Annotated in this window: 60 protein-coding genes, 1 tRNA gene, 8 pseudogenes and 1 riboswitch; of the genes and pseudogenes, 48 read left to right on the top strand and 21 right to left on the bottom strand. The window is 66.1% G+C overall.

Annotated elements, in window-relative coordinates; all coding sequences use genetic code 11:
- The 13 genes and pseudogenes from GNX96_RS39770 to GNX96_RS39715 form a co-directional block, all read left to right on the top strand.
- On the top strand, positions 1–2,067 hold a 2,067-nt coding region (locus GNX96_RS39770), incomplete at its 5' end, for a deaminase domain-containing protein (RefSeq protein ID WP_279582720.1).
- A complete protein-coding gene (locus GNX96_RS39765; protein ID WP_163572821.1) occupies positions 2,067–2,522 on the top strand; it encodes an SMI1/KNR4 family protein in 456 nt (151 codons plus the stop codon). The genes GNX96_RS39770 and GNX96_RS39765, both read left to right, overlap by 1 nt.
- A gap of 232 nt (positions 2,523–2,754) precedes the next feature.
- A pseudogene (locus GNX96_RS66080) lies at positions 2,755–3,063 on the top strand (polymorphic toxin-type HINT domain-containing protein); the annotation flags it as partial.
- Between the two features lie 9 nt (positions 3,064–3,072).
- A complete protein-coding gene (locus GNX96_RS58820; protein WP_279582719.1) occupies positions 3,073–3,399 on the top strand; it encodes a hypothetical protein in 327 nt (108 codons plus the stop codon).
- Between the two features lie 71 nt (positions 3,400–3,470).
- Positions 3,471–3,707 (top strand): hypothetical protein, encoded by a 237-nt coding sequence (locus GNX96_RS39755; RefSeq protein ID WP_163572820.1) that lies wholly within the window; start codon positions 3,471–3,473, stop codon positions 3,705–3,707.
- A 710-nt stretch (positions 3,708–4,417) separates the two neighbouring features.
- Entirely contained in the window at positions 4,418–4,771 is a 354-nt protein-coding gene (locus tag GNX96_RS66075) for a polymorphic toxin-type HINT domain-containing protein (protein ID WP_163572826.1), read from the top strand.
- Positions 4,772–5,480: 709 nt separating this feature from the next.
- The gene (locus GNX96_RS39745; RefSeq protein ID WP_163572819.1) at positions 5,481–5,651 is read left to right on the top strand and encodes a hypothetical protein; all 171 of its coding nucleotides are present in this window, start codon (positions 5,481–5,483) and stop codon (positions 5,649–5,651) included.
- 207 nt (positions 5,652–5,858) lie between these two features.
- A complete protein-coding gene (locus GNX96_RS39740) occupies positions 5,859–6,137 on the top strand; it encodes an RHS repeat domain-containing protein (protein ID WP_163572818.1) in 279 nt (92 codons plus the stop codon).
- 176 nt (positions 6,138–6,313) lie between these two features.
- Positions 6,314–6,712 (top strand): hypothetical protein, encoded by a 399-nt coding sequence (locus GNX96_RS39735; RefSeq protein ID WP_279582717.1) that lies wholly within the window; start codon positions 6,314–6,316, stop codon positions 6,710–6,712.
- Positions 6,713–7,053: 341 nt separating this feature from the next.
- Complete coding sequence (locus GNX96_RS39730) at positions 7,054–7,983, top strand: alpha/beta fold hydrolase (protein ID WP_279582716.1); 930 nt, start codon at positions 7,054–7,056, stop codon at positions 7,981–7,983.
- A 368-nt stretch (positions 7,984–8,351) separates the two neighbouring features.
- Positions 8,352–9,407 carry a polymorphic toxin-type HINT domain-containing protein gene (locus tag GNX96_RS58815; protein ID WP_313885907.1) on the top strand — a complete coding sequence of 352 codons (1,056 nt, stop codon included), beginning with the start codon at positions 8,352–8,354 and terminating at the stop codon, positions 9,405–9,407.
- A gap of 264 nt (positions 9,408–9,671) precedes the next feature.
- Entirely contained in the window at positions 9,672–10,463 is a 792-nt protein-coding gene (locus GNX96_RS39720) for a polymorphic toxin-type HINT domain-containing protein (protein ID WP_163572816.1), read from the top strand.
- A gap of 890 nt (positions 10,464–11,353) precedes the next feature.
- On the top strand, positions 11,354–11,680 hold the full coding sequence (locus GNX96_RS39715) for a hypothetical protein (protein ID WP_163572815.1): 327 nt from the start codon (positions 11,354–11,356) through the stop codon (positions 11,678–11,680).
- Here the strand turns inward: GNX96_RS39715 and GNX96_RS39710 are convergent.
- Both GNX96_RS39710 and GNX96_RS66070 read right to left on the bottom strand, forming a co-directional pair.
- Complete coding sequence (locus tag GNX96_RS39710) at positions 11,661–12,458, bottom strand: M4 family metallopeptidase (RefSeq protein WP_279582715.1); 798 nt, start codon at positions 12,456–12,458, stop codon at positions 11,661–11,663. The genes GNX96_RS39715 and GNX96_RS39710 overlap by 20 nt on opposite strands.
- Positions 12,397–12,600, bottom strand: a pseudogene (locus tag GNX96_RS66070) (hypothetical protein); the annotation flags it as partial. The gene GNX96_RS39710 and the pseudogene GNX96_RS66070, both read right to left, overlap by 62 nt.
- On the opposite strand from GNX96_RS66070, the gene GNX96_RS66065 reads away from it, so the two are divergent.
- The 3 genes from GNX96_RS66065 to GNX96_RS39700 all read left to right on the top strand — a co-directional run bounded on the left by GNX96_RS66065 (position 12,544) and on the right by GNX96_RS39700 (position 14,426).
- Positions 12,544–12,666 (top strand): hypothetical protein, encoded by a 123-nt coding sequence (locus tag GNX96_RS66065; protein WP_390624264.1) that lies wholly within the window; start codon positions 12,544–12,546, stop codon positions 12,664–12,666. The pseudogene GNX96_RS66070 and the gene GNX96_RS66065 sit on opposite strands and share 57 nt — an antisense overlap.
- Before the next feature lie 243 nt (positions 12,667–12,909).
- Entirely contained in the window at positions 12,910–13,635 is a 726-nt protein-coding gene (gene recO, locus GNX96_RS39705) for a DNA repair protein RecO (protein ID WP_163572814.1), read from the top strand.
- Entirely contained in the window at positions 13,587–14,426 is an 840-nt protein-coding gene (locus tag GNX96_RS39700; RefSeq protein ID WP_163572813.1) for an isoprenyl transferase, read from the top strand. Before recO ends, GNX96_RS39700 begins: the two co-directional genes overlap by 49 nt.
- Before the next feature lie 64 nt (positions 14,427–14,490).
- Here the strand turns inward: GNX96_RS39700 and GNX96_RS39695 are convergent, their stop codons facing one another.
- Together GNX96_RS39695 and GNX96_RS39690 are read right to left on the bottom strand one after the other, a co-directional pair.
- The gene (locus GNX96_RS39695; RefSeq protein WP_279582714.1) at positions 14,491–15,360 is read right to left on the bottom strand and encodes a trypsin-like serine peptidase; all 870 of its coding nucleotides are present in this window, start codon (positions 15,358–15,360) and stop codon (positions 14,491–14,493) included.
- Positions 15,361–15,617: 257 nt separating this feature from the next.
- Complete coding sequence (locus tag GNX96_RS39690) at positions 15,618–16,964, bottom strand: hypothetical protein (RefSeq protein WP_163572812.1); 1,347 nt, start codon at positions 16,962–16,964, stop codon at positions 15,618–15,620.
- Between the two features lie 134 nt (positions 16,965–17,098).
- Between GNX96_RS39690 and GNX96_RS39685 the strand changes: the two genes are divergently transcribed.
- A complete protein-coding gene (locus tag GNX96_RS39685; protein ID WP_163572811.1) occupies positions 17,099–17,440 on the top strand; it encodes a hypothetical protein in 342 nt (113 codons plus the stop codon).
- On the opposite strand, the gene GNX96_RS66060 is transcribed toward GNX96_RS39685, so the two are convergent.
- From GNX96_RS66060 to GNX96_RS39670, 3 genes are all read right to left on the bottom strand, one after another.
- Positions 17,429–17,953, bottom strand: coding sequence for an energy-coupling factor transporter transmembrane component T (locus GNX96_RS66060; protein WP_390624263.1), 525 nt, complete (start codon positions 17,951–17,953; stop codon positions 17,429–17,431). The genes GNX96_RS39685 and GNX96_RS66060 overlap by 12 nt on opposite strands.
- Positions 17,954–18,172: 219 nt before the next feature.
- The gene (locus tag GNX96_RS39675; RefSeq protein ID WP_279582712.1) at positions 18,173–19,588 is read right to left on the bottom strand and encodes an ABC transporter ATP-binding protein; all 1,416 of its coding nucleotides are present in this window, start codon (positions 19,586–19,588) and stop codon (positions 18,173–18,175) included.
- Complete coding sequence (locus GNX96_RS39670) at positions 19,589–20,188, bottom strand: ECF transporter S component (RefSeq protein ID WP_163572810.1); 600 nt, start codon at positions 20,186–20,188, stop codon at positions 19,589–19,591.
- 86 nt (positions 20,189–20,274) lie between these two features.
- A riboswitch (TPP riboswitch) is annotated at positions 20,275–20,379 on the bottom strand.
- Between the two features lie 182 nt (positions 20,380–20,561).
- On the opposite strand from GNX96_RS39670, the pseudogene GNX96_RS39665 reads away from it, so the two are divergent.
- The 3 genes and pseudogenes from GNX96_RS39665 to GNX96_RS58800 all read left to right on the top strand — a co-directional run bounded on the left by GNX96_RS39665 (position 20,562) and on the right by GNX96_RS58800 (position 22,228).
- Positions 20,562–21,508: pseudogene (locus GNX96_RS39665) on the top strand (permease).
- Positions 21,505–21,801, top strand: a pseudogene (locus GNX96_RS66055) (DUF1980 domain-containing protein); the annotation flags it as partial. The pseudogenes GNX96_RS39665 and GNX96_RS66055, both read left to right, overlap by 4 nt.
- A 40-nt stretch (positions 21,802–21,841) precedes the next feature.
- Positions 21,842–22,228 (top strand): TIGR03943 family putative permease subunit, encoded by a 387-nt coding sequence (locus tag GNX96_RS58800; protein WP_279582711.1) that lies wholly within the window; start codon positions 21,842–21,844, stop codon positions 22,226–22,228.
- A 4-nt stretch (positions 22,229–22,232) separates the two neighbouring features.
- On the opposite strand, the gene GNX96_RS39655 is transcribed toward GNX96_RS58800, so the two are convergent.
- Both GNX96_RS39655 and GNX96_RS39650 read right to left on the bottom strand, forming a co-directional pair.
- Positions 22,233–22,649 (bottom strand): Fur family transcriptional regulator, encoded by a 417-nt coding sequence (locus GNX96_RS39655; RefSeq protein WP_163572809.1) that lies wholly within the window; start codon positions 22,647–22,649, stop codon positions 22,233–22,235.
- A complete protein-coding gene (locus GNX96_RS39650; RefSeq protein WP_163572808.1) occupies positions 22,649–22,984 on the bottom strand; it encodes an ArsR/SmtB family transcription factor in 336 nt (111 codons plus the stop codon). The genes GNX96_RS39655 and GNX96_RS39650 overlap by 1 nt, the downstream gene beginning before the upstream one ends.
- A gap of 576 nt (positions 22,985–23,560) precedes the next feature.
- Here GNX96_RS39650 and GNX96_RS39645 point away from each other — a divergent pair.
- Genes GNX96_RS39645 through GNX96_RS39630 form a run of 4 tightly spaced genes read left to right on the top strand, consistent with a single transcriptional unit; the run spans position 23,561 to position 26,916 of the window.
- On the top strand, positions 23,561–24,496 hold the full coding sequence (locus GNX96_RS39645) for a metal ABC transporter substrate-binding protein (RefSeq protein ID WP_163572807.1): 936 nt from the start codon (positions 23,561–23,563) through the stop codon (positions 24,494–24,496).
- Positions 24,483–25,247 (top strand): metal ABC transporter ATP-binding protein, encoded by a 765-nt coding sequence (locus tag GNX96_RS39640; protein ID WP_163572806.1) that lies wholly within the window; start codon positions 24,483–24,485, stop codon positions 25,245–25,247. The genes GNX96_RS39645 and GNX96_RS39640 overlap by 14 nt, the downstream gene beginning before the upstream one ends.
- Positions 25,244–26,098, top strand: a complete 855-nt coding sequence (locus tag GNX96_RS39635; protein WP_279582710.1) for a metal ABC transporter permease — start codon at positions 25,244–25,246, stop codon at positions 26,096–26,098. The genes GNX96_RS39640 and GNX96_RS39635 overlap by 4 nt, the downstream gene beginning before the upstream one ends.
- The gene (locus GNX96_RS39630; protein ID WP_163572805.1) at positions 26,095–26,916 is read left to right on the top strand and encodes a metal ABC transporter permease; all 822 of its coding nucleotides are present in this window, start codon (positions 26,095–26,097) and stop codon (positions 26,914–26,916) included. The genes GNX96_RS39635 and GNX96_RS39630 overlap by 4 nt, the downstream gene beginning before the upstream one ends.
- A 215-nt stretch (positions 26,917–27,131) precedes the next feature.
- On the opposite strand, the gene GNX96_RS58795 is transcribed toward GNX96_RS39630, so the two are convergent.
- The 6 genes from GNX96_RS58795 to GNX96_RS39605 form a co-directional block, all read right to left on the bottom strand.
- Positions 27,132–27,299, bottom strand: coding sequence for an orotidine 5'-phosphate decarboxylase / HUMPS family protein (locus tag GNX96_RS58795; RefSeq protein WP_390624265.1), 168 nt, complete (start codon positions 27,297–27,299; stop codon positions 27,132–27,134).
- Positions 27,299–27,805: an orotidine-5'-phosphate decarboxylase gene (pyrF, locus tag GNX96_RS39625; RefSeq protein ID WP_279582708.1), complete on the bottom strand. Its 507-nt coding sequence runs from the start codon at positions 27,803–27,805 to the stop codon at positions 27,299–27,301. Before pyrF ends, GNX96_RS58795 begins: the two co-directional genes overlap by 1 nt.
- 89 nt (positions 27,806–27,894) lie before the next feature.
- On the bottom strand, positions 27,895–28,269 hold the full coding sequence (locus GNX96_RS39620; protein WP_163572804.1) for a hypothetical protein: 375 nt from the start codon (positions 28,267–28,269) through the stop codon (positions 27,895–27,897).
- A gap of 48 nt (positions 28,270–28,317) precedes the next feature.
- A complete protein-coding gene (locus GNX96_RS58790) occupies positions 28,318–28,683 on the bottom strand; it encodes a YibE/F family protein (RefSeq protein ID WP_279582707.1) in 366 nt (121 codons plus the stop codon).
- Positions 28,677–29,480, bottom strand: a complete 804-nt coding sequence (locus GNX96_RS39610; RefSeq protein WP_279582706.1) for a YibE/F family protein — start codon at positions 29,478–29,480, stop codon at positions 28,677–28,679. The genes GNX96_RS58790 and GNX96_RS39610 overlap by 7 nt, the downstream gene beginning before the upstream one ends.
- 70 nt (positions 29,481–29,550) lie before the next feature.
- Positions 29,551–29,808, bottom strand: a complete 258-nt coding sequence (locus GNX96_RS39605; protein WP_163572803.1) for a DUF6703 family protein — start codon at positions 29,806–29,808, stop codon at positions 29,551–29,553.
- Between the two features lie 83 nt (positions 29,809–29,891).
- Here GNX96_RS39605 and GNX96_RS39600 point away from each other — a divergent pair, with 83 nt between their 5' ends.
- The 3 genes from GNX96_RS39600 (at position 29,892) to GNX96_RS39595 (ending at position 31,801) form a co-directional block, all read left to right on the top strand.
- Positions 29,892–30,095: an antibiotic biosynthesis monooxygenase gene (locus GNX96_RS39600; RefSeq protein ID WP_279582705.1), complete on the top strand. Its 204-nt coding sequence runs from the start codon at positions 29,892–29,894 to the stop codon at positions 30,093–30,095.
- A complete protein-coding gene (locus GNX96_RS58785; RefSeq protein ID WP_279582704.1) occupies positions 30,092–30,283 on the top strand; it encodes a hypothetical protein in 192 nt (63 codons plus the stop codon). Before GNX96_RS39600 ends, GNX96_RS58785 begins: the two co-directional genes overlap by 4 nt.
- A 138-nt stretch (positions 30,284–30,421) precedes the next feature.
- Positions 30,422–31,801, top strand: coding sequence for a glycine--tRNA ligase (locus GNX96_RS39595; protein WP_163572802.1), 1,380 nt, complete (start codon positions 30,422–30,424; stop codon positions 31,799–31,801).
- A 60-nt stretch (positions 31,802–31,861) separates the two neighbouring features.
- Here GNX96_RS39595 and GNX96_RS39590 read toward each other — a convergent pair whose 3' ends face one another.
- Together GNX96_RS39590 and GNX96_RS39585 are read right to left on the bottom strand one after the other, a co-directional pair.
- Positions 31,862–32,299, bottom strand: a complete 438-nt coding sequence (locus GNX96_RS39590) for an FAD-dependent oxidoreductase (protein WP_279582703.1) — start codon at positions 32,297–32,299, stop codon at positions 31,862–31,864.
- Entirely contained in the window at positions 32,293–33,018 is a 726-nt protein-coding gene (locus GNX96_RS39585; RefSeq protein ID WP_163572801.1) for an FAD-dependent oxidoreductase, read from the bottom strand. Before GNX96_RS39585 ends, GNX96_RS39590 begins: the two co-directional genes overlap by 7 nt.
- A 144-nt stretch (positions 33,019–33,162) precedes the next feature.
- Between GNX96_RS39585 and GNX96_RS58780 the strand changes: the two genes are divergently transcribed.
- The 7 genes and pseudogenes from GNX96_RS58780 (at position 33,163) to GNX96_RS39560 (ending at position 37,475) form a co-directional block, all read left to right on the top strand.
- Positions 33,163–33,333 carry a hypothetical protein gene (locus GNX96_RS58780; RefSeq protein ID WP_279582702.1) on the top strand — a complete coding sequence of 57 codons (171 nt, stop codon included), beginning with the start codon at positions 33,163–33,165 and terminating at the stop codon, positions 33,331–33,333.
- A gap of 95 nt (positions 33,334–33,428) precedes the next feature.
- A complete protein-coding gene (locus GNX96_RS58775; RefSeq protein ID WP_279582701.1) occupies positions 33,429–33,830 on the top strand; it encodes a hypothetical protein in 402 nt (133 codons plus the stop codon).
- A gap of 106 nt (positions 33,831–33,936) precedes the next feature.
- Entirely contained in the window at positions 33,937–34,890 is a 954-nt protein-coding gene (locus GNX96_RS39575) for an ABC transporter ATP-binding protein (protein WP_163572800.1), read from the top strand.
- Positions 34,887–35,618 carry an ABC transporter permease gene (locus GNX96_RS39570; protein ID WP_163572799.1) on the top strand — a complete coding sequence of 244 codons (732 nt, stop codon included), beginning with the start codon at positions 34,887–34,889 and terminating at the stop codon, positions 35,616–35,618. The genes GNX96_RS39575 and GNX96_RS39570 overlap by 4 nt, the downstream gene beginning before the upstream one ends.
- On the top strand, positions 35,615–35,884 hold the full coding sequence (locus GNX96_RS58770) for a hypothetical protein (protein WP_279582700.1): 270 nt from the start codon (positions 35,615–35,617) through the stop codon (positions 35,882–35,884). Before GNX96_RS39570 ends, GNX96_RS58770 begins: the two co-directional genes overlap by 4 nt.
- Positions 35,824–36,474 (top strand): annotated as a pseudogene (locus tag GNX96_RS61785) (sensor histidine kinase); the annotation flags it as partial. The gene GNX96_RS58770 and the pseudogene GNX96_RS61785, both read left to right, overlap by 61 nt.
- 370 nt (positions 36,475–36,844) lie before the next feature.
- Positions 36,845–37,475, top strand: a pseudogene (locus tag GNX96_RS39560) (response regulator).
- 24 nt (positions 37,476–37,499) lie between these two features.
- On the opposite strand, the gene GNX96_RS58760 reads toward GNX96_RS39560, so the two are convergent.
- On the bottom strand, positions 37,500–37,781 hold the full coding sequence (locus GNX96_RS58760) for a hypothetical protein (RefSeq protein ID WP_279582699.1): 282 nt from the start codon (positions 37,779–37,781) through the stop codon (positions 37,500–37,502).
- Here GNX96_RS58760 and GNX96_RS39555 point away from each other — a divergent pair.
- The 6 genes and pseudogenes from GNX96_RS39555 (at position 37,781) to GNX96_RS39530 (ending at position 46,040) form a co-directional block, all read left to right on the top strand.
- Positions 37,781–38,356 (top strand): fumarylacetoacetate hydrolase family protein, encoded by a 576-nt coding sequence (locus tag GNX96_RS39555; RefSeq protein WP_279582698.1) that lies wholly within the window; start codon positions 37,781–37,783, stop codon positions 38,354–38,356. The genes GNX96_RS58760 and GNX96_RS39555 overlap by 1 nt on opposite strands.
- Before the next feature lie 134 nt (positions 38,357–38,490).
- Positions 38,491–40,008: a DUF5722 domain-containing protein gene (locus tag GNX96_RS39550; RefSeq protein WP_279582697.1), complete on the top strand. Its 1,518-nt coding sequence runs from the start codon at positions 38,491–38,493 to the stop codon at positions 40,006–40,008.
- An 86-nt stretch (positions 40,009–40,094) separates the two neighbouring features.
- A pseudogene (dusB, locus tag GNX96_RS39545) lies at positions 40,095–41,237 on the top strand (tRNA dihydrouridine synthase DusB).
- A 2-nt stretch (positions 41,238–41,239) separates the two neighbouring features.
- The gene (locus GNX96_RS39540; RefSeq protein ID WP_163572798.1) at positions 41,240–41,938 is read left to right on the top strand and encodes a class I SAM-dependent methyltransferase; all 699 of its coding nucleotides are present in this window, start codon (positions 41,240–41,242) and stop codon (positions 41,936–41,938) included.
- 185 nt (positions 41,939–42,123) lie between these two features.
- A complete protein-coding gene (gene ppdK / locus GNX96_RS39535) occupies positions 42,124–44,802 on the top strand; it encodes a pyruvate, phosphate dikinase (RefSeq protein ID WP_163572797.1) in 2,679 nt (892 codons plus the stop codon).
- Positions 44,803–44,825: 23 nt separating this feature from the next.
- Positions 44,826–46,040 carry a deoxyguanosinetriphosphate triphosphohydrolase gene (locus GNX96_RS39530; RefSeq protein ID WP_163572796.1) on the top strand — a complete coding sequence of 405 codons (1,215 nt, stop codon included), beginning with the start codon at positions 44,826–44,828 and terminating at the stop codon, positions 46,038–46,040.
- Between the two features lie 90 nt (positions 46,041–46,130).
- On the opposite strand, the gene GNX96_RS39525 is transcribed toward GNX96_RS39530, so the two are convergent.
- Entirely contained in the window at positions 46,131–47,315 is a 1,185-nt protein-coding gene (locus GNX96_RS39525; RefSeq protein WP_279582696.1) for an MFS transporter, read from the bottom strand.
- 91 nt (positions 47,316–47,406) lie between these two features.
- Between GNX96_RS39525 and GNX96_RS39520 the strand changes: the two genes are divergently transcribed.
- Genes GNX96_RS39520 through GNX96_RS39510 form a run of 3 tightly spaced genes read left to right on the top strand, consistent with a single transcriptional unit; the run spans position 47,407 to position 50,314 of the window.
- Positions 47,407–47,880, top strand: coding sequence for a MarR family winged helix-turn-helix transcriptional regulator (locus GNX96_RS39520; RefSeq protein ID WP_163572794.1), 474 nt, complete (start codon positions 47,407–47,409; stop codon positions 47,878–47,880).
- A gap of 10 nt (positions 47,881–47,890) precedes the next feature.
- Entirely contained in the window at positions 47,891–49,783 is a 1,893-nt protein-coding gene (dnaG, locus tag GNX96_RS39515; protein ID WP_163572793.1) for a DNA primase, read from the top strand.
- A 6-nt stretch (positions 49,784–49,789) separates the two neighbouring features.
- On the top strand, positions 49,790–50,314 hold the full coding sequence (locus GNX96_RS39510) for a hypothetical protein (protein WP_163572792.1): 525 nt from the start codon (positions 49,790–49,792) through the stop codon (positions 50,312–50,314).
- 3 nt (positions 50,315–50,317) lie between these two features.
- Here the strand turns inward: GNX96_RS39510 and GNX96_RS39505 are convergent, their stop codons facing one another.
- A complete protein-coding gene (locus GNX96_RS39505) occupies positions 50,318–50,611 on the bottom strand; it encodes a hypothetical protein (RefSeq protein WP_163572791.1) in 294 nt (97 codons plus the stop codon).
- A 126-nt stretch (positions 50,612–50,737) separates the two neighbouring features.
- Between GNX96_RS39505 and GNX96_RS39500 the strand changes: the two genes are divergently transcribed.
- The 3 genes and pseudogenes from GNX96_RS39500 (at position 50,738) to GNX96_RS39490 (ending at position 52,244) form a co-directional block, all read left to right on the top strand.
- A tRNA-Asn gene (locus GNX96_RS39500) sits at positions 50,738–50,810 on the top strand.
- A 239-nt stretch (positions 50,811–51,049) separates the two neighbouring features.
- Positions 51,050–51,781: pseudogene (locus tag GNX96_RS39495) on the top strand (phosphotransferase); the annotation flags it as partial.
- 64 nt (positions 51,782–51,845) lie between these two features.
- Positions 51,846–52,244 carry a GNAT family N-acetyltransferase gene (locus tag GNX96_RS39490; protein ID WP_279582694.1) on the top strand — a complete coding sequence of 133 codons (399 nt, stop codon included), beginning with the start codon at positions 51,846–51,848 and terminating at the stop codon, positions 52,242–52,244.
- 155 nt (positions 52,245–52,399) lie between these two features.
- Here GNX96_RS39490 and GNX96_RS39485 read toward each other — a convergent pair whose 3' ends face one another.
- Positions 52,400–52,723, bottom strand: a complete 324-nt coding sequence (locus tag GNX96_RS39485; protein ID WP_163572790.1) for a hypothetical protein — start codon at positions 52,721–52,723, stop codon at positions 52,400–52,402.
- A gap of 29 nt (positions 52,724–52,752) precedes the next feature.
- Here GNX96_RS39485 and GNX96_RS39480 point away from each other — a divergent pair, with 29 nt between their 5' ends.
- Positions 52,753–53,199 carry a PfkB family carbohydrate kinase gene (locus tag GNX96_RS39480; protein WP_163572789.1) on the top strand — a complete coding sequence of 149 codons (447 nt, stop codon included), beginning with the start codon at positions 52,753–52,755 and terminating at the stop codon, positions 53,197–53,199.
- 152 nt (positions 53,200–53,351) lie between these two features.
- The gene (locus GNX96_RS39475) at positions 53,352–54,245 is read left to right on the top strand and encodes a zinc-dependent alcohol dehydrogenase family protein (protein ID WP_313885906.1); all 894 of its coding nucleotides are present in this window, start codon (positions 53,352–53,354) and stop codon (positions 54,243–54,245) included.
- Positions 54,246–54,312 lie beyond the last annotated feature (67 nt).

Here is a 54,312-nt window from a genome sequence, read left to right as displayed (position 1 = left end):
GACGATGTTGTTGGTGTGAGTTCTCCGAGGGTGTTTCGGTCGCTGTCGGGTTCGTCGGTCTACGACCCGATGGGAAATGTGACCGCGACCGCGGGCATGGTCGGTGGCCTCGGCTATCAGTCGGGGTGGACGGATTCGTTCACTGGCAAGGTGAACATGGCGACCCGCTGGTACAACCCAGCGAATGGCCAATTCCAGAACAAGGACTCAGTGTCGTTGGACCCGGCACCGCAGTCGGTGTCGGCGAACCCGTTCGCCTATGTCGATGACAATCCGTTGGGAGGAACCGATCCGTCCGGACAGTGTTCCTCCTTCTGGGACTTCGGGTGCCACCTGGCGGTTGCCGCGGCTGCAGTTAGTCATGCGTACCAGAAGTACGTCGCGCCGGTCATCAGTCATATTTACAACACATACATCGCGCCCACCGTGAATTACGTTTACAACCACTACATTGTTCCTGTGCGGGTGGGGATCCAGACCGCTGTTCAGCATGTGAACGATGCGTGGAATCAGGCGAAGGCCTACGCGGCCCGTGTCAAACAACTGGCGTTAGAAGCCGCTGCCCGGGTCAAACGTTTGGCTGCTGAGGCATATCACCGTTCCGTAGTTTTGTTGCAGCATGCGGCGACGGTGGCGGCCAAGACAGCGGCGACAGTTGGCACCTTCATCAAGGCCCATGCGGCCACGATCGCGTCGATCGCCGTATCGACCGTCGTCTTCGCCGGATGTGAAGCCGCTCTCGGAGCATTCACTGCGGGTGTGGGCGCGGTAGTCGGCGCGGTCGGCTGCGGCGCGCTGGCGGGCGCGGTCGGTGGTTTGGTCGAGCAAGGGGTGAACTGCGCCCAGGGCCAGAAGGGCGGGTGTTCGGCATCCGCCTTCGGCAAGGCGGCGCTGCTCGGCGGCGTCGGCGGCGCGGTCGGTGGTATTGCCGGGGGCCTGGGTGGCCGTCTGGTCACGGCGGCCCTGGGCAAGGCCCTTCCGGAACTGGTCACCAGCGTCCTAGCCGGAGCTGCGGGCGGTGCCGCCGGTGGTGGTGCGACTGCGGCCGCTTCGTACGGGCTGACGTGCTCTGATTCTTCTGCTGGCTGTTCGTGGTCTGGTCTTGGCCAGGCGACCGCCACTGGCGCCGCGACTGGTGCGCTGTTTGGCGCTGGTGGTGCGGCTCTGGCTGGAGTCGGCAAGGCGTTCATGTCCCGCGGTGGCCGCAGCGGTTCCGCCGAGGCGGCACCCCCTTGCCACAGTTTCGTCGGCACGACCCTCGTACTGATGGCCGACGGCTCCCATAAGCCGATCAGCAAGGTGGCAGTCGGCGACAAGGTCGCGGACGCCGTGCCTGGCGGCGATGGGAAGACACAGGCGCACGCGGTCGGGACGGTCATCGTCACCAAAACCGACTACGACTTCGTCAACCTCACCATTGGCTCCCTCGACCGCTCGGGCCACCCGGCATCTGTCGGCACCGTCACCACGACGACCCGTCATCCGTTCTACGACATCACCCAGGCCGCCTTCGTCGAAGCCGGCGCCCTCCACGCGGGTGATCGCCTCCAGCAGCCCGACGGTCGCACGGCGGTCGTGCTAGCGGTACGCCCGTACCGCGACACGCACACCACGACGTACGACCTGACCATCCCCGACCTCCACACGTACTATGTACTCGCCGGGGCTACGCCGGTCCTGGTACATAACTGCAGTCTTGCTGACGCTGCTGCCGATCATAGGGAAAACGCAAATGGTGGTCTTGGAGTTAAAGCAGATAAGAACATCGCAGTAGCTCGAGTGCAGGTTGACGGATCGGATCAGATTATGATTGCTTCGAGCGGAAAGCATGTTAATCCGGGTGAAGTTGGCATGCCAGCGACGAGGCGATTCAATCCCGGCTCACGGCCGTTCGATTCAGAGACTCATATATTTGAAACTTTGGCCTCAAATCTAAAACCTGGCGCGAAGGGGACTGTGGATCTGTACTCTGAACGCCCTGTCTGCCCCGATTGTTCCAACCTTATTGAGCAGTTCCAATCCGCGTTCCCAGATATTAGAGTTAACATCGCTACAGGGATGGGCTGATGCTCTCAATTGCTGAAATCGCCGCAGAGGTAAGAGCGGTGGATGTTGATCTCGTCGTCGGGTTAGATGTTCGTGAAGTGGACCAGCTCGCAAGTTCGTGGCAGATTGGGGGGTTACCTAAGGCGTACGTCGAATTTCTTAGGCTGATGGGTAGCGGCGCCGGACGTATCCTTCTCGGCACAGATGCTTTCTATCCGGCGATCCTTGACCTGCCGCGTGCTACCCATGATTTCTTCGCCGACAACGTCGGAGGGGTGAAGTTACCGGAAGGTGCTCTGGTATTTGCTATGCACCAAGGTTACCAGGTCTATTGGATGGATTCCTTGAATGTTGCGGACCCCTCCGTCACGCTATACATGGAGGAAGAAGAGGCGCCCATGGCTCGATGGAAATCGTTTACCGAATTTGTTAATGCGGAATATTTGTCCGCATATTCGCCGGATAGAAAAAGGTGACTGCTTGCAGGTGAAGTTGGTGGTCTGTCGCTGATTTGATCTGGTGGAGTGTGTCCCGCCGCCGCGTCGGGCCTTGGCGATGATGTCTTCCGCGGTGGCTTTCCAGATGAATGGTTTTGGGCTGATGCTCCAGTGCTCGAGAAGAAGGATCCTCGCCGATCGATGATCATGTCAGACACAATGGACTGACGAGGCAAGGGTTGAGACCCAGTCCCACGCGGTCGGGACTGTCATCGTCACCAAGACCGGCTACGACTTCGTCAGTCTCACGATCGGGTCGCTCCACCACAACGGGCCACCCGGAGTCGTCGGGACGGTCACCGCGACGACCCATCATCCGTTTTACGACATCACTCAGGCCGCCTTCGTCGAAGCCGGCGTGCTACGTGCAGGTGACCGTCTGCAGCAGCCCGACGGCCGCGCGGCGGTCGCGCTAGCAGTACGGCCGTACCGGGACACTCATACCATCACGTACAACCTCACCATCCCCGACCTCCACACGTACTATGTACTCGCTGGGATCGCGGCCGTCTTGGTTCACAACTGCGGCGTGGAGGTCGCAAAGAGCGAAAGCAGCATCTCGATCTCACATGCGGATTCAGGAAGTGGCGTCATTGCTGACCTCGACGAGAGCGGTAGTCTTACACTGATGATGGAAAACCATCCCGAATCTGGATCCCCCCTTCGTGGTAAGCAGATGTTCGCTGATGTGATGGACCACTTTGGCGATCGGGTGAAGTCGATAGCGGGCTATTGGCGCTATGGCGACGACCTGGGAGCATTCAATGATGCTGTCGCTAATGGTAAAGCCTGGGATCTGCCGCTCGTGGTACTTGGACTGGCCAAAGGGCAGCCGAGTACGGGTTCAATCGTGTGATGATACTGCAGGCCGACGAAGGGATCGACGGCTTCAACGTTGTGTCGGTGCTCTTTAGATAGGGATTGGGTATGGATGATCGCTTGGCCTTCCTGCGAGAGGCTAAAGAGCAAGGCGTTGCACCACTTACCGCAGTCCGGAAAATTAAGCATGACGGACTTTTTGAGATGGGGAAGGAGTTCAGCGTGGCAGTGGACTTAAAGTCCACGTTCGGATTGGCGACGCATCAACTCCATGATGTTGTCGGCTGGCTTAAAGGAGTCGTTTCTGATGAAATATTGGAGGATTCCTTAAGGGTTCGCGACTAGGAAATATTGGCTTGTAAGGTCTACTTGTTGTGTTGGGTCGTTGCGGACTCCGCAGGCCTGGCCGTTGAGAGGTCAACTGAGTTTCACAGCTTTGCCCACCGCTTTTTGGCGTTGACGGCTGGTCGGCTCCCGGGTGCCCATCGGGCAGGTCGCTGTCAAATGCAAAGGTCGCGGACGCTGTCTGGGCGCCTAGCTCTTGGTGTCGGCGGTATGATAGGTGGCAAATACGCAGCGGCAATTCTTCGCGCTGCTCGCAAGAAACGGATGCGCGATGGAACATGGATGGATAACCCGAACTATGCTCCCCTGGGGAAATGATGGAAACGCTACACCTGGCAGCTGCCAGCGAAGATGGCCGCAGGGAGTCCCTTGTCCTTGAAGTTGACGATTCGGGGGAGCCAAAACATCAGGCTAGTGCGAGATAATCGGGTTGCCAGTTTCCATGCTGGCGATGATCTATTTGAGTGCCTCAAGGATGTGCGCCGCATCCTTGAAGAAGAGGGCCTCCTGGTTTGCTGCCAGGGATCTCGTCCGACCGTATTTCCTTCCGGGATGGGCAGGCAGATGTCAAATGGACGCCTCGCATATCCGTTGCGGAGGAAGCCGCCTTTGACTGATGATGCTGATCTGGTGGACATTTTTGCGCCAGCTCAGTTCGCTGAAGTTGGGACAGTAGAAAGCCAGCGTCAAGCAGTGCTCGATTTCTTTAGATCTCCCAAAGAATAAACTCCGGCGCGCTACGTGCGGGTGACCGTCTCCAGCAGCCCGACGGCCGTACTGCGGTCGTGCTAGCAGTACGCCCGTACCGGGACGCGCACAACATCACGTACGACCTCACCATCCCCGACCTCCACACGTACTATGTACTCGCGGGCGCAACAGCTATCTTGGTCCATAACTCTAATGGTGTTTGCGACATTGGTGCTGCGGCCAGGGCTGCAGCGAAGAGTGCGAGAGCTCCAGCTCTCCGACATCGAATTCTTGACAGTCCGGAGCTCCAGTGGATTGCCAGAAGCCGCGTGCCTCTCCTGTCAGAGTGCTCTTGTCAGACGCGGCGCCACTGACCTTGCTGGGGGACGGGTGAGGTATGAACTTATCGTTCAGTGATACGACCCGAGCGTTGCTCTCGAAAAGGCAGGTTGGAACCCTGGGCGGAGAGCTGATGTCTCTGTCCTGGTCGGCGACATGAGGTCAATGGGATTCGACGTTTCGGATGCTGCCGTGGATTTCTTGGGGAGAGTTCTCGCAACTGCGGATTCTGCATGCGCCGAGTATCGTCATGGGCGAACGAGAAGTAATTTTGTTGGACTGAGTTTGACCCTGATCGGGTTTGTACCGAACGTGACGCCAGGATCGCCTGGCGCTGCTCTGGGTTGGTTGGAGAGCTGCTCTGTCCTGTTGGTACGGATGGGTTCCATTTCACGGTCTATATTTCCGTCGACGGGAGGTTCTACGCTGGCATGGATGCGGCGGTGTATAGCTATTCAAGGAATGCTGACGAGCTGTTCTCTCTGATGGTCGGTGGAGTCAGGCCGCGACACCTGGCGGACTGGAACGTGTCACGCGAGTAACGAGCCAGAATTACCTGCTGTCGTCTATCAGATCAATGGTGCCGCTACGCTTGTAGTCGTGGGTCATGCGGCCACAAAACGTCCGAGCCGGATCCGAACGGTGTCACCACGGCTTACACCATTGACGCCAACGGCCGCTCCTGACCCGGGTGCTCAAGGGATTCACAGGTGATCCAACAACCCCTCGTCGGCGGCGGACTTGGTGGAGTCTTCCAGAGCGTACGACCCGGCCGGACGTCTGGCCACGCTCACCGACTCCATGGGCGGGACGACCGTTACCAAACGGGACTCGGCTGGGAACAATCCGTTTGTCGAGCAGCCGAACGCCTATCACGCGGCTGGGGAACCGGTCCTCCAACTGACCAACAACTGACCAACAACTGACCAACAACGGAGCCACCACTGCGGTGTCCACAGTGGATACCGCCGATCGGACCACGTCGACGACAGTCGATCCGTCCGGTGTCAATCGCACCACGACCACGACCTTCAGTCCGGACGACCAGCCGCTGACCACCGTGGCCAGTGACGGGACCGGGGCGACAAACATCAGGCGTTGATGTACGACCCGCTGGGCAGAGTGACCAGCCGAAGCTTCAGCGACGCCGCGGGGCATCAGTCAAAAGTCAGCTGGACGCTGGACAAACGTGGCCTGCCGACCTCCATGACCGACGCTGACAACAACGCCACCGCGTACTCGTACGACGAAGCTGGCCAGTTGGCGGTCACCACCGCTCCGGCCGTCAATGTCGAGACTGGTGGCGGCTCGCTCGTTCTCGCCCATCCGGTGATGATGACGGGCTACGACGCTTTGGCGCGGCGCGACCCCCGTGTGACTTGGCGGCAGATCTGGATATAGGACACGAATCCCGCCCAGAAGGCACCCTTCGACTCCCATGGTCAGGAAGTGTTCTCAAACGGCAAGAACTACTCCTGACGTCGATGGCACAATGTCGCGGGGATGGAAGATGTTCAGCCGTCGAGGGGTGCGTATTGGGACCTATGATGGTGACCTGAACTATCTCAAGGAGTGACGTGTTCGCGATTGAACTGGAATCGCAGGAGGCTTCCGGTGATAGGACCGGAAGCCTTGGGGAGGCGGTGGGGCGAATCGTGATTGGCGAATTCGTGGAGACCTTCAGGGCTCCCCTGGGCTTCTGGAGCGAGTCTGACTATCGTCGGAGTTGGCGTCAGGCTTTTGATGCACTCAAGGATGACCCGAACTCTCGGTCGTGCTTGCTGGTCTCCATGACGGATCCTGAGAGCACTAATTTTCTGACATGCTGGCCGATGTATCGTGACGGCGATAATGTCTATATCCAGAATGCCATAATTTTCCTAGATGAGCTTGAATCTGGCTTCGATACCGGAGAGCCGTGGGCTTCTATCGGGCCTCGTTGTGCCATTGACGAAGACGGAAATAGGATTTTCTGAATGGGTGGCATCTATGGATTCTGTGAGAGACTTCTTCGAATGAATCTGTAGTTCTCTCCATGGGCTTGCATCGCACGGGATTCGAAAGTCTGCCCTCGTCCACTCCTTAGAAATGGCGGGCCTGAGAGCGATTCCGAGTCCGCCCCCGGCGTCTGTCATCGACATGCGGGCTCTTCAGCACTGCCTGCCTCCCGTAACGCGGGAGTTGTCCACCTGTAAGAATATGTGACGGTACACAACGGGAGGTGTGGAGTGATTGAGGTTCCGGGTGGGATGTTGGAGTGCGAGCCGGCCGGGTCAGGGCCGACGGCGGCGCTTTTTTTCATCAGTACAACGCTGTTTTGGCGGAGGGTGCCGTGGCGGCGGCGCTGGCCGGCCGCAGGCGGGTGTACGCGATCAATCCGCGGGGGATCGGGGCGTCTGGGCCGGTACGGGATAGTCGCGACCTGACGATGGCGGCGTTCGTCGATGACCTCGTCGAGGCGCGGAAGGCGTTGGATGTTGAGAAATGGCTGCTCTGCGGGGCGTCCACCGGTGGGATGGTCGCGCTGTTGACGGTGTTGGCTGATCCGGACGGGGTCAGCGGGCTGATTCTCATTGGTACGGCCGGAAGTCACCGGTTCGTGCAGGGCAGCATGTACGACCCGAACAACACTGAGGCCGCACAGATGCGCCAGGAAATGCAGAAACTCATGGTCGGCGGTGACAAGGAAGGCTACCGGGAGGCGATTTTCCGGTCCAGCGTGGCCGACCCGGAGCGTACGCCGATTCCTGCCGAGTTCAGCGCACGTCCGGACGCGTTTTCGATGCCACGGATGATGGCTTTCGGGCAGGCCGTCAGCTCGTACGACATCGAGGACCGGCTTGGTGAGATCCGGTGCCCCACGCTGGTGTTGGTGGGGCGGCAGGATCCGCAGTGCCCGCTGCCGAACAGTGAGCGGCTCGCGCGGCCGGGATTCCGGGGGCGGAGTTGCACGTTTTCGAGAACTGTGGGCATTTCCCGCAGTGGGAACAGCCGGCGGAGTTCCAGGGAGTCGTTGACGACTGGCTGTCACGCCACTGAGACTCTGAGGCCCTTCCATGCCTCGGTGATCGCGGCGGCGAGGCGCGGGCCGTCCGGGAGTGTGCCGGCGACTCGTTCGGTCACCGAGGCGAAGGTGGCGAAGTCGAGGGTGCCGTCCATCTGGTCGTCGAGCGGTGCGGCATGCCGTTTGATGATGGAGGATATTCGGCGGTGTCCGCTGAATTCAGGAGGCCGTAATGGAAGATGAAGGCTGGATCGCCGAGTTGCGCGGGCTCGCCGCCCAGAATCTGGACATTGTTGAGATTGTGGATTCGATGCGAATGAGGCACGTCGGGGTTGGGTGGCTCTGGGCGCGGCGGTCGGTGCGGTGTCGGGTGGTCGTAAGTCGTTCAGGGATGCCCGCGCCGGGCCGTCGGCTCCGTCTGAGGAGTCTGCACCTTCTGGCGGTGATGAAGAGTCGCCTTCGTGTACTTTGCACAGTTTCGTTGGTAGCACTTTGGTGTTGATGGCGGACGGGTCCAGCAAGCCCATCGGCAAGATGCACGTCGGCGACAAGATCGCGAACTCTGTTCCAGGTGGCGACAGGAGACGCAGGCGCACGCAGTCGGCACGGTCATTGTCACCAAGACCGACTACGACTTCGTCAACCTCACCATCGGCTCTCTCGATCACGCGGGTCACCCGGCATCTGTCGGCTCGGTCACGACTACGACTCATCACCCGTTCTACGACCTCACGCAGGCCGCGTTCGTCGAAGCCGGCGCCCTCCACGTTGGTGACCGCCTCCAGCGACCCGACGGTCGTACCGCGGTGGTGCTATCAGTACGGCCGTACCGCGACACGCATACAACGACGTACGACCTCACCATCCCCGACCTCCACACGTACTATGTATCGGCCGGCTTGCTCCCTGTGCTTGTCCATAATGTCGACGAAGACAATCTTTGTAAGCTAACGCTTGGGCCTCCCCTGACCGGGCAAGTAGCAGAAGGTGTCGCGGCGGAACGTGGCGACAAGGTCCTGCCGCATGAACAACAAATGATTAACGAGTTTGGCGACCGAAACGGCTGTACCGCGTGCCGCGCTCTGACAATTCAGGGTACAAGGATGGACATTGGACGGGCGATCACAACCCTGCCAACAAGCTTAACCCGAATGGACCATGGACTCTTTACCCGCACTGTAGCGTATGCTCGCGCAAACAAGGTGGCATTGTTAACGCAATTCTTCGAGGATGGTATGCTGAGTTTCCAGTCTCTAAGTTCAGTGGCGGAGGATAGAGTTTATGGCGGTGGGCTTGCGCGGTTCGCTCATGGACTGCTGGTCGTCGCTTCTTCGGACAGTGTAGATTCTCATGATTCGTGGGATCCAGGGCAGGAGTCAGTCCACGCCGGCACTGACTCGCTGTACGTATCGGTCGTCCCTGCGGCCACTGGATATGTGACCGTTATTTGTATCAGTGGGCCGTACGTCCCTGAAGGTGCGAATTTGCTTTTCTCGGGAACGATGCGGCTCTCGACGGAAAACATCGCAATCTATGATCCTAATGGCGAGATTCGACTTGAGCTTCCAGTCAATGGGAACGTCCACAAGGTCGACCTCTACGGGGATGACCCTGACGAGCCTGCTGAAATAATCATCGTATTGAATCCGGTCTCGCCTGCACCATAGTTTGGTTGGTGACAAGCAATCCGGCGATAAGGTGGCGCTGTAGAAGCCCTCGTATGGACTCCATGTGGGCCGGTTGAAGGCGGTCAATTCCGAACTTTTGGAGGTTGCTCCATTCGGACGTTGGCTGGAGGACGAGGTGTAGCCTCGCCTTTCTGACCTGCAGCCCTCGCTGCGGATCGCTGTAGCAAATTCGAAGCCCATCACCTGTGTCCTGGGCGGGGCTCTGCGGTGGTTCACGGCAGTAGTTGACGGCAACGTGAGTGGATGGTGGCGCCGCAAGGTTCGAAAATCTGCCTTGTCCGCTCTTTAGAAATGGCGGGGCCGAGAGCGATTCCGGGTCCGGCTGCGGCTCTGGCTGGAGTCGGCAAGGCGTTCATGTCCCGCGGTGGCCGCGGCGGTTCCGCCGAGGCGGCACCCCCTTGCCACAGTTTCGTCGGCACGACCCTCGTATTGATGGCCGATGGCTCCCATAAGCCGATCAGCAAGGTGGCAGTCGGCGACAAGATCGCGGACGCCGTGCCTGGTGGTGACGGGAAGACGCAAGCGCACGCGGTCGGGACGGTCATCGTCACCAAGACCGACTACGACTTCGTCAACCTCACGATCGGGTCTCTTGACCGCTCGGGTCACCGGGCGTCTGTCGGCACGGTCACGACGACGGCCCATCACCCGTTCTACGACATCACCCAGTCTGCCTTCGTCGAAGCCGGCGCCCTCCACGCTGGTGACCGCCTCCAGCAGCCCGACGGCCGTACGGCGGTCGTGCTAGCAGCACGCCTGTACCGCGACACGCACACCACCACCTACGACCTCACCATCCCCGACCTTCATACGTACTATGTCCTTGCCGGACCTGCGGCGGTCCTCGTCCATAACTGTGGAGTAACGGACAGTCGTGGCCCCGGTGATGCCTGGGAGGAACTTCAGGATGCCGACGGCATTGATCATGCAACAGAGCGGCATACAGTTGACGGGCCTCGGTACAATCCCAAAAGGACTCGGTATGGAACGAAGGCACAGATATCGGTGCGATGGCCGATCAAACGAGAGGCTTGACTGGTCGAATCCAAGATGAACGCGGAGGTGGAACTGTTGAGTTCATCATCAACGCCGGAACCGATGTAGGACGTCATCCAAACGGCGATTCCACACAGGTTTACACTGTCATTCGGAACAGATGGAATGGAGATCTCATTACGACGCATCCAGGCCTGCCGGAGCGTGGCTAATGGCAATGCTTGTTAGCCTTCGTGACGAACGCGAGAACCTGATTGAGATGGTTGCTTCGGATCCCGCACTTGGTTGGGTGGTGCCATATCTTCCTCCTGGCGAATTTCCAATGATCGGGCATATTGACCCTTATGGAAATACGATATTCAACAGATCGCAAATGCGAGCACTGCGGGCCGAGATTGATGTATGTCGGACAGATGAACGCGTTAAACCTGGGGCAGTGGAGTTCCTCTTGGAGATCTCAAGACTTTGCGAGCTGGGTGACAAGCGACCGCATAAGTTCCTCTGGTTTCTCGGTGACTGACCGAAGTCTAGAATAACGGCCGTCTGCGCTCGGTGTCGGTTTCAGATGACTTGCAGTAAGAAATGTGGGAAAGCGCGCGCCTTGGTGGGCTCTGGTGCCGCCCCGCCTTTCGCGGACACCCGACTTTGGTGCGGGCGAGTGCCGAAATTTGCACCCGGTGAGCCGGGTCATTTCTCTCCGCAGCTGACGCGATAGCCTTTTTGATTTGGGCCGCCTTGAGGGATCTACCGACCTCAGGATGCCGGTAGCCAAAAGACAACTGGTCAGGTGGATTTTGGCAGCCAAGGTCTGCCTTCGGCGAGTTGGATGATGGCATCGATGTAGTGCTAGCTGTGTGTCGTTGCGGTCGCAAGGTAGCTGCGGATGGTGCAGAATTGCTGGCGCCCTCAATGATCCGTAGTACTCACTCGTGGCCACCAGTTACGACCTCCTTGGTGATCCGCTGCAGGTCAATCAGCTGGATACCGACGGCCGCACGGTGCTCGCGTCGACTTCGGCTGCCTACGATCCGGCCGGGCGGCTGCAGTCGTCGACGGACGCTCGAAATCACACGTCGACATTCACCCGCGACGCGAGTGGCGTGGTGACCCAAGAAGTCCAGCTGGTCACCGACTCTTCGTCAACCACCACGTCATTTGGTTATGACGCTGACCTGCTCTGGGATCTTCGCCGCTTAACTGCTGGGCAAGTTGAGCTCGTCGCGGAGCAAGCGAAGTCTACGGCGGGTCAGTATTGATCACGCCACTGAGACTCCGACGCCCTTCCATGCCTCGGTGATCGCGGCAGTGAGGCGTGGGCCGTCGGGGAGGGTGCCGGCGATTCGTACGGTCACGGCGGCGAAGGTGGCGAAGTCGAGGGTGCCGTCCATCTGCGTCGAGCAGTGCGGCATACCAGACCTTGCCGGCGGTTTCCCAGGCATTGCCGCCAAGTGCGACCGCGGCGTCGTGGAATGCCTTGTTGGGGATACCCGAGTTGATGTGTACGCCACCGTTGTCGTTCTGGGTCTGGACATACTGCGCCATGGTCGCCGGCTGCGGGTCTTTGCCGAGCTGTGGGTCGTCGTACGCGGTGCCGGGTGCGGCCATCGAGCGCAGTGCGACGCCGTGAAAGTCCGGGCCGAGGATGTCGTTGCCGATCAACCAGTCGGCCTGTGTCGCGTCCTGACCGAGGGCGTATTGCTTCACCATGGAGCCGAAAACATCGGAGATCGACTCGTTCAGCGCACCCGGTTGATCGTGGTATTCCAGGCCCTTCGCTTCCTCGGCGGAAACGCCGTGGGTGAGCTCGTGGCCGATCACGTCCAGGGATTTGGTGAAGCCGACGAAAATGCTGCCGTCGCCGTCGCCGAACACCATCTGGGTGCCATCCCAGAACGCGTTGTCGTATTTTTGGGCTGTAATGCACGGTAGCCAGCAGTGGGCCGCCGGCGCCGTCGATAGCGTTTCGGCTGTGTACGTCCAGGTAGTACTTGAAAACCGACCCGAGTTTGTCGTACGCGTCGTTGACGGCCTCATCGGTGGCCGGCGGGTCGCCCTCGGAGCGGATTTTGGTGCCGGGCAGGTCTTCGGTGCCGGCGGCGTCGCTGATCTGGCGTTGCAGGTGGGGCTGCTCGGGAAGCGCGCCACGCAGCTGCGGTCGGCGGTTCTCCTCGCGCATCCGCAGGTCGATGGCGGCCGTCGCGGTGGCGATGTCGCGCATGGTGGAGTCGCCGTGCTGGCGTAGCCGCTCGACGATGTGCGGGGGGAGGATGCAGTTAACTGTACGCATAGATAACGGTGACACACTGTGACGGTCGTTTGCAATCAACCGAACGGCTTGGTGCCCTCTGGGGCACCCGTTGGCGCCCGTCGATGCCACTTCTCGCACTGGTGCCCGCTTTCCTAGCATTGTCGAAGGCCCAATCTTAAAGAGCGCCACGACACCCAAGGTCGCCGACCGTGTGGGCGGAAGTGGCAGGATTGGCGGGTGCCCCTTTATCGAGACGACGCGGTGGTCCTGCGCCTGCACAAGCTGGGCGAGGCCGACCGCATCGTCACGCTGCTGACCAAGCGCAACGGTCGCGTAAGAGCCGTCGCCAAGGGCATCCGCAAGACCACCAGCCGGTTCGGCGCCCGGCTGGAGCCGTTCAACCACGTCGACGTGCAGCTGGCGACCGGCCGGTCGTTGCACGTGGTCAGTCAGGTCGAGACCATCTCGCCGTACGGGCGGGACATGGCGTCGGACTACCCGCGCTACACGGCGGCCAGTGCGATCGTGGAGGCCGCCGAGCGCCTCACCGAGGACCACGAGCCGTCGCTGCGGCAATACCTGCTGGCCGTCGGCGCGCTCCGGACGATGTCCACCGGCGAGCACTCGTCGTCGCTCGTTTTGGACGCATACTTGCTGCGTGCGATGGCGGTGGCCGGCTGGGCGCCGGCGCTGCACGAGTGCGCGGTCTGCGGACTGCCGGGTGAGCATCGCGCCTTCTCGGTGCCGGCCGGCGGCGCGGTCTGCGGTACGTGCAAGCCGGCCGGCTCGGCCAGCCCGGCGCCGGCGAGCATGATGCTGATGCGCGCGTTGCTGTCCGGGGACTGGGAAAGCGCGGACGGCAGTGACCCGGCGCCGCGGCGGGAGGCCTCCGGGCTGACCGCGGCACATTTGCAATGGCACCTGGAGCGGGGACTGAGATCGTTGAAACTGGTCGAGCGGTGAAGACGGCGCGAGTTTTGCAAGCACCACAACCACATCCCACTGGCGTACGCCCGCCCACTATTCCGGCGGATTTGGTGCCCAAGCACATCGCCCTGGTGATGGATGGCAACGGCCGGTGGGCCAAGGCCCGCGGGTTGCCTCGGATCGAGGGTCACAAGCAGGGCGAGTTCTCGCTGTTCGACATCGTCGACGGCTGCTTGGAACTGGGCGTCGGCTGCCTGTCGGTGTACGCGTTTTCCACCGAGAACTGGAAACGTTCGCCGGACGAGGTGCGTTTCCTGATGGGCTTCAACCGCAACGTGCTGCGTCGCCGCCGCGATGAGCTCAATGCCCGGGGCGTACGCATGCGCTGGTCCGGTCGCCGGCCGCGGCTGTGGCGAAGCGTGATCGGCGAGCTGGAGACCGCCGAGGAGATGACTCGGCACAACACCAAAATGACGCTGAACATGTGCGTGAATTACGGCGGTCGCGCGGAAATCGTGGATGCCGCGGCGGCGCTGGCCCGGGACGTCAGGGACGGTCGGGTGAATCCGGACCGGATCACCGAGGCGGTTTTCGCGCGCTATCTGGATGAACCAGATCTGCCGGACGTGGATTTGTTCGTACGCTCATCAGGAGAGCAGCGGACGTCCAATTTCCTGCCCTGGCAGTCGGTCTACGCCGAGATGGTCTTCCTGGACACGCTGTTCCCGGACTTCGACCGGCGGCATCTTTGGTACGCCTGCGAGCTTTACGCGACCCGGGACCGGAGATACGGCGGTGCCGTACCAAATCCGGTCCCGGAGCCGTAACTTTAGGCGGCGCTGGCGGTGTTGTAGGCGCCCTGGATCTGCGATCCCCAGTAGGGGCCCCACATCACGTTCGCGATGTTGTTGTAGCCGAAGCTGTTGATCGAGTTCTGCTGGCCGTTGGCGCCGCTGCCGAGGAACCACGGGCCGCCGGACGAGCCGCCGCCGTCATGGTGCAGCTGACGCCCTGGTCCGTGCTGCCCTGGCTGTCCTGCCGCGCGGTGCCGCTGCAGGTTTGCAGGGTTTCACCGTTGAAAGGCGGCGCGGCCGGGTAGCCGTAGAGCGTGTACGCGCGGCCGCGGGACTGGTTGAAGGCCACGCCGGAAGCGCCGACACCGTTGTTCACGTGCTCGCTGCCGTTCGCGGCCATGACCGCGAATCCGGTGTCGTAGTTGAGATCCCCGGAATTCGCCCAGCCAGACGTGGTGACGACCGTACGTGCGGAATACTCGCCGTAGATCTCGCTGCCGTTGTTGTAGTCCGGCACGAAGACGAAGTTCGACACCCACGAGCCACTGCCGTCTTTCACGCAGTGGCCGGCGGTGGCGACCACGTCGTGGTTGCCACTGGTGACCGAGTTGCCGGAGCAGACGTAGTCAGTTCCGTCCAGGGTCATGAAAACCTTGCCGATGTGGGCGATCGGTGCGATGTTCGGAGCGGCCGCGATTGCCTGGGCGCTCTGCGGCTGTCCGCGCTCAACCAAGTGGCTCAGCGAGCCGTTTTGCCGCGCCTTGCGGACATCGTCGGCGACCAGCCGATCGCCGGGCAGCGCATGGCGCATGCGGTCGGGCGTCCAGTACGCGGCGGCCTTGCCCTGGTTGGCCATGACTCGTACGACGGCCGAACCGGTGGGAGCCGCCGCAGCCGCGGCCGAGACACCGGCCGACGCCAGCGCGGTCACGGCGAGGACAACGGCGATTCTGCTGAATCTCAGCATGGAAAGCGCCTCCTGATGGAGATGGGAATGACCCCAAATGCCTGGGGTGGGGCGAGAAACGGGGTTCGGCCAGAATTATGCAGGACTGCGGGCATCCTGCCAGACCCGGAAAACAGAAACCCCAAATCTTTTGGGAGCCACCCGAAGTTGGGTGGCATTTGTCCGGCTTTGCTGGGGTGTTCTGCGAAAGATGTCCGGCCATTTGAGGAAGAATTATGGTTTCCGCCCGCCCACGGTTTTTAAGTGGGCCTTAAGCGCTAGGAGCAGATGAGGGCGGGGCAGTGCAGGGCGAGGACGAGGCGGTCGCCGGGGTACGCCTTGGGCGGATTCACGTATGTGTCGGTGGAGCCGCGGAATTCGTTGAGCAGCCAGAGCTCGCCGCTCGATGGCCAGTAGCTGACATTTTCCGAATTCAGGGGCGCCGTCGTCCAATAGTGCACGTCGAGGGGGTCCCGCCGCGGAGATAGTCGCCTTATGTAGGCAGGCCTTGGCGAAACCGTGGTAGACGGCCTCGTTGTTGGGGCCGGCCGGCATGTTGCTGACTGGTGGCTCGCCGTTGGGGCACAGGCCTGAGATAATGCCGTGGCCGCCGGTGAAAACGGCTCCCTGCATACGGAAGACGGGCGAAGTCCAGCCTTGACTGGGGCGTACGAGCCCGTCCGCTCCGGGTTTGAGCTGTGCTGTGCTGGCGTCCAGGGGCCAGCGCAGGATGCGGCCCTGTGGACCCTGGTCGTCGTATTCGCTGGTGACCAGCGAGTCGGGGACGGTGGACCGGTCGAGCGAGACGCTGGTGAAGCAGGGATGGGTGGGCGCGGAGGGATCGTTGGTACGCAACGGTTCGCAGCCCGCCGCGTCCGGGAACTGGTAGTAGCCGATTTCCGGCAGCGCGAAGCCGGAATACGCCGCCGAGCAGATCGTCGCGGTACAACCGACCGCGCCGGACGTGGTGCTCTCATCTGCCAGAAATGTGTCAGGTCGAAGACGCGTACGACCCGGGTTCCGCCGCTGACCAGGAAAAGCTTGTTTCCGTACCACATGATGCCGTCGGCATGGCTTTCTACGGCGTGAAAACGCGTCGAGGCGCTGTCCGGTTCGACGAGAAGCACATGCCGGTACGTGCCATTGGCGACATCGACGAAAGTGACCCGGGCCAGCGCGTCATTGGTGCCGTGCCAGCTCACCGCGACGATTTTCCGTCCAGCGCAGCCATCGCAGGGCGGGTAGAGCACCGAGCCGTTGACGCCGTCGCCGCTGCCGGTGATGCCCTGCGGATACCAGGTCGTGGTGCTGTCGTCGGTGGTGGTCCAACAGAAACCGGCCACGCTCGCGGTGACCCGCAGGTCGGTCGGATGGCAGATCGCCCGGGTGTCGTAGCCGCCGGCGATGATCGTGTTCAGCCGCACCACCGTAAGCGGCGCGCCCGCTGCCTCCACGGCGTTGCGTTGTCCAGTCACCACGGGGAAACTGCCGTTGTCTGTCAAGGTCATCGCGGACAGTGTCGAAGCGGACAGTGCCGGCCCGGTGGCCGCCTGGGCGGGAGTGGCGATCAACAAGCCGGCCACCAGCAGTGCGGCCGCGATTAGTGGGAGCGAACGCCTGCGCATGTCGACCTCCGGCTCAGGTGCACGGACTCATCACCATATAGACCGGACATATAGCCGAGATATAGCCGAAATGTGCTCGCGTGGACCGGTCGGAACCAAAGTGGCCGTGGCGGAGTTAGGGGGAAGTGGATGTGATGACAGCGGCCGCTTTGGTGATCCCGGCCCTGGTGCTGTTGCTTCTCGTGGCGGCAGCCTTCGAGAAGCTGGTGGTGAAGCGGCTCGGCTGGCTGCCGTGGCGCAAGCGCCGCGACCCGGAGATGTTCGGCGCGATGTCGATCACCGGCGCCGGCCTCGACGAGTTCGAGTTGGCTTTTCGTGGCACCAAACCATATCGCCGTGACTTCAAAGCAGTCGTCGCTGATGCAGCGCGAGGAAGAAAAAGCGACGGTGCCCCGCCGCGGACCAGGATCGACCTCGACAACAACGTTGCCAACCTCGTTCTTCGGCCAGACAAGAACCTTCCCTCAGCTGACTAACGGCTGCCAGCTGCCCACAGCAATGCTCACCGCGGTGGCGGCCACCGCGAGCGATACCGCTACCAGCAACAGAAGTACGTCCGTGCCGCCGACGGTTTGCTGGCGCGCGTATGTACGAGGCAGCCGCGAGTCGAAGCCGCGCGAGTCCATTGCCGCCGCGATTCTGCTGGCGCGCCGGATCGCGCCGACCAGCAGCGTGAAAACCCGGCCGAAGAGCAGTCTTACGGCAATTACCGGATTTCCGCCGGAAGACACGCCGCGAGCCCGCCGGGCCAGCCCGATTGTCTGCCATTCGGTTGCCAGCAACGGAAGCAGCCGGAGCGCGGCAAGTGACCCGTACGCGAACCGGGCCGGTGCGCGCAGTTGCTGGAACGAGCGAGTCGGCCAGGTCGGTGGGGTCGGTGGTGGACAACATGAGCACGCCGGGAAGCGCGATCGCGAGCACCCGCATCGCGAGCGCGCCGCCGACTGCCCATCCGCCTGGGCTGCCGAAAAGCGCGTTCGCGAGGCCAACCGAGAGCGCCCCGAGCAGGACGCCCGCGGTGCGGCGGGCCAGTGCGGCCGGTCCGAGGCCAGTCAGCGGCAGCGCGACCAGGCAGCCGACGAGCAGCAGAGCCGGGGTGACCGGGTCGCGGGCGGCCAGCGCGGCGGCCGCGACGACCAGGCCGGCGGCCAGTTTGGCGACCGGGTTGCGGCGGTGCAGAAAAGCCGGTGCGGTACGGGCGAAAGTCGTCATTCGGCGGGCTCCAGGTGACCGGCGGACATCCAGAGCACCCGGTCGGCCAGCGCCTCGGTGAAGGCGGTGTCGTGGGTGACGACCGCGATGCCGACGCCCTCGGCGCGCAGGGCGTCCAGCATTTCGACCAACTCGGTCCAGGTGTTCCGGTCCTGGCCGAAGGTTGGCTCGTCCAGAATCAGCAAAGCCGGCGCGGCCACCAAAGCCGTCGCGACCGAGAGCCGGCGCTGTTCTCCGCCGGACAGGGTGAACGGGTTCGCAGCGGCCAATTTTTCCAACCGCAGCCTGGCCAACAGCTCATCGGCTCGACGAACATCCTTCGTACGCAACAACAACTCGTCGCAGACTCGGCCGGTGAGGAACTGGTGTTCGGGGTCCTGGAAAACCGCGCCGATCCGGCCGGCGAGGTCACTTGCCCGCCATTTCCACGGCGGTCTGCGGTCGGTGCCGGACAATTCAGGGGTGCCCTCGACATGGCCGCCGGACGGGCGTACGAGCCCGCCCAGCACTCGCGCGAGGGTCGTCTTGCCGGCGCCGTTCGGGCCGGTGATCGCGGTGACCTCGGCGGTCCGCAGGCTGACCGAGACGTCGTCCACAATGGACGGATCGACTCGTACGGAAGCGGCCGACAGCAACGAAACGCGATCGCTGGTGGGGGAGCGGCGCGCTCGTACGGGCGCACCGGGCACCCACACACCAGCAGCCGTCAGCGCGTCGCCCTGAGTCGACAGCACGTCGTCCGGACGACCGTCAGCCAGTACGCCCGAAGGGGACAGCACCACCACCCGGTCGACCAGCGCGAGCGACTCGGCGACGCGGTGCTCGATCAGGACGAGCGTGGCGCCGGTGTCGTCCAACACCGCGTCGATGGCCTTGCGTACCGAGGTGGCGCCTTCCGGGTCGACGTTCGCGGTCGGCTCGTCCAACAGCAGCAAACCCGGCCGCTGAGCCAAAACCCCGGCCAGTGCGAGCCGCTGCTGCTCACCGCCGGAAAGAGCGGCGGTCGGCCAGTCGCGCGGATAGCCGAAGCCGACCGTCGACAGCGCGGCGTCCACTCGCGGCCAGATCTCCCGCGCTGGTACGGCGAGGTTTTCCAGCCCAAAGGCCACATCGTCGCCGCAGCGGGCCATCACCAGCTGACTTTCTGGATCCTGCTGAAGATAGCCGACCGGCTCGGCCGCCGCTCGCGGGTGTTCTCCAGCGATCTGAAGGACACCGTCCTCGTCTCCGACCTCTGGATCCAGCAATCCGGCCAGCCCACGCAACAACGTGCTCTTGCCGGCACCGGAAGCGCCCAGCAGCAGCACTCGTTCGCCCGGCTGGATGCTGAGGTCGACACCCCGGACCGCCCACGCCTTGCGGCCCGGATGCCGCCATCCCCAGCCAGCCAGCCGAATGTCCTTGCCAGGCACCTAAACCCGGGTCTGTTTGCGGCCGCCGGCGAGCGCCGACAGCACGCCGGTCGCGCTCAGCCCACGGGCGATCAGCCACGAGACCAGCCCGGCCAACACCAACCCGCCGACCATGCAGGCCACCGTGTAGGTCGCCTTCCAGCCGAGGTCGAAGCCCGCGTACGACACGATCACGTCGACGATCGCGCAGCCCAGGCCACTCGCGGCGCCGGCCAGCAGCAGCGCGGTCGGCAGCGAGTACGAGCGATAGCGGAAGGCGAAGAAGACGAGCTCGGCGCCGAGGCCCTGCGCGAGTCCGGACAGCAGGGTGGCGAAGCCGTACTGGCCGCCCATCACCATCTCGACGACCGCGCCCAGCAGCTCCGCGAACAGCGCGGCGCCCGGCCGGCGGACCAGCAGCGGGGCCAGCACGGCCGGGATGAACCACACCCCGGACAGCAGCCCGGTAAGGGGTGCGACGCCCTTGAGCGGCACGGACAGCAGGCTGTAGACGGGTCCCCAGCCGAAGAAAACGGCACCGAAGACGACGCCGACGATCGCGGTCACCACGATGTCGACGGTTCGCCATCGGCGGCTGGGTGGGAGGGTGGTGCTGGCCATGGGTGGGCCTCCTTCTGGCTCGAAGGAGGAGTGCTTCGACGCTCATCCGGCATCCACTACGGAACCGCGCATGCGGCATCGCAGCGGAAGCGGATGAATCGACTTCCTGCGCTGGCATTACCCAGATCAGGTCTGAGGGTCTGCGGTTGTCCCGCACTCTCAGCGCGTCCGGCGCTCCCCTGTCGTACTGACCCGGCGACCGTAACACGCCAGCATTGGTTCATCGAGGGAAAAGGGCCGGTAAAGCCTGTGGACAACCGCCAGGGCGAGAAAACCGGCCGGCTACGCTGGCGAGGTGCCGTCCCCTGAGGTTCGTACGCTCGAGCCGACTACCGACGAGCCCTCTCCGGAAAAGTCGCCACGGCCCTGGTCTTTGTACGCGCTGATCCTCGTTTGTGTGGGCATCGTCGCCTTCCGTGGTCTGGTGGTTGGCGCGTTCACCGCCCCGATCATGCAGACCTGGGCGACGGTCTTTGTCTCGATCGTGGTCCAGGCGACGCCGTTCCTGGTGCTGGGTGTGCTGATCAGCGCTGGCCTGGCGGTGCTGGTTCCACCGGACTTCTTCGCTCGCGTACTGCCGTCCCGGGCCGTGCTCGCGGTGCCGGTGGCGGGCGTGGCCGGGATGGTGCTGCCGGGCTGCGAGTGCGGCTCGGTGCCGATTGCCGGCGGCCTGATGCGCCGGGGGGTGGCACCGGCCGCGGCGCGCTCGCTTTCTTGCTGTCCGCCCCGGCGATCAACCCGATCGTGCTGGTCGCCACCGCGGTCGCCTTCCCGGGCCAGCCGATGATGGTGGTGGCCCGGTTCACCGCGTCGGTGCTGACCTCGGTGGCGATGGGCTGGCTGTGGCTGCGGATGCGGATCGGCAGGCCGGAGTGGATCCGGCTGCCGCGCCGCGCCGGGCTGCGCTGACCGGGATGCCGCGTTGGCAGGCGTTTCTGGAGACCGCCCGCGCCGACTTCCTGCCCGCTGGCGGCTTCCTGGTGGTGGGCGGGCTGACCGCGGCGACACTCAATGTGCTCGTACCGGCCTCGGTGCTCGCGACCATCGCGCACAACCCGGTGTTGGCCGTGGTCGGCCTCGCGGTGCTCGCGGTGGTGCTGTCCATCTGCTCGGAGGCGGAACGCCTTTGTGGCCGCGTCGCTGACTCAGTTCTCGCTCACCGCGCGGCTGGTGTTCCTGGTGGTCGGGCCGATGATCGACCTGAAACTCTTCGCGATGCAGGCCGGCGCCTTCTCCCGCGCCTTCGCGGTGCGGTTCGCGCCGGCGACCTTCGTGGTGGCCATCATCATCGGTACGGGTGTGGGGTTGGTGCTGCTGTGATCTCCGAAGCCCGCAGTGTCCTGCTGCTGCTGTTTGGCGGGGCCTTGCTGCGGATCAGCCTCAGCGATGTCTACCTGCGATATGTGAAGGCAGGCGTACGCCCGCTGCTGATCGCGGCCGGCGCGATCCTGGTGGTGATCGCGCTGGTCACGCTCTTCCGTGAGTTGTTCCAGCCGCGTACGCACGACCACGACCACGATGAGGGTGACGCGCACGGCCACAAGCACGGGGGAGGGGTCGTCGCGTGGCTGCTGGTGTTGCCGGTGCTCGCGATCTTCCTGATCGGGCCGCCCGCCCTCTCGGCTCGTACGCGGCCGGCCCGGCCGCACCGCGGTGGCCGCGAAGTCCCAGTATCCGCCGTTGCCGGCCGGCAATCCGGTGCCGGTGACGCTGCTGGACTATGCGTCCCGGGCGATCTGGGACCAGGGGCTGTCGCTGAACAGCCGCCATCTGCTGCTCACCGGCTTCGCGAGTCCGCGCCCCGGCGGCGGTTTCTACCTGACCCGGATGGTCATCACGTGCTGCGCGGCCGACGCGCTGCCGATCAAGATCGAGATGCGCGGGAACGTGCCCGACGGGCTGTCCGCGAACACCTGGCTGAACGTCGTCGGCACGTACGTCCCGGGCACTGACGTCGACCCGCTCAACCGGCAGCCGATCCCGTTCGTGTCGGTCGCTTCCGCTAAGCGGATCGCGGCGCCCGAAGAGGTCTACGAATAGCGTTCTACTTGCAGGAGCAGTCGGCGCAGAGGCCGAAGATGTCGAAGGTGTGGCTGAGGTCGGTGAAGCCGTTGTCCTCAGCGACCTTGTCCACCCAACGCTCGGCCGGCGGGCCGTCCACCTCGACGGCCTTGCCACAGCGCCGGCAGACCAGGTGATGGTGGTGGTGCTGGTTCTGCCCGCAGTGCCGGTAGAGGTGCTCGCCGCCGGGCGGCCGCATCACGTCGATGTCGCCGGCGTCGGCCATTGATTGCAGGGTGCGATAAACGGTGGTCAGGCCGACCGCCTCGCCGCGTTCGGACAGCAGCCGGTGCAGGTCCTGCGCGCTGCGGAACTCGTCGGTCTCGGACAGCAGGACGGCCACCGCCCGGCGCTGCCGGGTGGCCCGACCCGGTACGGCGTGGGCCGTGTTGCCCGTCATCAGCGAACCTCTCCAGCGTGTGAGACCGCGTCCGCCACGATCTGGGCGACGTGCTGGTCTGTCAGTGCGTACGCGATTTCCCGGCCGCGCCGCTCGGTGGTCACCAGCTTGGCGACCCGCAGCACCCGCAGGTGTTGCGACACCAGCGGCTGCGGTGCGCCGAGCGCGGCGACCAGCTCGTGAACGCACAGCGGACCGGCGGACAGCTCGGTGACGATCGCGATCCGGATCGGCGCGGCGAGTGACCGGAGCAGCTCGCCGGCCGCCGCGAAGTGGTGGTACGTCCCGGTTTCGCCGCTGCTCTTGGTGGGGGTGCTCTGAGCCTGGACCGACATGCGCCCCACCGTAACGCATGTTCATATGCAATGTTACGCATGAATGGTGGAGTGGCGGACATCACAGCAAATGCTGGCTGTACTCGAATTATCACAGAGTACATAAGAATGCCTGGGGTTTTTGGAATGCTTTGTCGTTTTCTCGACGCGCGGTGACGGCCTTTGTTCACAAAGTTATCCGGACACTGTCCACCAATGCGACACTGGGGTCGGTTGCCCTCTTGTCGGATTTCATCCGATTGGGCAAGGTAAATACCGCAGTGACCAGATGGACGCGAGTCCGCCGCGGGACGAAGGAGAAGCGCCAGATGCAGTACGGACTGTGTGCTCTCAGTTGCCGGCCCTGTCGATCACCGGGGTCTCCCTGGGCTGACCAGCCAAAACCCCTCCGAGTGGCCAGCCTGATCGGCGGCCAGGTCTGGGTCCGCCGCCTCTGCGGGACCCAGACCTGGCCGCCGATTCGTCGGTGGGAGGGATGGCCGAATGTTGCGTTGAACACCCCGCCATTGGAAACGACATCGGTTATGGTTTTCAATAGAGTTGAAAATCAATGTCGTTAGGCCATGGAGGATCCGGGTGAAACGTACAGGGACAGCCGCACTCGCGGTCGGTCTGACCGCACTGGCGGTCGGGCTCGCCGGCTGCGGGGCCGCCACCGGCACGCAGCTCGCGGCCAGTGGCAAGCTGACCGTGGTGGCCACCACCACCCAGGTCGCCGACTTCGCCCGCCAGGTCGGCGGTTCGCGCGTACAGGTCACGCAGATCCTCAAACCGAACGTCGACCCGCACGACTACGACCCGTCGCCGGCCGACATCGCCACCATCGGCAAGGCCAAGCTCGTCGTCAAGAACGGTGTTGACCTGGAGAAATGGCTGGACCAAACGATCTCGTCGGCTGGTTTCAGCGGAACCGTGGTGGACACCAGCGCGGGCGTGAGCGTACGCAAGGGCAACGGCACCGACGAGGAGAAGGTCGGCGACCCGCACATCTGGCACAGCCCGTTGAACGCGATCATCATGTCGACCGACATCGAGAAGGCGTTCGCGAAGGCCGACCCGGCCGGCGCGTCGGCGTACCAGGCGAACCTCACCGCGTACGTGGCGAAGCTGCGCGCCCTCGACACGGACATCGCGAAGAAGATCGACACGCTGCCGGCGGACGACCGCAAGCTGGTCACCAACCACGACGCCTTCGGCTACTACATCGACCGCTACCACCTGCAGTTCGTTGGTTCGGTGATCCCGAGCTTCGACACCTCCGCCGAGTTGTCCGGCAAGGACATCCAGAACCTGGTCGCCCAGATCAAGGCCACCCACACCAAGGCGATCTTCTCGGAGAGCTCGCTGCCGCCCAAGACCGCGGCCACGATCGCGCAGGAAGCCGGGGTGAAGGTCGAGGCCGGGGAGGACTCTTTGTACGGTGACACTCTCGGCCCAGCAGGTTCGGCCGGCGCCACTTACCTCCAGATGGAAGAGCACAACACCGACGTGATCGTCAATGCCCTCAAATAACGAACCCACCCTCGTCTTCGACCGGGTCACCGTCGCGTACGGATCCGTGCTCGCCCTTCAGGACGTGCACGGGGAAGTGCGGGCCGGCGAGGCGGTCGCGCTGGTCGGCCCGAACGGCGCCGGCAAGTCAACGCTGATCAAGGCCATCCTCGGCCTGGTGCCGGTGGCCCGTGGCGCGATCACCGTGCTCGGCGGGTCGCCGGCGGCGTCCCGGTCCAAGGTCGCGTACGTGCCGCAGGCCGACACCCTCGACGAGGACTTCCCGATCTCCGCCGCCGGCGTTGTCCTTATGGGCCGCTATCGCAGCGTCGGCTGGCTGCGGCGGCCCGGTCGTACGGACAAGGCCATCGCCGCCGACGCGCTCGATCAGGTCGGTTTGGCCGACCGGGCGAAAGACCGGTTCGGGACCTTGTCCGGCGGCCAGCGCCAGCGCGTACTGCTGGCCCGCGCGATCGCCCAGCAGCCCAAGTTGCTGCTGCTCGACGAGCCGTTCAACGGCGTTGACGCGGTCAGCCAGGACGCGCTGCTGGCCGCGGTCGCGAAACTCAAGGCCGATGGCGCCGCTGTCGTGGTGAGTACGCACGACCTCGCGCTCGCGCATGTCTCCTGCGAAGAGGTCTGCCTGCTCAACAAGCACCAGTTCGGTTTCGGTCCGCCGGACGCGACGCTGACGCCCGAGCTGCTGCAGGCCGCGTACGGCGGGCAGGCGTTGGAACTGCACGGCGACCACGTGATCGTGTCCCGTCCGTGAGCGCCTACCTCATCGACCCGTTCTCGCTGCCGTTCATGGCCCGCGCGCTCCTTGAGCTGTGCATCCTGGGCGTGCTCGGTGGGGTGGTCAGCGCATTCGTGCTGCTGCGCAAGCTCGCCTTCGCCGCTGACACGCTGACGCACACGGTTTTCCCGGGCGTGGTGATCGGGTTTGTGGCTGCCGGCGAGGGCGGCATCTTCGTCGGCGCGTTGATCGCCGGCGTACTGACCGCCGTCGCGCTGACCGTCCTCACTGCCGCTCGCCGGGTCAGCTCCGACGCGGCTCTGGCGGTCCTGCTGACGGCGATGTTCTCCGTCGGAGTCGTCGTCGTCTCACGGCAGACCGAATACACGTCCGATCTGACGACATTCCTGTTTGGCCACGTGCTGACCGTTTCGGGGTCGCAACTCGTACAGACCGCCGTACTGGCCGCGATCGTCGTACTCACCCTGGTGGTGATCGGCAAGGAACTGGTCCTTCGCGCCTTCGACGGCGTCGGGGCGCGGGCCGCCGGCTATCCGGTCGCCGCTCTTGACCTGGTGCTGAACGTGCTGGTCGCGCTGGTCGTGGTGGCCGCTGTGCAGGCGGTTGGCACGGTGCTGGTGATCGCGCTGTTGATCGTGCCGGCGGCGACCGGCCGGCTGCTGGTCGACCGGCTGGGGCTGGTGGTCGGGATCGGCTGCGTGGTCGGGGTGCTCGGTGGCTATGCCGGTCTGGTGATCAGTTTCGGCGCATCCGTGTACGGAGGCGTGCGCCTATCGTCCGGCGCCACCGTGGTGTTGGCGCTGGTCGCCGCGTACGTGCTGGCTCTTGCTTACGCAGGTGTCCGGAGAGTGGTGGTCGCGCGATGAGCTCTTACCTCGTACGAGCGGTCCTGGAGGTCGCCATGGTCGGCGGGCTCGCCGGCGTGGTCGGCGTGCACGTGGTGCTCCGGCGGCTGTCCTTCTTCACGATGGCGATGACGCACGCGACCTTCCCGGGAGTGGTACTGGCCGCGCTGATCGGCGCCAACCTCTACCTCGGCGGCGCGGTCGTCGGACTGCTGGTCGCTTTCGCCGTCTCCGCCCTGTCTCGCCGCCAAGACACCACCGCCGCCACCGGCGTGGTGCTGTCCGCCGGTTTCGCGCTCGGCGTGGCGCTGCTGTCGGCGCAGGCCGGCTTCACCAAAGACCTCTCCGCGTACCTGGTCGGCTCTGTTTTGACCGTCCAAGTCTCGGATCTGGTCACCACCGGGGCCATCGCACTGGTGGTGCTGGTGGTTCTTTTCGCTCTGCACAAGGAACTCGTCTTCGGCGCTTTCGACTCCGGCGGCATGCGCGCGGCCGGCTACCGCGTCGGCGCTCTCGACCTGCTGGTGCTGGTCCTCGTCGAAGCTGTCGTCGTCACCGCCGTACCGGCCGTCGGCACGATCCTTTCCGTCGCCCTCATCGTCGCTCCGGCTGCCGCCGCTCGGCTGTGGACCGATCGCATCGGCGTGACGACAGTGATCGCTGTGGTGATCGGTGTCGGCTCCGGGCTCGGCGGCCTGCTGATTTCCAGCGAGGCCAACGTGGCCGCCGGCGGTGCCATCACTTTGCTCGCCGCGCTGGCTTTCGTTGTTTCCCTGCTGCTGTCGCCGCGCTATGGCGCGTTGGCGCGCCTCCTGCCGTCGGCCCGGGTGTCGTTGTAGCCTCGCGGTCATTTCTGCACACATCGGATTCCGATTGTGCAGGTCTACCTAGGGTGCGGCGCGAAACTGTCGTACCGTCGTGACATTTTGAGCCCCGCCCTTTCAGAAGGGTGGGGGGTGGGTGGCGGGTTTTCATTACGTAAGTTGACGCGCGCGCGAGATAAGCGCGCGTTCAACCCGGCGGCGCCGCGTTGGTCGGGTTAGCGATTCGGAGTTCATGCCTTGCTCCGCTCCGCTCCCTGAATAGCCGCCACCGGATCGGCCGCGTGGGTGATCGACCGGCCGATGACCAGGTGATCGGCGCCGGCCCGGATCGCCTCGGCGGGAGTGGCCGATCTCGCGTGTTCGGTTGTCGGGTCCAACGTGATGCCGGGCGTGACGATCAGGGTTTCTTGTTGATGACCGTACGCAGCAGGTGGATTTCCCGCGGTGACGCCACCATGGCCGGGCAGCCGGCTTTTTCGGCGAGTTGTGCCAGTCGTACGACCTGGGATTCGACCGACGACCGGACGCCGACCTGTGCCAGGTCGGCGTCGGTGAGGCTGGTGACGACGGTCAGTGCCGCGATTTTCAGGCCCGGGTAGTCTTTTGCCGCTTCGACCGCGGCTTCCATGATCGTTGCCCCGGCCATCGCGTGGACCGTCACCATGGTCACGCCAAGCGCGCCAGCGGCTCGTACGGCGTGGGCGACCGAGGTCGGGATCTCGAACAGTTTGAGATCGAGGAAGACCTCTTTGCCTGCTCCGATCAGTTCGCGGATCACCTCCGGCCCGACGGCGGTGAGCAACTCCAGCCCGACCTTGTAGAACCCGCAGGCGTCACCCAGCTTCTCGACGATGTCGTCAGCGGCCTGCCGGTTGTCAAAATCCAGCGCCACGATGATGCTCATGTCCGCAGATTCTGCCCGCTGTTCCTGTCGTACGCGCCTGGAAGTCTCGAGTTCGGGGGCACCATTTTGCGGCGCCCCCGAAATCGCTGCTAGCAGATGACGTTGACCGCGCTGGTGAGATCCGCGGTGTTCGCGTCCAGGTTGGTCTCCACCCACTGACCCACGTAGCCGCTCTGCAGCCAGTCGCCGCCCTGGCCGTCCTGGTCCAGCCAGAGGAGCTGGACCGCGTTGCCGTAGGTGCGGACTGAGTGGGTGTGGAACGCGATTCCCGCGGGCAGTTGGGTAAAGCCGCAGTGCGGCGCTTCCCACCTGGCGCCGTTCCCGAACGTGCCGGTGTAAAGGCAGACCTTGCCGTACGTGCATTCGTAGCTTGCCGCCGCCGGGCTGCTGGTGACCAGCACCGAAGCGGCGACGCTCGCCAGCATCGCGGCGGCGATGGCTATCTTGCCTAACTTGCGTGTCATGTGACCTCCGGGTAGGTGTGGATCGCCGGTCACTGTAGCGCTAAAAGTCTAGCCGCGATGGGCGCCTGGGCGGCGCAGTGCGGACGTGGAGCGTACGACGGCGGCCGCGACGGCCGTGGTGATCGGTACGGACAACACCAGGGCGATCGCTCCCACCAGACTGCGGATCAGCTCCACCGCCACCTGGTCACTGGTCAGTACGGTGCCCAGCGACTGCTGCGAGAGCGTGAAAAGCAGCATGATCGGCAGCGCGGATCCGGCGTACGCGAGCACCAGCGTATAAACCGCGGACGCGATATGGTCGCGGCCGATTCGCATGCCCAGCGCGAAAAGTTGCCGCGGGGTCGCGGTCGGGTCGGTCTCCGCCATCGTCCACACCGCGGAGGCCTGCGTGACGGTCACGTCGTTCAGCACGCCCAGCGCGCGCGATCAGGAAGCCACACAACAACAATCCGGAGACTGGTACGGATTTGGTCGCCACCTGCAAAGCGGCGGCGTCTTCGCCGGACAGCCCGGAGATATGGGTTGCGGCGACCCGCGATCGCCGACAGTGCGGCGCTGATGCCGAGCCCGAGCAGCGTGCCCAGCAGAGCCGTCGAGGTCTGGGCCGTACGACCGTGGGCCAAATACAGCACCGCGAAAAGAATCGCCGACGAGGCCACCAGGCCGACCAGAACGGGGGAGCGGCCGGCAAGCAGTGCTGGGATAAGGAAAAGCAGCACGATCGCGACCGCCACCGCGATGCCGACCAACGCGGCCAAGCCTTTCCAACGGGCGACCGCGATCACGACGGCCGCGAAGAGCAAAGCGAAAACAATCAGGGCCGGGCCGCGGGCCACGTCGTTGAAGGAATAGACAACGCCGTCGGCGGTCGTACGGGCCAGGGTGATCCGCTCGCCGGTCGCCAGTAGGGGTGTGCCGGTGACACCGCCGACATCGATGGTCACCTGCTTGCCGGTGTCCGGGCCGCTGGTGACGGACACCGCGGCTCGCTGGCATTGGCCGGCTGCGCCGCCCTGGTTGGCCGTGCCGCTGTCCGGGCAGGCCTGCGTGGTGATCGAAGTGACGGTCCCGTCCACGATCTGGGCCTGGCCGGTGACAAAGGGCTGATACTGCGGAGGCACGCCGACATGCGTGCCGCCGTACGGATAGAGGAAAAGCAAACCGATCAGGGTCGCCAGCCCCATCGGCAGCAGGGTGGCGAGCAGCACCAGGCGGGCCTGCCGACTGGCTGGCGCGGGCGGTCCATGTCCGTGTCCGTGCCCCGCCCCCACCGATGCCTCAAATCAGCTTGTAGACCGCGAGGGCCACGATCGCGAGCACCACCAGCAACCGCAGCAGCCGCTCGATCCCGCTGCGCTGCTCCCAGCCAAGCAGCAACAGCCACCCGCCGATGGCCGCGATGAGCAGCAACGGGATGGCGCCAAGCAAGCCCGGGCCGGCCAGCCCGAGCACCACCAGCCCACCGAACAGCCCGATCAGCAGGAACCGCGGCACCCGCGACAGCCGTACGGCGACGCCAGCCGTGCGCTCCTGCAACTCCCCGCCACTCCGCCACAACCAGCTCCACCCGTCTCCCGTAGCCTGAACAGCTGCTCACCATCCTCGCAGGAGGCATTTCCTTGATCGTCGTCAGCCGGTTCCAGACCGCCGAAACGGGGTTCCCCGAGCGGGCCCGTGCCGCTTTGGACGCCTTCGCGGCGTGCGCCGGTTTCGAGCGCGGCCGGCTCGGTCGGGCCGCCGACGATCCGACGCTGTGGACGGTCGTCACCGAGTGGAAGTCCGTCGGCGCGTTCCGCCGCGCCCCCTCTCGTCGTACGACGTGAAGCTGTACGCCTCGCCGCTGCTGTCCGAGGCGATCCCGGAGTCCGGCGCGTACGAGGTGCTGCTGTCGTTGAACCCAAACGACTCCGGCGGCGTGGACGTCATTGAGGCGGCCAGCGGGCTGGCTCCGGACGCTGGGTCGGTACGCGTCGGGGAAGCGTCCGGTCCGGTGCCGGGCGACCGGGACTGACCGTGGCTTGCGTCCCGATGTGCCCGGGTCACCGGGCGCCTTACGCAATTCGCTAGCCTTGAAAGCAGCAATAACGAACACTTGAACTGTTGTGGACTTGAGTGTTCCGCCGACCGCCAGCCGGATGGAGAGAGAATTATGGCCGATCTCGTGGAAACCGTTGTCAGCCTCTGCAAACGTAGGGGATTCGTGTTCGCCTCCGGGGAGATCTACGGCGGCACCCGATCGGCTTGGGACTACGGCCCACTTGGCGTCGAGCTGAAGGAAAACATCCGGCGCCAGTGGTGGAAGTCGATGGTCACCGGCCGGGACGACATCGTCGGTCTGGACTCGGCCGTCATCCTGCCCAAAGACGTGTGGGTCGCGTCCGGTCACGTCGAGGTCTTCACCGACCCGCTGACCGAATGCCAGTCCTGCCACAAGCGGTTCCGGGCGGACCACCTCGAAGAGGAGTACGCGGAGCGCAAGGGCCGTCAGCCGGCCAACGGCCTGCAGGACATCCCCTGTCCGAACTGTGGCACCAAAGGCGCGTGGACCGAGCCGCGCAATTTCAACGGCCTGCTGCGTACGTTCCTCGGTGCGGTCGACGATGATTCGGGCCTGCACTACCTGCGGCCGGAAACCGCGCAGGGCATTTTCGTCAACTTCTCCAACGTGATGACCGCGGCCCGGAAAAAGCCGCCGTTCGGCATCGCGCAGACCGGCAAGAGCTTCCGGAACGAGATCACCCCGGGAAACTTCATCTTCCGGACTCGCGAGTTCGAACAAATGGAGATGGAGTTCTTCGTCGAGCCGGGCACCGACGAGAAATGGCACCAGTATTGGATCGACACTCGTACGGACTGGTATGCCGACCTTGGCATCTCCCGCGACAACCTCCGGCTTTATGAGCACCCGAAGGAAAAACTGTCGCACTATTCGACCCGTACGGTGGACATCGAATACCGCTTCCGGCTGGCCGGCTCGGAGTGGGGCGAGCTGGAGGGCGTCGCCAACCGGACCGACTACGACCTGTCCACCCACTCGAAGGCGTCCGGCTCCGACCTTTCCTATTTCGACCAGGAAAAGAAGGTCCGCTGGACGCCGTACGTGATCGAGCCGGCGGCCGGCATCGGCCGGTCGATGATGGCGTTCCTGCTCGACGCGTACACCGAGGACAAGGCGCCCAACGCCAAGGGCGGCGAGGACACCCGGGTGTCGCTGCGGCTGGACCCGCGGCTGGCCCCGGTCAAGGCCGCGGTGCTGCCGCTCTCGCGCAACTCCGACCTGTCGCCCAAGGCCCGCGATCTTGCCGCTGAGCTGCGCAAACACTGGAACGTCGATTTCGATGACGCGGGTGCGATCGGGCGCCGCTATCGCCGCCAGGACGAGATTGGTACGCCGTACTGCATCACGATCGACTTCGACACGCTGGAGGACAACGCGGTCACCATCCGGGAACGCGACGAGATGACCCAGGAGCGGATCTCCCTGGATCAGGTCGTCGGCTACCTCGGTGCCCGCCTGATCGGCTGCTGACTTCGGTCCGCAACGCCCCGCTATCCGCGTGAGCCGCAGGTAGCGGGGCGTTGCGGATTTTCAGTTGTCGCCGAAGTAGTCGCCGGCCATCTGGAGCGACGACTCGACGGTGTCGAATCCGCGCGGGACCATCACACTCTCGTACGATGCGACCGCCTCGATCAGCGACTTTTCGCCGCGACCGGCACAAAGCAGCTCCTCCGCCAGCGTCTGCGCGTCCCGCAGGGCGGTGTTCGCACCCGCCCCACCAGTGGGCGGCATGGTGTGGATCGCGTCGCCCAGCAGCGTGACCGGACCCGACTCCCACGGTTGCACGCGATCGGCGGCCCGGATGGTGACCGGGAAGAACGTCTCCGGGTCGGCGTGCCCGAAAAGCTCCCGTACGGTCGGGTGCCAGCCGGTGGTGGCCTGGAGCGTGATCTTCCACAGCTCTTCCGGCGAGAGCTGGAAAAGCTCCTGATCCGTGAGGCCCATCCGCTCGGGTGTCGCGGTCAGCACACGGTCATCAGGTAGTCGGCGGTGCCCTCGACCGGGGTACGCAGGCGTACCGACCCGAAAGCGGCGCCATAGCCGGTTTGGTCCGCGATCCAGGAAAACCCGCGGTCGAAGTCTTCCGACAGCAGCTTGTCGGTCTCCTCGTTGAGCCACATCCGGCCGTAAATGCACCGGATGCCGAGGTCCTTCAAGGTGGCGTGCGGAAGCAGCTGCTGGCGAACCGTGGAACCGACGCCGTCGGCCCCAATCAGCAGGTCGGCCTCGTCGCTGCTGCCGTCGCTGAACTCGACTCGTACGCGCCCGGCCTCATCGACCTGGTAGCCGGCCAGCGTCCGGCCGAACTGAATGGTGTCGTCCAGCCCGGTCAGCAGGCTCTGCCGGAACGCGAACCGGTCGACCGCGAAGATGAACGAGTCCCGGTCTTCCTGGGTCGAGGGGAACTCCTGGGCCATGATTTGCTGCAGCTGGTCCGTGTAGCCGGCCACCAGGCCGGCCGCATAGCGGCTGCCCGCGCTGGTCCGTAGCGCCAGGTCGAACACCTCCGGCGGCAGACAGGCAGCCAGCGCCGCGTTGCCGTTCATGTCGATGTGGATGCGGTAGCCCTGGTTGCGGGCCCGCGCAGAGCCGGTGGCGATGCCACGGGTCGTCATCGCCGGGTCGCGTTCGTAGACGACCACGTCCAAGCCGCCGCCGCGCAGCGCGCGGGGCCAGCGCCAGACCACCGATGCCGGCGCCGGCGATGATGATGCGCGGTTTATTCGTTGCCATTTGCTCAATCCTCTCGTTTGACCCCGTCAGTATTACCTTTATGGATAACTTAGTCAACCATCTGTCTAATTAGTCGGGAAGCGGCTAAGGTCGTACCTGTGAGCAACGAAACTCGCCGCAGCCCGACCGGGCCGGCCCGGCAGCGGGACGCCGAGCGCACCAAGCGGGCGATCCTGGAGTCGGCGAGAGTGGAGTTCGCGCAGTTCGGGTATGCCGGCGCGCGGGTCGGCCGAATCGCGCCGACCGGGCGGGCGTCAACAAGCAGCTGATCTCGTACTACTTCGGCGGCAAGCAGGGGCTCCGCGATGCCGTTGACCAGGCCTGGTGGGACAGCCAGCCGGCGTTGTATCCGCAAGGCGTGCCGTTGGCCGAGGTGGCCGCGAACTACGCCAGGGCGGCCGCCGCCAACCCAGACGGGATCCGGCTGCTGATCTGGGAGGCCATGGGCGACACCGGCCCGGGTGATGGTGGCTCAGGTGACGCCGGCTCTGATCCTGCCGGCTCTGATCCTGCCGACGCGGAGGAGACCAGCACCCTGCGGACCGAGTGGATGGGGCAGTTCGTCGAGGACATCCGGGCCAGGCAGCGGACCGGCGAGATGCCGCCCGGCGTCGACCCCCGAGTGCTCGGCCTGATGATGTTCGCCGCGGCGGCGGCGCCGGTCGCCTTCGCGCCGGTCGCCGCCGCCATGGGGATCGAGAAGTCGCAAACCGCCGACTGGTACGCCGATCAGCTCACCCTGCTCGTACGCGCGCTGTCTCCCTGACCACGACAGGACGACAAAGTCACTGGTGCGGGCCTGACATCCGTCATGGGGCAGGGGTGATGCATGCGCTGCGAAACTGTCGGCCCGAGCGGGCAGGCTCAGGGGCATGGCAATCACATCGCAGATCCGCCCGGCGGACTCGGCCGATTCAGCGGCTGGGCAGGTCACGCCGGCGGTCCGGCTGACCGGGTTGACGAAGAAATACAAGGCGGTCACCGCGGTCGACGCGCTCGACCTCACCCTCGAACCCGGCCAGGTCGTCGCTCTGCTGGGGCCGAACGGCGCCGGCAAGTCCACCACCGTGGACATGATGCTCGGACTGACCCGTCCGACCAGCGGCCAGATCGCGCTGTTCGGCCAGTCCGTGCGGCAAGCCGCCGACGCCGGCATGGTCGGCGCGATGTTGCAGAACAGCCAGCTGCCGGACGACGTGACGGTCGCCGAGTTGGTCAACCTCTATGCGGGGCTGCATCGCAAGCCGCTCCCACTGGACCTGGTGCTGGACCGCGCCGGCATCGCTGACCTGGCCAAACGTCGTACGGCCAAGCTGTCTGGCGGGCAGAAGCAGCGGGTCCGGTTCGCGCTCGCCATCGTCGCCGACCCGCGGCTGTTGTTGGTGCTGGACGAGCCGACCGCGGCGATGGACGTGCAGAGCCGCCGCGACTTCTGGGCCGCGATGCGCCGGCTGACCGGCGGTGGCCGGACGATCATCTTCGCCACCCACTACCTGGAAGAGGCTGACGAGTTCGCCGACCGGATCGTGCTGCTGCGAGCCGGGAAGGTGGTCGCCGACGGCAGTGGGGCGCAGATCAAGTCGGCGGTCTCCGGCCGGCAGGTGGCGGCCACCGTGCCGGGCGCGACATTGCAGTCGCTGGCCGGCTTGCCCGGGGTCGAGGAGGCCACTCTCGTCGGCGACCGGGCGACGATGCGCTGCTCGGACTCCGACGCGGCGATTCGGGCGCTGCTGCCGCCGGCCTACCCGCAGGCCACCGACATCGAGATTCGCAGCCTGGGCCTGGAAGAGGCGTTCCTGGCTCTCACCACGGAGGAAGCGAAATGAACGCGCGCTACACCATGCTGGAAATCCGCCGGATCCTGCGGCAACCAAGGTTCTTCCTGTTCGGCGTCGGGATCCCGGCGGTGATGTTCACCCTGCTGGCCAGCCTGTACGGGTCAGCCAACATGGGCGGCATCGCGGCGGTGAAAAGCACGATGGCGAGCATGGCCGCCTTCGGTGCGATGACCGCGGCGATCAACGTTGGCGGCCGGGTCGCCAACGAGCGCGCCACCGGGTGGAACCGGCTGCTTCGCCTGACGCCGCTGAAACCGTATGCGTATGTGGCGACAAAACTGCTGGTCGCGCTCATGATCGCGTTGCCAGCGATCCTGGTGGTGTATGGGCTGGGTGCCTTCGTCTTCGGCGTGCACCTGCCGCTGACGGTCTGGCTGCAGAGCAGCATCGGGCTCTGGCTCGGCACCATCCCGTTCGGGGTGCTCGGCCTGTTCGTCGGCTACCTGGCCACCGCGGACACCTCGGCGATGATCTCCAGCGCGGTCTTCCTCTGCCTGAGCATGTTCGGCGGCCTCTGGTTCCCAGTGCAGTACATGCCGTCTTTCATGGCCGTTATCGCGAAGCTGACCCCGTCGTACTGGCTGGGTGAGCTGGCTCGGGACCCGCTGGCTGCGGCTGGCGTCAACCTGCAGGCGGTCGGCACCATGCTGGTGTGGACCGTGGTGATCGGCGTGTTCGCGATGTGGGCGTACAGGCGGGATACTTCTCGGGCATGACTGCCACCACGGTCGACAAGGACCCCGGCGACCGCGACCAGCGGCCAGCCGGGCCTTCCGGCTGCGAGCCGGCGAGCATTCCGGTCGTCACCGGCCGCGACCGGCCCGGTTGGTGGCCGGTACGCGCGAAGCCGGGTGGCGGCTTGGGCAACGGCCGGTTCGGCTGGGTCTACGGCGCCATCTGGCAGCATACCTGGCGATCCCGATGTTCTTCCTCTGGTTCCGGCCAAACGGACCGTGGAAGTGGATCGGCATCGTCGCGCTGACCCTGTTCGCGGTGGTCTACACCGCGACTTTCGCGTTGAACCGGCGCTGGCGGAACCGCAAACCGTTTATCAAGGGGGAGCGCTGGCTTTCGCTGCTGGTGCTGGCCGGGCTGGCCGCCCTGGTGGTGCCGGGCGGTGAGGTCGCCGGGCTCTACACCTACCTTTATGTGGCGGTCGCCGGCGTGGCGATGCTGTCCACCATCGAGGCGGTCATCGTCGCGGTCATCTGCATCGGCAGCGCCTCGCTGGTCGGCTATCTGAACCATTGGGACGGCTGGGAGTTTCTGGCGCTCACCTCGTTGTCGGCCACTTTCGGCATGTGGGGAGTCGGCAAGATCATCCAGCAGTCGATCGCGCTCCGGCAGGCCAACGAGCAGATCCGCGACCTCGCCATCGCCGACGAGCGCGCCCGGGTGGCCCGCGACCTGCATGACGTCCTTGGCCACTCGCTGACGGTCATCTCGGTCAAGGCCGAGCTGGCCAGCCGGCTCGCCGAGATCGACCCGCGACGTGCCGGCGCCGAGATCGCCGATGTGCACCAGCTCGCCCGGGACGCGCTGGCCGAGGTGCGTACGACCGTGGCCGGCTTCCGGGAAGGCTCGCTGGCCGGGGAGCTGGCCGGCGCCCGGGCGGCGCTGACCGCGGCCGGCATCGAGCCCGACCTGCCGTCCAGCGCCGACCAGGTGACCGGCGCCCGCCGCCAGTTGTTCGGGTGGGCGCTGCGCGAGGGGGGGGTCACCAACGTCGTCCGGCACAGCGGGGCGAGACTTTGCCGGGTGACCCTGACGAGCAAGAGCATCGAGATCGCCGACGACGGCGCGCGGGCCGGTGACCACCGACGGCTCGCTGGCCGGCGGCCATGGGTTGGTGGGGCTGGGGGGAGCGAGTGGCCGCGGCCGACGCCGAGCTCACCATCGGCCGTTCGCCGGAGGGCGGTTTTCTGTTGCGGGTCACCACCTCATGACCACGATCAAGGTCCTGCTGGCCGACGACCAGCAGCTCGTACGGGGAGCGTTGGCCGCGCTGCTGGCACTGGAGCCGGACATCGACGTGGTCGCCGAGGTCGGCCGCGGCGACGAGGTGGTCGCGGCGGCCCGCGAACACCGGCCGGACGTGGCGCTGCTGGACGTGGAGATGCCCGGCATGGACGGCATCGCGGCCAGCAAGGCACTGCGGGCCGCGGTGCCGTCTTGCCGAGTGCTGATCGTGACGACCTTCGGCCGCCCCGGCTACCTGCGCCGCGCGATGGAGTCCGGCGCGAGCGGCTTCGTGGTGAAGGACACGCCCGCTCGCGAGCTGGCCGATGCGGTCCGCCGGGTGCGCAATGGCCTCCGGGTCGTCGACCCGTCGCTGGCCGCCGAGAGCCTCGCCACCGGCCAGAGCCCGCTCACCGCCCGCGAGGCGGATGTCCTCAAGGCCGCCCGCGCGAGGCGGCGGCACCGTCGCGGATTTGGCGTACCAACTGGGCCTCAGCGAGGGCACGGTCCGCAACCACCTGTCGTCCGCGATCGGCAAGACCGGCGCCCGTACGCGCGCCGAAGCCGTCCGCCTCGCCGAGGAGAACGGCTGGCTGCTGGGCGCCGGCGCTTAGAGCCGGCCGCCCGCTTCCTGTTTCCTATACTCGGCGGTGACCGGTATGCGGACTGGAGAAGGAGAAAAACGCCGTGCAGTTGCTTCGCCTGGGCGAACCCGGGGCCGAGCGTCCCGCCGTGCGCTCTGACGGCACCACGTACGACCTGACCAGCGTCACGCCGGACATCACCGGTGACTTCCTGGCCGCCGACGGCATCGCGTCGGTACGGGACGCGCTCGCCGACGGCCGGCTGGACATCATCGACAACCCGGACGCGCTGCGGACCGGGGCGCCGATCGCGAAGCCGTCCGCGGTGCTGTGCATTGGGCAGAACTACGCGGCGCACGCGGCCGATCCGGCGCGCCCAGCCGCCGAAGCAGCCGATCCTGTTTTTCAAGCACCCCAACACCGTCGTCGGCCCGAAGGACCAGGTGCTGCTGCCGCGCGGATCATCCAAAGTGGACTGGGAGGTGGAGCTGGGAGTGGTGATCGGCAAGCGTGCTCGCTACTTGTCGTCGCCCGACCAGGCCCTGGACCATGTGGCTGGCTATGTGCTGAGCAACGACGTTTCCGAGCGGTCCTTCCAGATCGAGCAGTCCGGCGGGCAGTGGTCCAAGGGCAAGTGCTGCGAGACCTTCAACCCGCTGGGGCCGTATTTGTTGACGGCGGACGAGCTCGTCGACCCGCAGAAACTTGGGCTGCGGTCCTGGGTGAACGGCGAGCTGCGGCAGGACTCCTCCACCGCGGACATGATCTTCTCGGTCGCGCACCTGGTCTACGACCTCTCGCAGTATTTGGTGCTGGAGCCCGGTGACCTGCTCAACACCGGGACGCCGGAAGGCGTCGCACTGTCCCGGGCGGTTCCCGTTCCTGGCCGCCGGCGACGTGATGGAGGTTGAGATCGACGGCCTCGGCCGGCAGCGTCAGGAACTCGTCGCGAGCTGAGTCTGTCAAGGCCCGGAACCAATCTGTCGATTCCGGGCCTTGGCTGTTGATCACCGCCTTTCGCTGCTGTACGAGCAGAGGCATGTGGGTGAACAAGCTGCGAGTCATCGTGTTGGTCGGCGCGTTACTGGCCGCTGGGTTGGTCGCCGGGGTCGCACCCGGCCCGGCGGCCGCCGCCGACCGGCGGTCCGCCACAGCACTGCCTTACCCGAACCGGGACGCGTACCGGATCAAGTCCCTGCAACCGGATTTCTGGCCGAACAAACAGGAAATCGCCGGCAACAACACCGGTGGCGTGGCGATGAACCTGATCTGGGCCACCTGGCAGGCGACCCAGACAGCGGCCCCCTGCGGCAGCGGCCAGCAGGAGTACGACGGGCAGTGCTTCACCGTGCCGGCCGACACCGACGCGGCGATCCAGCAGTGGACCGCGCTTGGCCTGGTCGTCACGGGTGTCCTCTACGGGACACCGGCGTGGGCCCGGCAGGGCAAGGTGTGCTCGCCGGTGGCGGCCGGCTTCGACATCTTCTGTACGCCGAACAACGCGGCCGACTTCGGGCGGTTCGCCGGGATGTTGGCGCAGCGGTACGACGGTCAGCACGGGCACGGCCGGGTAGCGGACTTCGTGCTGGACAACGAGGTCAACACCAACGCGTGGTTCGACATCGGCTGCGGCCAGGGCGTCGCGTGCGACCAGACGCAGTGGCTGAACGAGATCGCCAACAACTACAACGCCGGCTACGACAAAATCACCCTCGAGCAGTCGACGGCGAAGGTGCTGGTGTCGTTGGACCAACAGTTCGGCTCCCAACTGGACGCCCCCGCGTCGTACGACGGCACCCTCTCCGGCGAGACCGTCATCCGCGGCCTGGCGGCCCGGGCTGGCGACCGGCAGTGGCGGGTCGCCATCCACCCGTACGCGCATCCGTTGAGCAGCACGGTCTTCGGACCGGACGACTTCCCGTACGTCACCTATGGCGATGTCGGAGTGGTCGAGGGTTGGCTGCGGGCCACCTTCCCGGACCGTCCGACCAGCTGGGATGTTGAGCTGACCGAGAGTGGGGTGAACTCGACGCCGTCGACCCTGCAGCAGCAGGCGACGGCGATTTGTACGGGCTTTCGGAACATCCTCGGCACGCCCGGAATCAGCAACTACGTCTACCACCGGATGACCGACCAGCCCAACGAGGGCGTCTCGCTCGGCCTGCACAACAGCGACGGCAGCGCGAAGCCGTCGTGGGCGGTGTGGGCGCTGGCGAACCGCAACGATCTGAACCCGCCGCAGCTGTCCTGCGGCTTCGAGCAGCTGCCCTACACCAAGCTGGTCCGCGGCTACAACGCCAGCCGCGGCCACTGGGCGTCCACCCGGCAGCTGCCCAGCGGCTTCGGCGCGCGAGCAGAGCTGGCACTTGTTCCGCGACCAGCAGCCCGGCTCGATCCTGCTGTACGAGTGCATGGTCGGCGCGCCAGGTCAGGGCCACAACCTGCTGAGCCAGGACTCGAACTGCGAGAACCTGCAGCCGCTCGGGCCGGTGGGCTACGCGTACACCTCGCAAGTCAGCGGCAGCGTTCCGCTCTATCGCTGCTATGTCCCCGGCAATGGTGACCACTTCGTCTCCGGTGACGCGCACTGTGAGGGGCAGCGCACCGAGTCATTGCTCGGGTACGTGATGCCGTAGATATCCTGGGCGTATGACGATCGCGGCAGGGGTAGGCGTACGGCCGTTGCGGCTGGGGCCGATCCAGGCGTGGCCGCCGGTGGTGCTGGCGCCGATGGCGGGCATCACCAACCCGCCGTTTCGGCGGCTCTGTCGCGAGCACGGCGCCGGCCTGTACGTGTGCGAGATGATCACCACGCGAGCGCTGGTCGAGCGCAACGAGAAGACCCTGAAGATGGTCCGGTTCGACCCGGACGAGCGGCCCCGTTCGGTCCAGCTCTACGGCGTCGACCCTGGGGTGGTGGCGCGGCCGTACGGATGATCGTCGACGAGGACCTCGCCGACCACATCGACCTGAATTTCGGCTGCCCGGTACCAAAGGTCACCCGGCGCGGTGGGCGGGTCGGCGCTGCCGTGGCGGTGGCGGCTGTTCGAGCGGATCGTCACCACCGCGGTCCGCGAGGCCGGTCCGGACATCCCGGTCACCGTGAAGATGCGCAAGGGCATCGACCCCGACCACCTCACGTTCGTACGAGCCGGCCGGATCGCCCAGGAGGCCGGCGTGGCCGCGGTCGCGCTGCATGGGCGTACGGCAGCGGACATGTATTCGGGCACCGCGGACTGGTCCGCGATCGGCGAGCTGGCGGCCGCGCTGGACGTGCCGGTGCTGGGTAACGGCGACATCTGGGAAGCCGACGACGCCTTGCGGATGGTCGAGCAGACCGGTTGCGCGGGCGTGGTCGTCGGCCGCGGCTGCCTCGGCCGGCCCTGGCTGTTCGCCGACCTCGCGGCCGCCTTCGACGGCCGGTCCGAGCGGGCCCTGCCGGGCCTGCGCGCGGTCGCTGGGGTGATGCGCCGGCACGCCGAGCTGTTGTCCGAGCACCTCGGCGAGCAGCGCGGGGTGACCGACTTCCGCAAGCACGTTTCCTGGTATTTGAAGGGATTCCGGGTCGGTGGCGACACTCGCCGGGCGCTCGGGATGGCCGCCGGGCTGGCCGAGCTGGACGACCTGCTCGGCACTCTCGACCTCGACCAGCCGTATCCACGTTCGGAGCTCGGGGTGCCCCGCGGGCGCAGCACCGGCATCCGCAAGGTGAGCCTGCCGGACGGCTGGTTGGCCTCCGCCGACTGCGCGGACGCGCCCTTCGGCGCCGAGCTCGACACCTCGGGAGGCTGACCGTGCGCCCGATTGACCTTGATTTGATCGTCGAGCTGTACGAGAAGTATGCGGAGCCGCTCGCGGACGCCCGGAACGCGCAGCGTGAGCTGCTGGCGAGGTTCCGCGGCCCGATCAAGGCGCAACTGGACGACATCGAGGCGGAAATCACGTACTTGCTCGTACGGGACACCCGCCCGGAGACGGTCGTCGAGATCGGCGCGCTGCACGGCTGGTCGGCCAGTTGGATCCTGCGGGCGCTGGTCGACAACGGGACCGGGCACCTGTTCTCGTACGACCTGATCGACAGCTCCGAGCGGACCGTGCCGGCCGAGTTGGCGGCGGGGCGGCGGACGTTCCTCCACGGCGATGTCAAGGACCGCTGGCGGGAGCTGGAGTCCTCGCCCGACTACGTCTTCATCGACGCGGCTCACAGTGGGCGCTTCGCCCGCTGGTATCTGGAGCACCTGTTCCCCGGGCTGCGCAGCGGCGTCCGGGTCAGCGTGCACGACGTGTTCCACTTTCGCCGGCCGGTGCCGCTGAGCGAGGGCGCGGTGCTGATGCGCCACCTCGGTCGCCACGGCATGCCGTATTTCACCGCCGCTCCGGCCCGGGCCCGGCAGACGTACCAGCGGCTGCTGGAGCTACGCCGGGACCTGAAGCTGGATCAACCGGTGCGTAAGAGCACGGACAACCCGATGGTCTACTTCACCCTTGGGTAGTGGTGATATCAAACTCTGCTTTATCGGTCCCGTACGGCTGAATCGGTGTGGCTGCTCACAGCTGAGCTGCGGCGGGGGCCGCTGATAACTAACCTCATGGCACACCCCCATGTGTGGCCCGGTGTGTTGGAGGCACCCCTTCGACGCGGCCGGGCCGTTGCCGTTGACGGTGAGGAGCAAGGTCCGTGACCAAATATGTTTACGCGTTCGCCGAGGGAAACAAGGACCAGAAGGACCTGCTCGGTGGCAAAGGCGCGAACCTCGCCGAGATGACGAACCTGGGACTGCCGGTGCCGCCCGGATTCACCATCACTACCCGCGCCTGCCAGGCCTTTCTGGAGACTGGCGCGAATCCGCCGGAGCTCGCCGGTCAGGTCGGCGAACACCTGGCAGCGCTGGAAAAGACGATGGGTAAGACGCTCGGCGACGCGGCCGATCCACTGCTGGTGTCGGTACGTTCCGGGGCCAAGTTCTCGATGCCGGGAATGATGGAAACTGTTCTGAACGTCGGTCTAAACGACGAATCCGTGCACGGCTTGGCAAACCAGTCCGGCGATGAACGGTTCGCGCAGGACTCGTACCGGCGACTTCTGCAGATGTTTGGCAAAACCGTCCTGGACATTGACGGCGAGCACTTCGAGTCCGCCATCGACGCGGCCAAAAAGGCCAAAGGCGCCAAGAACGACATCGACCTGGACGCGGACGATCTGCGGGATCTGGTCAAGACCTTCAAAAAGATCATCGTCGACGAGACCGGCCAGGACTTCCCGCAGGATCCGCGTGCGCAGATGGACCTCGCCACCCAGGCGGTTTTCGAGTCGTGGAACGCACCGCGGGCGATTCTCTACCGCCGGCAGGAACGCATTCCGTCGGACCTCGGCACGGCCGTGAACATCGTTGCGATGGTGTTCGGCAACCTAGGCCCGGACTCTGGCACGGGTGTCGCTTTCACCCGCGACCCGGCGACCGGCAGGACCGGAATTTACGGCGACTACCTGCAGAACGCGCAGGGCGAGGACGTGGTCGCCGGGGTCCGCAACACGGTCGCGCTGGCCGAGCTGGAAAACATCGACAAGAAGTCGTTCGACCAACTGCTGGGCATCATGTCCACATTGGAGCACCACTACCTCGACCTGTGTGACATCGAGTTCACCATTGAGCGCGGGAACCTGTGGATGCTGCAGACGCGGGTGGGCAAGCGTACCGCCGCGGCCGCTTTCCGGATCGCGGTGGCGCTGGTCGAGGAGGGTTTGATCGACCAGGACGAAGCGCTCCGGCGGGTCACCGGCGATCAGTTGGCGAACTTGATGTTCCCGCGGTTTGGCTCCACCGCGGACGCGAAGAAGCTGACCAAGGGCATGAATGCCTCGCCCGGCGCGGCCGTCGGCAAGGTCGTCTTCGACTCCGCGACCGCTGTTCGCGAGGCGGCGGCCGGGGAGAAGGTGATTCTGGTTCGCCGGGAGACCAACCCCGACGACCTGAACGGCATGATCGCGGCGGTCGGGGTGTTGACCAGCCGGGGGGGCGGGAAAACCTCGCACGCTGCCGTGGTTGCCCGCGGAATGGGCAAAACCTGCGTGTGTGGCGCGGAAGAACTGGAAGTCGACCAGAAGAGCCGCACGATCACCGCGGCCGACGGCACTGTCGTGTCCGAAGGCGACCTGATTTCCATCGACGGCTCGACTGGCGACGTCTTCCTTGGCGAGGTGCCGGTCACCGACTCGCCGGTCGTTGAGTATTTCGAGGGAACCCTTGAACCAGGCGAAAACGACGACCTCGTGCAGGCCGTCGACCGGCTGATCAAACACGCCGACTCGGTCCGCCGGCTGGGCGTGCGTACGAACGCGGACAACGGCGAGGACTCCGCGCGGGCCCGCCGGTTCGGCGCCGAGGGCATCGGGCTGTGCCGTACCGAGCACATGTTCCTGGGGGAGCGCCGGCACCAGGTGGAGCGGCTGATTCTGGCCGAGGGCAAGGAAGAACGCGACGCGGCGCTGGCCGCGTTGCTGCCGCTGCAACGCGGCGACTTCATCGAGATCTTCGAGGCGATGGACGGCAAGGAGGTGACCGTACGGCTGCTGGACCCGCCGCTACACGAGTTCCTGCCGGACCTGACCGATCTTTCGGTCCGGGTCGCGGTCGCCCAAGAGCGTGGCGAGGCCACCGAGGAAGATCACCGGTTGCTGGACGCGGTCCGCCGGCTGCACGAACAGAACCCGATGCTGGGGCTTCGGGGCGTACGGCTGGGCATTGTCATCCCCGGCCTTTTCGCCATGCAGGTCAGGGCTATCGCGGAGGCCGCGGCGCAGCGGAAGAAGGCCGGCGGCGACCCGCGAGCGGAGATCATGATCCCGCTGGTCGGGGCCGTACAGGAGCTGGAGCTGGAGCTGGTACGGGACGAGACCGAGCGCGTGCTGGCCGAGGTCGGCGCGGCCACTGGCGTCGAGTTGCACATGCTGATCGGCACCATGATCGAGTTGCCGCGGGCCGCGCTGACCGCCGGCCAGATCGCCGTGGCCGCCGACTTCTTCTCCTTCGGCACCAACGACCTGACCCAGATGGTGTGGGGATTTTCCCGCGACGACGTGGAAGCCGCGTTCTTCTCCCGCTATCTCGACCGAGGCATTTTCGGTGTCTCGCCGTTCGAGTCGCTCGATGTCGAGGGCGTCGGACGGATGATCCGGATCGCGTCCGAGGAAGGCCGCGGCACCCGGCCGGACCTCAAACTGGGCGTCTGCGGCGAGCATGGCGGAGACCCGGCCTCGGTGCACTTCTTCCACCAGGTGGGCCTGGACTACGTGTCCTGCTCGCCGTTCCGGGTGCCGGTGGCCCGGCTGGAGGCTGGCCGCGCCGCTATTTTGTGACAGGCTTGGCGATGTGCCCGGATATGACGACCCACGCGGAGCAGCGGTGGGTGGTGGAGTCGCCGACCAGCGACCGTACGGCGTATCAGCGCGACCGCGCGCGGGTCCTGCACAGCGCCGGTTTTCGCCGGCTGGCGGCCAAAACGCAGGTCGTCACGGCCGGCGTCGACGACTTCCCGCGGACCCGGCTGACGCATTCGTTGGAGGTCGCCCAGATCGCCCGCGAGCTGGGCGCCGCGCTCGGCTGTGACCCGGACATCGTCGACACCGCCGGGCTCGCGCACGACCTCGGCCACCCGCCGTTCGGGCACAACGGCGAGGACGCGCTGGCCGCGGTCGCCGGCGGGTGCGGTGGTTTCGAGGGCAATGCGCAGACTTTGCGCGTCCTGACCCGGCTGGAGGCGAAGGTCGTCGAGCCGGACGGTCGCAGCGTCGGCCTCAACCTGACCCGGGCGAGCCTCGACGCGACCTGCAAATATCCGTGGCCGCGGACCGACGGGCAGCGGAAATTCGGTTATTACGCCGACGACAGCGCGGGTTTCCAGTGGTTGCGCGAAGGCGTACCGGATCGGGCCCGTTGCCTGGAAGCCCAGGTGATGGACTGGGCGGACGACGTGGCGTATTCCGTCCACGACGTGGAAGACGGCGTGCACGCCGGCCATATCAAACTGTCCACATTGGATGATCGGGACGAGCGGGCGGAGTTGTGCAAGCTGGCCGCCCGGATGTATTCCGACGAGTCAGCCGGCGAGCTTTCGCAGGTGTTGGACGACATCCGGGGCCATTCGGTGATCACCGCGGTGGCCCGTTACGACGGTGGGCACCGGTCGCAGGTCGCGCTGAAAGCGCTGACCAGCGCGCTGACCGGCCGGTTCAGCGAGGCGGCGCTGGAGGCGACCCAGGCCGCCCACGGCCCCGGCCCGCTCCGCCGCTATGCCGCCGACCTGATCGTGCCGCGCCGGGCCCGGGCCGAATGTGCGCTGTTGAAGGCGATCGCCTGGCGCTGGGTGATGCAGCGGCGAGATGCCCAGTGGGCGTACGCCCGGCAGCGCGAACTCGTCACCGGTGTCGTGACGGCCCTGACCGTACGAGCCCCGGACGCCCTCGACCCGGTCTTTCGTCCGTTGTGGACGCAGGCCCCGAACGACGCGGCCCGGCTGCGCGTCATCATCGACCAGGTCGCCAGCCTCACCGACGCCTCCATCCAACGCTGGGCCAACCGGCTCGGCGCCCGCTGAACGCGCGCTTATCTCGCGCGCGCGTCTACTTACGTAATGAAAACCCGCCCCCCGCCCCCCACCCTTCTGAAAGGGCGGGGGCTCAAAATGTCACCCGGGTACGACAGTTTCGCGCCGCACCCCCTGGAGAACCGCGGCCACGACCGCGACCGCGGCGAGAGTAAGGACGGTGACTGGGACGCTGCCGGAGGTGGCTGTGTAGACGGCGCCGGTGAGGGCCACGCCGGCGGAGGTGCCGAGACCTCGGGTCAGGTTGAGGACGCCGCTGGTCATGCCGGGTTGGCCCGGCGGCGCGAGGGCCATGATGCCGGCGTTGTTGGCGGGGGTGAACGCGCCGATGCCGATGCCGACGACCCCCAGAGCCGCGGCGGTCAACCACGCGCCGGATGCCAGCGATAAGAAGACCAGCCCCAGCGCGGACAGAAGCATGCCGGCAGTGGTCAGGGCACGGCCGCCGACGCGTACGACCAGGGAGCCGGCGACGGGTGCGGTGATCGCGATCAGAGCCGGCAGGGCGGTCAAGACCAGTCCCGTGTTGGCGCCGTGGTAGCTGAACGGGATGACGAAAAGTACGCCAAAGAGCACCAGATAGGAACCAAGTCCGGCCAGTAATCCTGGCAGTGCGGGCAAAAAGTCGAGCCAGCGAATCGCGCTGCGGCAGAGACCGCGGCTGCGGGGCAGGAATACCAGTCCCAGCGCGATGCCGAGAGCGCCGACCGGCACGTTCAGCAGGAAAATCGCCTGCCAGCCCCAGTGCGCGACCACCAGCGCGCCGACTGCCGGACCCAGCGTCAACCCGACGGCCTGGGCGGCGCCCTGAATGCCGATGCCGCGGCCGAGCTGATGGCGGGGCAGGCTGGTGGCGATCAGGGCGACGCTGTTGGCCTGCAGCATGGCCGCGCCAATTCCCTGTACGACACGGAAAAGCACCAGCATCTCCAGCGAGCCGGAGAGGCCGGCGCCGAGCGAGGCCAGCGCGAAGAGCCCGAACCCGTACACGTAGAAGAGCTTGCGTCCATATCGGTCGGCGAGCCGCCCGACGGCGATGATGGTGGCGATCAGCGTCAGCAGATACGCGAGTGACACCCACTCGACCGCGCCGACTGAGACGCCGAGGTCGGCTTGGATGCGGGGGAGTGCGACCGTCGCGATGCTGGCGTCGAGCTGCCCCATGAAGGCGCCGATGGTGACCGCCGCGACGGCGAGCCACGGCGCGTACGAACGATCGCGGACGATCGCCGGTCGTGCCGGTTCCACCAAGAGTCGACTCAGCACGTACCCAATTATATCGGAGACCGAGATAATCGGGATCCGAGGCATTGTGCCGTCCACCACACCGCGAGGGCCGGCTGGATAAGCTCTGCCGATGAGCGGGGACAGCGGTGACGAGGTCGCGGCGCTGACGGACGTGGTCGCCCGGCTGCGGCGGGCGCTGCGGGCCAGCATCCGGACCGACTACCCGGCCGAGTCACTGCCGATCGCGCAGGTCGAGCTGCTGCAGGCGCTCGGTGACGTGCCGTCCGAGCGGATCGGCGACCTGGCCGCGCAGCTCCGGTTGGCCGCGAACACGGTGAGTGGTCTCGCCAGCCAGCTGATCGAGGCCGGCCTGGTGGACCGGCAGGCGGACCCGGCCGATCGCCGGGCCGGCCGGTTGACGCTGACCGCCGCCGGCCGGCAGAAGCTGACCGACTGGCAGCAGGCACACGAGCGCCGGATCGGCAGTGCGCTCGGCACTCTCTCGACCGCGGACCGGGACGCGATCACCGCCGCCGTGCCGGCTTTGGCCCGACTGGTCGCCACCCTGACTCCGGCGACTGTCCGTCGGTCGGCGCCGGACTAGACTCTCGGCCGTGGCAGGCCGCATCCGGGACACCGACGTCGCGCTCGTACGCGAGCGGTCGCCCATCGCCGACGTGGTGTCCGGTCGAGTGACCCTGCGATCGGCCGGCGGCGGCAGCCTCAAGGGACTTTGCCCTTTCCACGACGAGAAATCACCTTCTTTCACGGTCAGTCCAGCGCGCGGCTTCTACCACTGCTTCGGCTGTGGTGTCGGCGGGGACGTCTTCACCTTCGTGATGGAGTCGGAGATGCTCGGCTTCTCCGAGGCGGTGGAGTGGCTCGCGTCCCGCGCCGGCGTCGCGGTGACGTACGAGCAGACCGCCGGCGGCGGCCCGGTGCAACCCAAGCGGTCCGGCCAGCGGCAGCGGCTGGTCGAGGTGAACGTGGCCGCGCTGGAGTTCTACAACGAGCAGTTGGGCACCGCCGGCGCCCGTCCGGCCCGGCAGTTCCTGGCCGAGCGCGGCTTCGACCAGACCGTCGCCGCGGACTTCGGCTGCGGGTTCGCGCCGAGCGAGTGGGACGCGCTGACCAAGCACCTGCGCGGCCGCAAGTTCACCGAGGACGAGCTGGTCACCGCCGGCCTCGCGAAACAGTCCCGGCGCGGCACCCTGATCGACCGGTTCCGCGGCCGGCTGCTGTGGCCGATCCGGGAGGTGTCCGGTGACGTGGTCGGCTTCGGCGCGCGCCGGCTGCTGGAAGACGACGACGGCCCGAAATACCTGAACACCCCGGAGACCCCGATCTACAAGAAGGGGGCGCTGCTGTACGGGTTGGACCGGGCCAAGCGGGAGATCGCCAAGCGGCACCGCGCGGTGGTGGTCGAGGGCTACACCGACGTGATGGCCTGTCACGTGGCAGGCGTGCCGACCGCGGTGGCGACCTGCGGCACGGCCTTTGGCAACGAGCACATTTCGGTGCTGCGCCGGCTGTTGATGGATCAGGACGAGTTCCGCGGCGAGGTGGTCTTCACCTTCGACGGCGACGAGGCCGGCATGAAGGCGGCCCGCCGCGCCTTCGAGGACGACCAGCGGTTCGTCGCGCAGACGTTCATCGCGATCAGCCCGGACGGGATGGACCCATGCGAGCTCCGGCTGGCGAACGGCGACCTGGCCGTACGGGACCTGATCGAGCGTCGCGCCCCGCTGGTCCGGTTCGTCCTGCAGTCCACCATGGACAGATATGACCTGGACACCGTCGAGGGCAGAGTCGCCGCGATGCGGGCCTGCGCGCCGCACGTCGCCCGGCTGAAGGACCGCGCCCAGCGACCGGAATACGCGCGATGGCTGGCCGGCCGGCTCGGCATGGAGATCGAGCCGGTCAACCGGGCCGTCGCCGAGGCCGCCAACACCGCCCCCAAGGGCCAGCGCCGGCCCGGCCCCGCGGCCGTGGAGGCCGCGCCCGAGGTGCCCCGGCAGCAGCGCCCGCAGGCCGATGACCAGGCACTTGGCGTCGAACGCGAGGCACTCAAGCTCGCGGTGCAGACCCCCGTGCTGGCCGGCCCGATGTTCGACGCGATCGAGGCAGCCGCGTACACGCATCCCGTCTATATCTGCATCCGCGAGGCGCTGGAGGCCGTCGGTGGCGTGGTCACAGGCACCGCCGGGCCGGAGTGGGTGCAGCGCATCCAGGAGGCGTGCGACGACCTGGTCACCCAGAGCGTGGTCGCCGAGCTGGCGGTGGAGCCGGCCCACAGCTCGACCGAGCCCGACCCGAGATACGCGGGCATCGTGCTCGCCCGTCTGCAGGAACTCGCCGTTGTGCGGCAGATCATGCCGCTGAAGTCGCGGCTGCAGCGGCTGAACCCGGTGGAGAACCCGGACGAGTCGGCCCGGTTGGCTGGCGAGCTGTTCGCGCTGGAACAGCATCGGCGCGGCCTGCGTGAGCAGGCGATAGGCGGTTTGTAGAACAAGATGGGCATCTTCGACCGGTTGCGGGCCCGCCGCATCCCCGCGCAGGCGCAGACCCTGGTCGACCCGCATGAGCGGGTGGTCGCCTGGGGGCGTACGGAGGAAGGCACGCTGGTCGTGGCCACCACGCAGGGTCTGTGGCCACCGGCCGAGCCGCGCCGCCGGCTCGGCTGGCACGAGATCCACAAGGCCGGTTGGGCCGAGGGCGTGCTGACCGTTATCCCGTCCGACGAGATCGACCCGGGGGTGGTCGCGGACGGCCCGCCGCTGCACATCCGGCTGACCGACCCCGGCGACCTGCCGCCGGAAGTGCGCACCCGAGTCACCCGCAGCGTCGCGTACTCAGCCCACCACCAGCTGGCAACCGGCGGTGTCTGGGTGGTCGGCCGCCGGGTGCCCATGGTCGACGGCCTGGCCTGGGCGGCCCGCTACGACGCGGGCACGGATTATAAGGACCCGGCCGTACGAGCGCAGGTCGCGGATCTGATCGACGCTGCCGCTCGATCGGCCGCTCCACCCCAACCCTGACGCTTACGCCGGGCCGGCGCCGTTCACGTGCCCGCTCGGGGCGTTGCTGAAGACAGCGGCGAAGCGCTCGCCGACCGGAGTCTGTGCGAGCCGGTCAGCGACGATGTCGCGAGCGCCGACGACCGCATTGGTGGCCTGCGCCTGGACGATGCCGGCGGTCTCCTGGACCGTCGGATTCTCCCTGACCGCCCGAGCCAGCCGGCGAATCTGGTCGTACCGCTCCCGGCCGGCTCGGGTCCCCAGCACATACCCGACGGCGAGTCCGGCGACGAACGCGACCTTGGTCATGGTGCTCATGGGTCATCCCTCCTAGCAACCGGGCTACCTACCGTGCACCTCCATCCTGCCCCGGACCACCCTGTCGGGGCGACCCACTGCCTGGTGTAGTCTTTCAATCGCGCGAGACGGAAACGTCAGCGTCGGTCCCCGGTAGCTCAATTGGCAGAGCATTCGGCTGTTAACCGAAGGGTTACTGGTTCGAGTCCAGTCCGGGGAGCAAGTTGCGAGGTCAGGGGCCAAAACCCCTGGCCAGCACCACATCTTCCCGCGCCTGACTTCGAGGTCGTACGTGGACAATGTCCAGATCGACGAGGATGTGGTGCGCTCCCTGCTGAAAGAGCAGCATCCAGATCTTGCGGGCCTGCCTGTCGTCGAGGTGGTGGGCGGCTGGGGGGCAATCAGCAGTGGCGCCTCGGCGACGACCTGGTCGTACGGATGCCGCGCACCGGCAATGCCCCGGATCTTCTCCTCAGGGAACGCCAGTGGCTGCCCGTCCTGGCCCCGCGGCTACCGCTGCCCGTCCCGATCCCGGTGCGGATCGGTGAACCGTCCGTGCGGTTTCCATGGCCCTGGACGGTGATGATGTGGGTTCCTGGCGAGCCCCTGGACCGCGCCTCGATCAGCCGTGCCGACCACGCCGCCGACACTCTGGCGAGCTTCCTGAGGGCGCTCCACGTCGAGGCACCCGCCGAAGCGCCGGACAGTACGGACCGCGGCGCTCACCCCAAGAACTGCACGGGCGGCTTTGAGAATTTCATGCGAGCTGTTGACCTCGGCGACATTGCCGGCAAGGCGCGGGCTGTCTGGGACGATGCCGCCGCGGCTCCCGAATGGGAGGGCCCGCGGTTGTGGCTGCACGGCGACCTCCACCCCGCGAACGTCGTCGTCTCGGATGGGACGCTCGCGGGCGTGATCGATTTCGGTGACCTGTTCGCCGGCGATCCGGCGTGGGACCTCGCGGCCGCGTGGTTGCTGCTTCCGGCGGGCGCGGCTTCACGGTTCTTCGACGCGTACGCGCGTGCCGACGAGGCGACAATCCGGCGCGCTCGCGGGTTGGCCGCGATGAAGAGCCTTTTTCTCATGCTCATGGGCCAAAACGGAGATCGCGGCCTTCCTGGCGGCAAGCCGAACTGGGGACCCGTGGGCCGAGCGGCGCTCGATCGTGTGCTGGCATTCGAGGGCCACTAGTAAGCAAAAGCCGGTTGACGGCGGCGCTGGCAGGTCATTGGGTGTGACCATGCGCATTGAGCCGGTGGATGAGCGAACGCTGCATGACTGGCGTGAGGTCCACAACGTGATCATTCCCAACGCGGCGCTGTCGGTCGAGGAGGTTCGGGAGCGGATCGGCCAGAACCACCTGACGGTGGCGTATGTCGACGACACGCTGGTGGGCTGCGCGACCGTACGGCCGCCAGCGGGCCCGGACAGGACGGCCACCGTGATCGTCCGGGTGCTGGCCGCGCACCGCCGGCGCGGGTACGGGCAGCGGTTTTACGAGTCGGAGCTGGCGCGGGCGTACGAGCTGGGTGCGGGCGCCATCGAGACGGTGGTGCTGGTGACCAATGTGGACGGTGTGCGGTTCGCCCCCAGTCCCGTGCTTTCGTGGAGGTGGACCGCTATTTCCCGGAGGACGGCAGTGCCGCGTTCCTGACGATGCGCCTGGACGGAGGGGATCGCAAGTGATCGTCACGTTGACGCCGACGCCGAGCAGCATCGACCGTACGGTGACGCTCGACCGGCTGGTGCCGGGCGCGGTCAACCGGACCAGCACCGCGCGGGTCGAGGCCAGCGGGAAGGGCGTCAACGTCACCCGGTGCTGGTCGCCCGCTCGTACGAGTCGGTGGCGATCGTGCCGGCCGGCGGCCCGGAGGGCACGCAGCTGGTGGACCTGTTGAAGGCCGACGGCATCGTCACGTACGCGATCCCGACCGCCCGGCCGGTGCGGGTGAACCTCTCGGTCGTGCTGCCCGGCGGCGAAACCACCAAGCTCAACGAGCCCGGTGCCGAGCTGACCGCCGGTGAGCGGGCGTCGTTGGTGAGTACGGCCCGCGAGGTTTGCGAGGGCGCCGGCTGGCTGGTCGTCTCCGGGTCGCTGCCGGCCGCCGCGGACGGGCTCGTCGAGGCGGCCATCGCCGCTGGTCACGCGGCTGGGACGAGGGTTGCCGTGGACACTTCCGGACCCGCGCTGCGGGCCGCGATCGACGCCGGCGCGGGACCTGATCGCGCCCAATGCGCAGGAGCTGGCCGAGGTGAGCGGTCGGGACGTACGCTCGCCAGTCGACGCGGTTGCCGCCGCCCGGTCCCTTGCGCCGACGGCATTTGTGCTGGTCAGCATGGGTGCGCAGGGTGCCGTGCTGGTCAGCCCGGCCGGCTGGTGGCAGGCCGTGCCGCCGACGATCGAGGTCGTCAACACCGTCGGCGCCGGCGACTCGCTGCTGGCCGGGTTCCTGGCGGTCGAGGGTCCGGAGCCGGAGCGGTTGGCCCGTGCGGTCGCCTGGGGGACGTCCGCGTGCCTGGTGGCCGGCACCGCCCAGGTGCCGGACCGGCCGGTGCCGCCGGAAGCGGTCACCGTCACGGCGCACTCGGGCGCGACCAGCGTCGACTGATTTGATTGGGTAGTGCAGTAGGTCTTACGCGCCAGAGGGAGTGATCAGATGAGAGCCGCGGTCATCCACGAGCCGGGCAAGGTCTCGGTCGAGACTGTGCCGGATCCGACCCAGGGCCGCGTGACGTCGTCGTCGGCGTCGCGGCCTGCGGGATCTGCGGCACCGACCTGCACATCGCGGACGGGGAGTTCGCACCGTCGCTGCCGATCATCATCCCCGGTCACGAGTTCGCCGGTGAGGTGGTTGAGATCGGGTCGGACGTGACCGAGGTCCGGGTCGGCGACAAGGTCGCGGTGGACCCATCGCTGTTCTGCGGCGAGTGCCATTTCTGCAAGCTGGGCCGCGGAAACCTGTGCGACAACTGGGCCGCCATCGGCGTCTCCAAGGCCGGCGGCGCGGCCGAGTTCGCGCTCGCACCAGTGAAAAACCTGTCCGTACTGCCCGAGGGTGTACGACTGGAAGACGCCGCCCTGATCGAGCCGCTGTCGTGTGTCGTGCGGGGCTTCGACGTCCTGTCCGCGCGGGTCGGCCAGCACATCCTGATCTACGGCGCCGGCACGATGGGGCTGCTGAACTTGCAGATGGCCGTACGCACCGGGGCCGCGTCGGTGTCCGTCGTGGACACCAACGCCGGCCGACTGGCCACCGCGACCAAGCTCGGCGCCACCGCGGTGGCCACCAGCGCGGCCGAGCTGGATCGGCCGCTGGGCTGGGAAATCGTGATCGACTGCACCGGGGTGGTGGCGGCGATCGAGGACGGTTTCAGCCGTACCCGCAAGGGCGGCACCTTCCTGCAGTTCGGGGTGTCCAATGAGGACGCGGTGGCCAAGTTCTCGCCTTTCCGCATCTACAACCAGGAAATCACCATCGTCGGGTCGATGGCGGTGCTGCACAGCTATCCGCGGGCGGCCGAGCTTTTCGCGGCCGGGTTCGTCGACGCGGACACCATCATCACCGACCGGCTGCCGCTGGAACAGTATCCGGCCGCCCTCGACGCCTTCCGCGGTGGGAAAGGGCTCAAAACGCAGGTGCTGCCTCGTGGCTGACGTCCTTGCCGTCGGTGACGAGTTCATCCCGCCGCCGAGTTCAGGGACGCACTGGTCAGGCGGAACT

Origin of the sequence: Fodinicola feengrottensis, assembly GCF_010993775.1 — a bacterium.
Classification (GTDB): domain Bacteria; phylum Actinomycetota; class Actinomycetes; order Mycobacteriales; family HKI-0501; genus Fodinicola; species Fodinicola feengrottensis.
Note: the sequence above shows the minus strand (reverse complement) of the source record. Positions and strands in the feature narration are given on the sequence as shown.

Coding starts and splice junctions, on each gene's coding strand:
- GNX96_RS39765 (WP_163572821.1), top strand. CDS start 2,067: ATGCTCTCAATTGCTGAAATCGCCGCAGAGGTAAGAGCGGTGGATGTT.
- GNX96_RS39755 (WP_163572820.1), top strand. CDS start 3,471: ATGGATGATCGCTTGGCCTTCCTGCGAGAGGCTAAAGAGCAAGGCGTT.
- GNX96_RS39720 (WP_163572816.1), top strand. CDS start 9,672: ATGGTGGCGCCGCAAGGTTCGAAAATCTGCCTTGTCCGCTCTTTAGAA.
- GNX96_RS39710 (WP_279582715.1), bottom strand. CDS start 12,458: ATGAGGCCGTCAACGACGCGTACGACAAACTCGGGTCGGTTTTCAAGT.
- GNX96_RS39700 (WP_163572813.1), top strand. CDS start 13,587: ATGGCACCTGGAGCGGGGACTGAGATCGTTGAAACTGGTCGAGCGGTG.
- GNX96_RS39695 (WP_279582714.1), bottom strand. CDS start 15,360: ATGCTGAGATTCAGCAGAATCGCCGTTGTCCTCGCCGTGACCGCGCTG.
- GNX96_RS39690 (WP_163572812.1), bottom strand. CDS start 16,964: ATGCGCAGGCGTTCGCTCCCACTAATCGCGGCCGCACTGCTGGTGGCC.
- GNX96_RS39685 (WP_163572811.1), top strand. CDS start 17,099: ATGACAGCGGCCGCTTTGGTGATCCCGGCCCTGGTGCTGTTGCTTCTC.
- GNX96_RS39670 (WP_163572810.1), bottom strand. CDS start 20,188: ATGGCCAGCACCACCCTCCCACCCAGCCGCCGATGGCGAACCGTCGAC.
- GNX96_RS39655 (WP_163572809.1), bottom strand. CDS start 22,649: ATGACGGGCAACACGGCCCACGCCGTACCGGGTCGGGCCACCCGGCAG.
- GNX96_RS39650 (WP_163572808.1), bottom strand. CDS start 22,984: ATGTCGGTCCAGGCTCAGAGCACCCCCACCAAGAGCAGCGGCGAAACC.
- GNX96_RS39640 (WP_163572806.1), top strand. CDS start 24,483: ATGCCCTCAAATAACGAACCCACCCTCGTCTTCGACCGGGTCACCGTC.
- GNX96_RS39630 (WP_163572805.1), top strand. CDS start 26,095: ATGAGCTCTTACCTCGTACGAGCGGTCCTGGAGGTCGCCATGGTCGGC.
- pyrF (WP_279582708.1), bottom strand. CDS start 27,805: ATGAGCATCATCGTGGCGCTGGATTTTGACAACCGGCAGGCCGCTGAC.
- GNX96_RS39620 (WP_163572804.1), bottom strand. CDS start 28,269: ATGACACGCAAGTTAGGCAAGATAGCCATCGCCGCCGCGATGCTGGCG.
- GNX96_RS39595 (WP_163572802.1), top strand. CDS start 30,422: ATGGCCGATCTCGTGGAAACCGTTGTCAGCCTCTGCAAACGTAGGGGA.
- GNX96_RS39575 (WP_163572800.1), top strand. CDS start 33,937: ATGGCAATCACATCGCAGATCCGCCCGGCGGACTCGGCCGATTCAGCG.
- GNX96_RS39570 (WP_163572799.1), top strand. CDS start 34,887: ATGAACGCGCGCTACACCATGCTGGAAATCCGCCGGATCCTGCGGCAA.
- GNX96_RS58770 (WP_279582700.1), top strand. CDS start 35,615: ATGACTGCCACCACGGTCGACAAGGACCCCGGCGACCGCGACCAGCGG.
- GNX96_RS58760 (WP_279582699.1), bottom strand. CDS start 37,781: ATGCACAGCACCGCGGACGGCTTCGCGATCGGCGCCCCGGTCCGCAGC.
- GNX96_RS39530 (WP_163572796.1), top strand. CDS start 44,826: ATGACGACCCACGCGGAGCAGCGGTGGGTGGTGGAGTCGCCGACCAGC.
- GNX96_RS39520 (WP_163572794.1), top strand. CDS start 47,407: ATGAGCGGGGACAGCGGTGACGAGGTCGCGGCGCTGACGGACGTGGTC.
- GNX96_RS39510 (WP_163572792.1), top strand. CDS start 49,790: ATGGGCATCTTCGACCGGTTGCGGGCCCGCCGCATCCCCGCGCAGGCG.
- GNX96_RS39505 (WP_163572791.1), bottom strand. CDS start 50,611: ATGAGCACCATGACCAAGGTCGCGTTCGTCGCCGGACTCGCCGTCGGG.
- GNX96_RS39485 (WP_163572790.1), bottom strand. CDS start 52,723: ATGGCCGCCTCGACGAGCCCGTCCGCGGCGGCCGGCAGCGACCCGGAG.